Raw genomic sequence first — 56,944 nt, forward strand, 5'->3', positions numbered from 1 at the left:
GATCATTTATTAGTCAACAGGAACAACATTTGTATCCCTGCCCTAGTAGCTCAGCCCGGGAGAGCGCCAGACTGAAGATCTGGTTGTCGCCTGTTCAAATCAGGCCTGGGGCACTTCTTTTCCCGAACTTTGCTGCAGAACACCGGTACATGCCGGGACCATATCAGCATCACCTATCATGAATACGAATTATTCACAAAAAATAAACGGAACATTTCTTTTGGGATCTGACCGTCGCATAATCACGGGAATGAACCGTTTCTTACACGGGATGATGGCCTAATGGACTTCATGCTTGCTCTTGTCGGTATCGGCATCCTTTCCATCATTCTCCTGTACGTGGGAGCGAAGTACCAGCTGCCGAGCATTGTCAGTTTCCTCATCATCGGCATGTTTGCCGGGCCCTATGGCCTCGCGATCATCACCGACCAGTCCACGATCGAGACGATGGGGGAGATCGGGATCATGCTCCTGCTCTTCACCATTGGCCTCGAGTTCTCGTTTGAAAAACTGCTCAAGTCCTGGCGCATTGTGATCATCGGCGGCCTTGCCCAGCTCTGTACCACGATCGTTGGCATCGCGTTTGCCGCATACATTCTTGGGGTACCGGCCCAGTCAGCCATCGTATTCGGATTCATCATCTCGCTCTCCAGTACAGCAATCGTCATGAAGATCCTGCAGGAACGCCGCGAGGTGGACACTCTGCAGGGCCGGACCCTTTTTGGGATCCTGCTCTTCCAGGACCTCGCCATCATCCCGATGCTCCTCATCACCCCGGTATTCATGGGTATCGGTGGTACCGATCTGGGAGACCTTCCCGAGCAGATCACCAAGGTCGCGATGATCCTCATCCTCATCATCATCCTCGCCAAGTGGGTGATCCCGAAGATGCTGTACAAGGTCGCTTCCCAGAAGAACCGGGAACTCTTCTTCATTACGATCGCCGGTATCTGCGTGATCGTTGCCTGGCTCACCAACCAGGCCGGGCTCTCGTACACGCTCGGGGCATTCGTTGCCGGCCTGATCATCGGGGAATCGGATTACAACATCGATGCGCTCAGCCACATCATCCCGTTCCGGGACATCTTTGCCGCAATCTTCTTCCTCTCCATCGGGATGCTGCTGGACACAAAAACCATCTTCGCGGACTCGTCGTTCATCACCCTCATCCTGATGATTGTGATCCTGATCATCGGCATCAAGATCCTGACCGGTATGTTCGCATCGGCCATCCTCGGGATGCCGGCCCGTGTCTCCATCATGACGGGTTTTGCGCTCTGCCAGGTGGGAGAGTTCTCGTTCGTGCTCGCGAAGACCGGTCTTGACGCGAACTTTATCCCGAACAGGATCTACCAGATCTTCCTTGCGGCAGCCATCGTCACGATGGCCCTCACGCCCTTCATGATGAACGCCGCCCCCCGGGTGACCGAGTTCTGGTACCGCCATGCGCCCCGACGGGTCCTTCCCGACCCTGCGGGATGCTCTGCTGGTGTCACACCCGAACGATCGCTCACGGATCATATCATTATCGCAGGATACGGCATCACCGGCAAGAGTGTTGCCCGTGCAGCCGAGATCACCGGCATCCCCTACATGGTCATCGAACTGAATCCGGATATCATCCGGAGGGAGAAATCCTCCCGTCGCCCGTTCTTCCTCTTTGGGGATGCAGCCCAGGAGGAACTGCTGGAACATGCCGGGATCCGCGATGCACGGGCACTGGTTGTCGTTGTGTCCGACCAGGAAGTAATTCCCCGCATCGTCCATTCCGCCCGGCAGCTGGCGCCGGAGATCTATATCATCGCCCGGACAACGCACATCCGCCATGCACAATACCTGCTGGATCTCGGAGCCGATGAGGTCGTGTCGGAAGAGTACGAGGCGGCAAAGGAGATCTTCACCCGGGCACTGAAGAAGTACCGGCTGCCAGATTCGGAGATTGCAAAAATCGTCTCAAAACTTCAGAACTGGGGCTATGCCAAGTTTATCAAGAACGGGAACAACACGCCGACGATGGGCATGGACACGGTCCTCTTATCCCTGCGTATCCATATGCTCACCGTTGAGCCGGGATCCTTTGCTGACGGGAAGACGATTGCGGACCTGGAACTCAAAAGCAGGTATGGCATATCCGATTTCGGCGTTCGCCGTGATAACAAGACCACCGCCCAGCCGGATGTGAGCACCTGCCTGATAGCGGGTGACGCGCTCATCATCTTTGCAACAGACCAGACGGCCAAGGATCTCGGCCATTGTTTCTCAAAACAGGAAGAGGCCTGATCTTTTTCATTGGGGCACGAAATAGTGCGCCCGGCCAAATCTTTTGTTTTTATTGATCGGCCCGGACCGGATGGCATACGATTCTTTCATTCCTGCTACCGGTCGCAGTAATGATCCTTTCCTTTCGCAAATGAGTGCTGGTTTTTTTAGCACGTGGTATCGTACCCTGTTGCAGAAAGTATTATATCCGGTTCATCGCCACCTCTACTCAAAGTCTGTAATACACCGGAAGATTCTGCATGGATATCCTCGTTGCCAGTGTAAGTGTCCTGATACTTGCCGTCCTCCTCCTCTACTTCGGCCAGCGCCTGAAGATCCCCAGTATTGTCAGCTACCTGATCATCGGCATCCTGGTCGGGCCGTACAGTTTCGGGATCATCACCAACCAGGATGCCATTGATGCGTTCGGCAATATCGGGATTGTCCTGCTCCTCTTTACCATTGGTCTTGAATTCTCGTTCCAGAAACTCCTGCGCTCATGGCGGACGGTGATCATCGGGGGATCCGTACAGGTCCTGGTCACGATCGTTGCAATCACCCTTCTCACCGAATATCTCGGTATGCCTTTTTCCGAGGCGCTGATCTTCGGGTTCATCGTCTCCCTCTCCAGCACGGCCATTGTCATGAAGATCCTGCAGGAGAAAGGCGAGGTGGATACTCTCCAGGGCAGGACGCTTCTTGGGATCCTCATCTTCCAGGACCTTGCCATCATTCCCATGATGCTTATCGCACCCATGCTTGTCGGGAGCGGGGGCATTGACCTGAATTCACTGCCATTCCAGATAGGAAAAGTCGCCATCATCCTCCTTGTCATCATCGTCATGGCCCGCTGGGTGATCCCGGCGTTCCTGTACAAAGTGGCATGCGAGAAGAACCGCGAGCTCTTCCTCATCACCCTTGCCGGCATCTGTGTTCTCATCGCGTGGCTGACAAGCGAAGCGGGGCTCTCGTTCACGCTCGGGGCGTTCATTGCCGGGCTCATCATCGGGGAATCGGATTACAATATCAATGCCCTCGGCCACATCATCCCGTTCCGGGATGTCTTTGCTGCAATCTTCTTCCTCTCGATCGGTATGCTCCTCAATACCCAGACTATCTTCTCCGATTTCTATTACGTGGCCATGATCGTTGTCACCATCATTGTCGTAAAGATCCTTACGGGTGCGGTTGCCGCCGCAGTGATCGGGATGCCGCTGCGGGTCTGTGTTTTTTCGGGCCTTGCACTCTGCCAGATCGGGGAGTTCTCCTTTGTCCTGGCAAAGACCGGTCTTGACTCCGCACTCATCCCGAACGTGGTCTACCAGATTTTCCTTGCCGCGGCGATCATCACCATGGCCCTGACCCCCTTTACCATGAATGCAGCACCGAAAACCGTTGATCTCATCTACCGGATCGTGCCGGCCCGGATCCTTAAACAGCGGGCAGAACCCGCAGAGGAGATAGAGAAGGATCTCTCCAATCACCTCATCATCGCCGGCTATGGCATCACCGGCAAGAGCGTTGCCCGGGCAGCTGCCATTGCCGGGATTTCCTACATGGTCATCGAGCTGAACCCGGCGATCATCCGGCAGGAGAGGTCAACCTTCCGCCCCAACTTCATGTTCGGGGATGCCGTACAGGCTGAAGTACTGGAACATGCCGGTATCCGGCGGGCACGGACGCTGGTCATCGTTGTGTCCGATGAGGATGCCATCCCCCGTATTATCAATACCGCACGGGAACTTGCGCCCGGCGTGCATATTCTTGCGCGGACACGGCGGGTGCGGGAGGCCCGGGCCCTGCTGGATCTGGGTGCTGATGAAGTGATCTCGGAAGAATTTGAGGCATCGGTTGAGATCTTCTCCCGGGTACTCCGGAAATACCAGCTTCCCGATGAGGAGATCAATTACATTATAAAAAAGACCAAGGCGATCGGCACTACCCTGTTCGCGAAGAGTACCACGGGCGAAGCGGAACTGGAAGATCCCAGCATTCTCTTCAACGACCGGCACGTACACTCATTCCTTATCGAACCCGGTTCCAAAGCAGACGGGAAGACAATTGGCGAACTGGAGCTGCATACCCGTTTTGGCATAGGAGAGTTCGGCATCCGCAGCGGTGGGCGGACCACCAGCCGGATCCAGCCCGCACGAAAGCTCAGTGCAGGAGAATCTCTCATCACCTTCATAACAGACGAGACCGCCCGGGAAGTGGCCCCGTTGTTTGCGAAGAAAGTCAACTCCTGATACTGAAATGGCCTGGAGATCATTTGATTTTCACCGGTCATGCAATCAGGGTACTTCTGAATCATGTCCGGCCGTTTGATTTGGATCTCACCGCATCAATCTTCTCTTCCGGTGACCCGCAGATCCGGAGATGCCATGAGGAGATCTTCCCGTATGTACCGGATAGTGATGGCAGCCCGGTCCTGTCTGAAGATCAGGCCTCATATCCCGTCATGAGATCCTGTCATGACCGGGATCACCTGCATGTCACGGTCGCCAGGTACAGCCGTGTCCACGTCCCGGACGATTTAAAATAGGTGAACGATGCTATCTTTGGTGAGTGAACACCATGTCCAACGAACAGATGCTTCAGGAAACAGCAGCTGAGCTGAAGGGATTCCTATCAGCAAAGAACGTGATGGGCGAACCGGTTGATTTCGGTGACAAGCTGGTCGTGCCGGTGGCACGCTATGGTTTCGCGTTTGGTGCCGGGGGCAACCATGCGAAGGATGGCGGCGGACAGGGTGCCGGTGCCGGTGGCGGGATCGAGCCGATAGCACTCGTCATCCTCCACAAGGACGTGAAGGGGCCAGAAGGTGTCCAGGTAATGTCTCTCAAAAAGGACAGCCAGCTTGCCCAGGTTATCTCTGCCCTCTCCGAGTCGCTGGCCCCGCAGGTGATCGATGCGGTCAAGACGATGACCCGGAACAAGGATGAAGGCAGCAAGAAAGACGAACTATAACCCTGCCATATCTTTTTTATGAACCTCCTCCTCATCCCGGCGTTTATTATCCTCCTGCTCATTGTCCCGCTCCTTACCCTTACACTCCTGCTGTACGCGATCCCGGTCCGGGCAGCGGCTGCGCTTATCTGGAGCGCAGACCGGCATGAGCCATCCGTGCTCATCTCGTGGGGTATCATTGCCATCCGGTCATCGGGTTCTGGGAAGAACCTGGAGACCACGGTACTCGTGTGTGGCCACCGGGTTCTCTCCCATACCGGCCAGATGGAAGCGGGAAAACCGGAGAGCCCGGGAAATGTGGCGGTACCGGAGCCCAAAGCGGGAGTTGAGGAACCGCTGGATATCGGCGAGCTGGTCCATATCGTGCACCGGATGATCGGGCCGGTCGGCACGTTCGGTTCCGCCTTCTGGCAGCAGAGCCGGTTCGTGGATGCACGGGGCACCGTGACACTCGGGCTTGGCGACCCGGTCCTGACCGGGGAGACCTATGGCTGTTACTGGGCGTCACGATTCGCCCTTCTCGCGTCCCGCATTGATGTGGAGATGGTGCCGGTCTTTGACCGGGTCGTCTTTGAACTGGATATCACGGTACGGGTCCGGGTCGAACATCCCCTCCTTGTGCTGATCGCCGGCCTGAACCTTGCAAAGGAACCGGCGATACAGGCAGCAATAGCATATGCTGCCCGCAGGAAACCGGGGGTGACCGGGGCATGAGTAACGAGCTGCGGTTGCAGCAGCCGCAGGTATACGGGAACCGCACTATCATCCCCGTGGTCAGGGAAAACTCGACCTGTTACGGACACGGGATGATTGCCGCCGTTCACCCGGTAGCACTCCTCATCGGTGAGAACGGGGCGTGGGGGATTGTCCTGCTCGAAGGCGATTCGGTAGCTGCAATTTTGGAGAAGATCGTCCTGCCGGCCTGAACAGTCGATGGGTACCGGGCAAACCGTGGGCTCTCCGGATGCATTTACCTGCCAGAACACAGGGGCAATGGCGCCCTGTCCGCCAGGATATATCGCCCTGAAATCGAATCATTTTTCTCTCAAACCACAAAATACTACGATGGAGCAAGGCGATAATGACCGAACTGTCCGTGGATCTGGGAACTGAAATGAAGAAAGTGGAAGCCGAGCGCCGCAAAGCTGACGTGGACCACCAGATCAGGGAACTCGAACAGGACATGAACAAGACCGGCCATGCGGTATCAGAAGAGATCAGAAAAACACCGCAGTGATGCATGCATACCCGGATCCGGAACTCCGCGAACAATGAGCGGGATGCAATGCACCCTTAAAAAATTATTGCGATTTTTTATTTATTTTCCAAGAAAACGCTCGATGCCGGCCTTCAGATCAGGTACTGATACAGGTTTTTGCAGCACGCCAAGGTAAGGATCATTCATCTGCCTGATCTTCTCCTCAACAGATGGCGAGGCCGTGAACAAGAGCACCGGCAGTTCCCGGATATTGTACTCGGTCCGGAGTTTTTCCAGGAACTCCCAGCCATTGATCGGCGTCATCATGATATCCAGCAGGATGAGTGCCGGGGGATCCCTCTTCACCAGCTCGAGTGCCTCCAGAACATCCGGGACAAGAACCGGCTCGTACCCGATCTTTCGAAGAAGGATCTCCATCATCTCGAGGATTGGCAGGTCATCTTCAACAAGCATAATCTTACGCGTCATGCTGCACCTCCTTTGGCAGATGAATGGTAAATGTACTGCCGCCATTCACGACACTTTCAACGGTGATATCGCCCCCATGCATCTGGACCACTTTCTTTGCAATGGAGAGCGAGAGGCCGAGCCGTTCATACTTACGGGCAAGAACAACGCCATCTGCCAGCTGGAACGGCTCGAAGATCGAACATAACTGGCTTGGCGCTATGCCGATGCCATTGTCCCGGATCGCAATGTGATGCTGCCGGTCATCAATCCCCGTCCGGTAGATGATACCGATCTTCCGCGGGGGCTTGGAATAACTGATGGCATTGGACAGGATGGAATCCAGGATACTGATCATGCGGTCTGCATCGGCCGTGATCATGACAGATTCTCCGACATCAACTGTCAGATCGGCTTTTGTGCCAAACCCCCCGTCGTCCAGCACTTTCCTGACCATGGGTGCAAGGGCAAAGGTTGAATATTTCAGCTTGATCTTCCCGCTGTCCAGCACCGAGAGGTCCAGCATCTGGTTGATGATCTGCCGCTCGCGATCCACGCTTGCAAGGCAGCGTTCAAGGATCTTCTTGGTATCCGCGACAATGCCGAACCCCTCCGGATCGGAGATCAGGAGATTGAGGTACCCGAGGATGGGCTGAAGGGGCGTCCGCAGCTCGTGAGCAACGGTGATGATGATACCCCGGCGGCGGTCATTATCCTGGAGGATCTTCTCTTCCAGCCGCTGTTTTTCAGAGATATCGACAAGGTTGATGAGGGTAGCCGGGTTCTCCAGGTGCCGGATAGCGGTAGTAAAGAGTGCTGCGCCCCGGATCTCGCCGCTCTTTGTCACGAACCGCAATTCCCGGGTTTGTGCTGCGGGAATTTTCTGTGACCATTGTGCCATGAACTCATTCAGATTCTCACGATCCCCCGGATCGATGAAGGTCTCCAGGCTTTTACCGGTAATCTCCGCAACCGTATGTCCCAGAAACGCAACAAACGACGGGTTGGCAAAACGGATGAACCCGTTCTGGATGATGAGGATACTGGTGGGCGAACTCTCGGTGAGCTGCCGGTACTTCATCATGTTGTCGTTGTTGAGTTTCTCGGCAATCTTGCGGCCATTGATGTTCATCACCGAACAACTGACGGTATTCGCATCGATGTGATCCCACGAGAGGTTCACCCAGCAGGATCCCCCGTCTTTTGTGGCAAACCGTGTCTCGAAATCCGAGGTGGTCTTCTCCTTTTCGATCCGCTCAAGGAACCGGCTCTTCTCCCGGGGAGTGAGGAAGATATCCAGGAATGATTTTTCATTCACCTGGCCGGGGGTATAATTCAGCATGCCGGAGAACTTGGTGTTGCTCGTGCGGATGGCGAATGTCGCCGAATCGAAAAGGAGGATCCCGATCTGCGAGTGCTCGAAGATAGCCCGGTACCGGACTTCCCCGGAACGGACCCGCTCGTTGAAGAACGTGATGAGTGCCGCGAGAATGATGAAAAAAATTGCTTCGGATGTAACGCTAATCATTGCCAGGGAATCGGGATAACTGTGATAGTACCCTATGGTCTGGAAAGCGAAGCTGCATATCGCTGCAATATACAGGCCGCGTCTCGGGAAAAAATATGCCGCATAGATGATCGGTATGAACAGGAGCTGGGAACTGATGAGGCAAAAAGCGCTGGAATACGCCATGGCAGTGATAAGGATACACGAAATGGTCAGCGATGTGACAACGATGATCCGTACCAGTTCTTCATCAGGTACCGGGAAACGGTCAATTGGCAATGCAATCTCACCCATAATTCGTTTTGGCAATCTGTTTTCATTTTATTTAAAATGAAGCATCTGAATCAGACCGTTTTACGTGAGATGAGTGGCTTTTCACACTAAAAAAGGGGATTTGTTAGAGAATTGCCCGGGAACAATGCGGGTACCTGAAGAAGGGATCGCACATAAATCAGTGGTTTATTATAACCGGGAGGGCAACCAACGATGGACTATGCGACCCCATGTGATTGTCAATGTTGCCATGAGTGCTGACGGCAAACTCTCCACCCGCGAACGGCGCCAGGTAAAGATATCCGGGGTCCAGGATTTTAACCGGGTTGACCGGCTCAAGGCCGGCAGCGATGCGGTCATGGTCGGGATCGGGACGGTCCTTGCGGATGACCCGTCACTGACCGTGAAAGCAGAAGAATGCCGGACCAACCGGATACGGCGGGGGGTTGACGAGCACCCGATCCGTATTGTTGTCGACAGCCATGCCCGCACCCCGCCGGATGCATCCATCCTGCTCAAGGGAACGGGAAAACGGATCATCGCGGTTGCTGAAGAGGCGGACAAAGAGAACGTAGCGCACCTTCAGTCACTCGCAACGGTGATCGTTGCCGGCCGGGACCGGGTGGACCTGACGCTTCTTATGGATGAACTGGGCGCGATGGGTATCCAGCGGGTCATGGTGGAGGGGGGCGGTACCCTTATTGCCGGGCTGATCGCGGCCGGGCTGGTAGATGAGATCTATACCTTCATCGGGAACCTGGTGATTGGCGGGAAGGATGCCCCGACCCTTGCCGATGGCGCAGGATTCCTCAAGGAGTCCGAGTTCTGCCGGCTCACGCTCCTTGAGACCCGAAAGATCGAAGAGGGAATCCTCCTGCACTGGAACGTGGATCACCAACCATAACTGTGCCATTTTTCCGGAAAATTTGCAAAAAATAAAAAATTTACCAATTTTCCGAAGAGATTGCGTTTTTTGCGATATTGACCCCGGAAAATTTTTCCGGCCAGACACGCTCGCATCCCCCCAGTTCTGACAGAATGACAATCCTCATCATCGTGCAGTAAAAGAGATCTGTTACGTACATTCCCATCATCGTACTTGCCGTGGTTTTCCTGCTCATTGCGGTCAGGCAGGTCGGCAGGTTCAATCTCAGGATCTGGCAGATCATGCTCGGCGGAGCGATTGTCGTTCTCCTTACTGGTCAGATCTCGCCATCCGATGCCGTCCATGCCATCGATCCCGATGTGATGCTCTTCCTCTTTGGCATGTTCGTGGTCGGGGAGGCGCTGGTTGCAAGCGGCTATCTCTCCTGCATTGCGCACCGCTTCTTTGCCCGGGCGAAAAATCCCGACCAGGTCGTGCTCTTCATCCTCTTTGGCATGGGCATCCTCTCGGCGCTTTTGATGAACGACACCCTCGCCGTGATCGGCACGCCGCTCGTCCTTGGTCTTGCAGCGGGTCGCAGAATTTCACCAAAACTCCTCATGCTCACGCTCGCCATCGCGATCACCACCGGCAGCGTCATGAGCCCGATCGGCAATCCCCAGAACCTGCTCGTTGCCCTCAACTCCGGTATGGCCTCGCCCTTTGTCACGTTCGCACTCTATCTCGCCATCCCGACCCTGCTCTGTCTCGGGGTCGCGTACGCGGTGCTGCGCTGGCTCTATCCCGGAGAATTCCTGCCACGGGTGTATGAGCAGGAACCGGCCCCGGCCTGCGATGCACGGCTGATGATCCTTGTAAAGATTGCGCTCGCGATTGTCCTGCTGCTGGCAGCGGCAAACATCATTGCGTCGCTCCTCACCGGCTCCATGCTCGTGACCCTGCCCTTGATCGCTATCGGTGCCGCCCTTCCCGTTATTCTCTTCTCGCACAGGCGCTTTGAGATTCTCAAAGCGATCGACTGGTATACGCTCGTCTTCTTTGCCGCGATGTTCGTTCTCATGGAGAGCGTCTGGCTGACGGGATTTTTCCAGTCATTTGTCAGCGGGGCAATGCTCTCATCGGTCCCGCTGCTCCTTGGTACCAGCGTCATCATCAGCCAGTTCATCTCCAATGTGCCGTTCGTTGCCCTCTTCCAGCCGCTCGTGATGCAGGCTGGAAGCGGCACGGCACAACTCATGGCGCTTGCGGCCGGCAGCACGATTGCCGGCAATCTCACGATCCTAGGGGCGGCGAGCAACGTGATCATCATCCAGAACGCGGAGAAGCAGGGCGTGACGCTGACATTCTTTGAGTTCATGAAAGTCGGGCTGCCACTCACGGTGTTGCAGGTACTGGTATACTGGGGATGGCTGGCGGTGGTGGGGTAACAATATTACAACCCGCGATAAGCCCCGCTCCGGTGTCGGATAGAGATCACGGTCACTTCGTGGCCGGCAGCACGATTACCGGCAACCTCGCGACCCTGGGGGCGACGAACAACGTGATCATTATCCGGAACAAGGGAGAACCTGGGGGGCAACTGTGACGTTCTCCGACAGAGAAATTGCCCTCTCCGACGTGAGGCCCCCTGCCAAAACTGGGCTTCTTTTCATTTTCCCGCACCATTGCCCGTTTGGAAGGATATCGGCCATCCAATTGCGTCTATTTACGCCATTTTTGATCTCCGACGGAGAAAAACCAATCGGAGCCCGTATAACTCGGTAAAATCTCCCTATTTCGGGGTTTTCCGGGAATTACGCACTTTTGAAGGGGGTCCGGCCGGGTTCCTGGGATCGTTCTCCGTCGGAGAATGGGGTTTGGGAGAATGTATCTTTCCCAGGGTATTTCATAGGGATAACATCCGATGTGAAATATACGTTTACGTCGTAGACTAATCTGTCGGACCCCCTGTTCAGTGAAAAACTCCAGGAGTTTTGTATCAAACAGGGGGTCGCTCGATCCCAATCCGGGCACGTACAGGGCTCCGTTCCGGAAAAATCGGGAATCGGGGCACGTATTGGGGCCGGATAGGGGATGGCCCGAATCCGGAAAAAGGGGGTTCCGGGAGATTGTTTTGAATGGGGGTTTACGGTGTGAGACGCGGGGATTCCGATGCCGGGTTTCGTTGCGGACCGGGCCATGAAAATTTTTCTGAAAAGTTTTTGAAATTATTTTTGACGTGGAAAAAATTTAGGGAAAAAAACTGCGAGAGATCGCGGAATTTTTTACTTATGAGCCACAAGTCTCACAAAATATTTTTGCTGATGGTGTGGGGGTCGCATGAAATATTTCCAAAGAGGGGGCGGACCTTCCGGGATTAAAAAGAGCAGGCCGGGTCGCGATCGCGGGGCGTCTGTGGGATCGCTACAGGGCCGGACAAAATGATCTCATGCGAGGCCCGGAGTCCAAGGAGGGGGTGGGCCATGGGCGTGTTCCTGTAAGGGGGAGCAAACACCGGACGATTGCGAGTGCGTTCACAATTTTTCCGGATCAACCCGACCCTGCTTAAAATTGGTAACCAAATCCTGTCAGAAAACTATCCGGCAGACCCTGGTCGCAAAAAGGTAACCGGTTGTGCATCTCCCCTTCTCGCATATACCGGGAAAAAAACAAAACCGTTTTAAAAAAAATTACTTGGGTGGTTTTGGCGGTTGGAGAAGCTGGATCTCCCGGATAATCTCGCGGTGGAAAACGAGCAGCATGTCGCTGATCATGCCGAACATGAAGATCTCGATACCCACGACAATGAGAAGGACCGTAAGAATGGTAAGCGGAATATGCTCGATATTATTGAGCCATTCGAGCAATACGAAGAGCCCGATGAGCACACCCAGTATGGAGGTAAAAATGCCCATCATGCCGAAGTAGAACATCGGGTTGTTGACCCGTGCGAGCCGGTAGATCGTGCTGACGATCTTGATCCCGTCATGGAATGGTGAGAGTTTGGTGGCGGTTCCCGGCCGCTGGGAATACCGGATGGGAACTACCATGACCCGCTGGCCGTTCCGCACCGATTCGACCGAGATCTCGGTCTCGATCTCGAAGCCGGTCTCTTTTAAGTGCATCTGCTGGATGGCAAGGCGGGTAAATGCCCGGTACCCAGAGAGAATGTCATGGAGATCCCGGCTATGGGCGATCTTGAAGAGAAGATTGAGCATATGGTTGCCAAAGAGATTGAGCTGGGAGAAGGATCCCTCTTCAGCATTGATCAGCCGGTCGCCAATCACCTGGTCGAACCCGAGGAACAGGGGAGTGAGCATCTTCTCGGCATCTTTGGCAGAATATGTGCCGTCCCCGTCAAGCATGAGGATGTAGGGCTGCTCAATCACTTCAAATGCCTCGATGATGGCATTCCCTTTCCCTTTTCCGGATTGCGTGCGGACGATGGCACCCGCTTCCCGGGCAATTTTCACGGAATTGTCCGTGCTCTTGCCATCGATGACAAGAATATGGGTATACCCGAGGGTCTTGAATTCTTTAACCACCCCGCCAACGGTCGGCGCCTCATTGAGAATGGGAATTAAGATGCAGACCTCATCCTTGTTGAATTTCATTGGTATAGTATTTTTAATCCAGTGTCATAAGTGCTTCTATGCATCTGCCCAAGAAAGGGCTGAGGGCACTGGGCATTGCGGAAAGTTATACCGGCAGGACACGGTCGATCCTTGCGGGTGTTGTGATGCGAAAGGATCTCCGCATTGACGGCTTCACGTTCGGGACCGCAACGGTCGGGGGATTGGATGCAACCGATGCGATCCTTGCCATGATCCGCGATCTGCACCGTCGGGATCTGAACGTCATCCTGCTCTCCGGGTGCGTGATCTCGTGGTTCAACGTGATCGACCCGGCCCGGGTAGAACAGGAATCCGGCGTACCGGTCATCTGCGTCACCTATGAGGAGTCCGATGGACTGGCCGGTGATATTGCACACCATTTCCCGGAGGATCCTGATCGGATTGCCGCGTACCGGCAGCTGGGTGAACGCATGCCGGCCCTGTTGCAGACCGGCCAGACCATCTATCTCCGTTCCTGGGGTATCACTCACGAGGATGCGGCGCAGCTCTGCGATGATTTTACCCTGGACGGGAAAATTCCCGAGCCCCTGCGGGTTGCCCGGCTCTGCGCCCGGAACCTGCCGGTTTTGGAACCGGCGCCCGGTATTCCCTGATACCCGGGGGATTGCCCTGAAGGGTGAATTCATATAACCGCAGGAAAAAGGAGAATATGTAATATACAAAAATCTCTTGTTACGGAGTTGTTTGACATTGACACAGGTTACAAAACTTGCACGATGGGTATGCCTCGAGTGCCACTATATCTATGATCCTGAAAAAGGCGATCCGAAGAATGGTATACCTGCAGGAACCCCCTGGGAACAGGTGCCGGATACGTGGCGGTGTCCCGAATGTAAAGTTCTCAAGGCAAAGAAAGGCGTGTTCAAGCGCCTTGATGACTGAGAAATAATTTCATCATTCTTTCCTGATTCGTTTCTTCGGTATGTGGCCAGGTGTCGGTGGACAGGATCTGGTTGGTGTCCCGGTCATACACCTCGAACCGGACGTTGTCCCCCGGATAAAATGTCCGGTCAGAATAATCAATGAAAATGGAGGCATCCGGCGACCATGCATAATCGTCCGTACCAAACCCCCCGATGGTCTGGATCCCGTACGGTTTATCCCGGATATACTTGTTGAAATTTATGTACGGGATGACGCAGGGAAGGAGTTCCCCGTTCCTGTACGTTTTTGCATATAATTTTGTGTTGTCATACGCGGTGGTTCCGCGGTTCTTTACCACCATATAACTATCATAATTCAGGACTCCGTTCTCTCCGGTATGACGGAGTTTCGTGATCTCGAATATTGTCGGGACCGGGGGATCAAACCCCAACTTAGGCATCTGGATGATCAGGGCCAGCACAAGTGCTGCAAGTGCGATGGTGACAACTACCAGAAGTATGACACCAATCGGGTTTGATTGTCCGCTGTCCGAGGAGTCCCGGGTCACAAAGAGAAGATCATTTTTAATAAATATATTGTTTACTATTCTATCAAAAAAACAAAATGATCATTGTTTTATAGTTAAAAATATAAGCCATTTTATGCTCTGTTTCCGGAACCCGGACCGATCAATTTTCACCAATACATTAACATAAATATCACGTATACAAATCAGTGGTAAGGATAAGCGCCTTGTCACCGGGATCAGGTCCCGTGTTCTCTATGCCGGATTTTGCAGACAGTACTGGTTTTCGAAATAAAGGCAGGGAGTACTATTATGAAGGTCTCGCACTCGGGCGTGACCGTCGGCATGACGATGCCCTGAAGTCGTTCTCTCTTGCCCTTGAAGCCGATCCAACGCTCGCCCTTGCATGGGTGGGCAGGGGATTTGCCCTGGGGAAACTGGGCCGGTACGAGGAAGAGATCGAATGCTGTGACAAGGCAATCGTACTGGATCCCGGGTGTGCTGATGCATGGATTGGCAGGGGATTTGCCTGTGGCATGCTCGGCAGGTTTGACGACAAAGTAACATGCTGTGACCAGGCACTGCAGATCGATCCGGAGAATGCAACGGCCTGGAACAACAAGGGCGTTGCGCTGGGCATGCTGGGGAAATACGAATCGGAGATCCGGTGCTGTGACCGGGCCCTTGAAATCCGTCCCCGGTATCTTTCCGCATGGGTGAACAAGGGATTTGCCTGCGGGAAACTGAAGCGCTATGAGGACGAGATTGCCTGTTATGACCGGGCACTCCGGGTGTACCCGTTCTTCCATTCTGCGCTCATCAAGAAAGGAATCGGCCTCATCAACCTGAAAAAATATGTACCGGCCGTTGAGGTACTGGACCGGGCGCTCGCCATTGAACCGGAGCATGCAAAGGCCCTGTACCGGAAAGGACTGGCGCTCTCCTTTCTGGGAAGGCACACGGAAGCGATTGCCTGCCTGGAAAAAGCGCTGGCGCTTGATCCTACGATCGCCGATGCATGGGTGGTGATGAGTAACTCCTGTTTCATGGTAGGACGGCTGGAGGATTCCGCCCGTGCATTCGACCAGGCGTATTATATTGATGCCAAAGATGTCCGCACGGGCATTGTGAAAGGCCTGTCGCTCCTGAAGAACGGGAAGGTTGACGATGCCCTTCATTGCCTTTCTGATGTCCTGGGAATTCTTCTCCGGTAGTCCCCTGCATCCCGGGATCCGGGTACTCCGCCTTTTTATGCCTGTTTCACGAACAGAAAAGTATGGATGTTGAGGAGTATGCCCGCAGGGGAATTGCGGAAGGTACTGATGAGCAGACCCTGCAGAATAACCTGGCAGATCATATTGTCCGTCTGAAAAATACCAATCCCTCCTATGCATCCGCATTTGCCCGCGCCGTTATCGAGGAAGTAAAGAACACGCAGGGGTTGTCCGGTGATTTTTTTACGTTTGAACCGGCCGGCGTCCATATGGGTGAGTTCGGTGTGGGTTCCCGGGGAAAGGGGGATTTTTTTGCCCACCGCCAGATCGCACGGATCATCGGCAAGACCTCTGCGTCCGTTGGTGTCGATGAGATGGACGATGCCGGTGCGGTTGCGGCCGGGGGAAAATATATCATCTGCACGGTCGACGGCATGCACTCCCGGCTCTCCGATTTCCCGTACCTTGCCGGGTTTCACGTGACCCGCGCAACGCTGCGTGACGCGTACGTGATGGGGGCAAAACCTGTCATGCTCTTCTCCGATATCCATGTTGCCGATGACGGTGATGTGGCAAAAATTTTTGAATATACTGCCGGCATCACGACTGTTGGTGAAGCAATGGACGTGCCGCTTGTTACCGGCTCCACCCTGCGCATCGGCGGGGATATGGTGCTGGGCAGCCGGCTCACCGGGTGTGTTGGTGCAGTGGGTGTGGCCGAGCATCTCACGGCCCGGAAATCCACGCAGCCCGGGGATGTGCTGCTGATGACGGAAGGTGCCGGGGGCGGCACGATAGCGACCGCCGCGATCTATTCCGGGTTCCCGGAGGTTGTCGAACAGACCATCAACCTGAATTTCCTGATGGCCTGCGAGACCCTGATGAAGAGCGATGTCTTTACGCAGATCCATGCCATGACCGATGTGACGAATGGCGGGCTCCGGGGCGATGCCTTCGAGATGGCGGAGACGGCGGGGTGCCGGATCCTGATCGATGAACCTGCCATCGGGAGCCTTGTCGAGCCCCATGTCATGTCCATGCTTGAGAACCTCAAGATCGATTATCTCGGGGTATCGCTGGACGCACTCCTTGTTGTGGCGCCCCGAAAAGCCGCGGATGCGATCTGCCGGACGGTTGCATCGGCAGGTGTTGTCATGAAAGAGATCGGGCACGTGGAGATGGGAAAGCCCGAGTCCGTGCTTGTTGCGGACGGGAAAGAGCATGACTTCTCCCCCCGGTTCCGGGAATCTGCATATACCCCGGTCAAGAAAGTCGCGGATACAGAAAACCGTGACTTTGAGGAGATGAAGGAGGGCGTTGTCCGCGCCTCCGAGGCCGCGATCCAGAAAAAGCAGCGGGTACTGCAACGGTTACGGGCAAAGACCGGCAAGACCGGCGCTGCTTAATCTTCGGGTTTTTTCGCGCTCACGAAAATATTGTAGGCAAGCTGGGGAACCCGTTTCTCGACAAAGGGCTCGATCTTCGTGGCGATGTTGAAGAGCGGATCGATCATATCGATGTGGGCAAACGAGCACCACCGGGTGTTGACACGGGTGAACCCGGCATCGGAGAAGAGGCGGGTCATCTCCTCCTCATCGTAATAGTGCTCGCCGAAATCCTTCATGACCACGTGCTTCACCTGCATCTTCTCACTGATCTGGTATAACAGGGGAATTCCTTTGGTCAGGAGTTTCTTGCCGAGGGTTAAGAGAGCAATTGAACCGCCCGGCTTCAGCACCCGGTACGCTTCACTGAGCATGGCATCGGGTTCCTTGACATAACTGAATACCAGCAGGCTGGAGACGGCATCAAACGAATTGTCCCGGAAGGGGAGGGCATCGCCATTTCCTTCGGCAAAGTTGCACATTGCGCACCGGCAGCGTGCCCGCTCCACCATCTTCCGGCTGATGTCTATACCTACCGCGGTTCCCCCGTGACGGATATATTTCTCGACAAAGAGGCCGGTCCCGCAGCCGATATCGAGCAGATCGCCCTTTTCGGGAAGGGCCTTGATCAGGTAATTACTGATATGGGTATGGTAGTTCCGGCCCCGGGGGTGATCGTAGTGGTGATCGTACGTGCCGGCAACCGAATCATAGTGGGTGCGGATCTTATCTTCTTTTATCGTGCTCATGGAAAAATTCCCTGTATCCCCGAGGTAAATGCCCCCAGTTGTACATATTCGTTGTTTGCATGCCGCATCCGGAACTCTGCATCGGCAAGTGCGGTTGCAAGGGCCGGGTGATTGTATTCCCGCTTCAGCACAGCCCGGATCTCAAACAGGACTTCGCTGCCGGAGAGGCCGTAATCGATCATCAGGGATTCGAGGCGGCGCTGCGCCCCCCGGCTGTCACCCCCTTTGAGCAGGTTTACTGCTGCTGTTGCAATGGTTGCTGTCTCGGATTGTGAAATTGCGTTCAGTTCATTGCATCTTCCGGTGGTGAGGGCAACCTGCATCAACAGGATTGCCTGGCGCAGATCCCCCCCGGCAGCCTGCACGATCAGATCCAGGTCGTCAGCAGAACAGGTCCCGTTCCCCGGTTTTTCCTGTTCTTTTATCTTCGTCAGGTACTGAAGCATGGTGTCGTGATCGACCGGGGCAAAGAAGAGCGGCAGGCAGCGCGAGCTGATCGCGGGAATGATGGCGCTCTGGTTGGTGGTGGTAAAGATGAACCGGCAGGTCCCGCTGGTCTGCTCCATGATGCGCCGCAGTCCCTGCTGGGCATCGCGGGTGAGGGCATGCGCATCCTCGAATATCAGGAGCTTGAATTCCGCGTCAAGGGGGCGGAGCGATGCATACCACCTGATGATGTACTTGAAGTTGGTGATCAGGGACTGGTTCTTCTGGTACAGGTGCGTGTACCGCTCATCCTGTTCGAGCAGTGCCTTTCCCTGCTGGAAGATATCCGAAGTCTGGAAGACCGTGGTGTTCTGCTCCCAGTTCTCCTGGTACAGGTCCTTTGCGAAACATTCGATCGCAACACTCTTGCCGGTCCCGTGCGGACCGGTGAGAATAAGGTGAGGCACGGTCCTGGACCCGGCAAAGGAGGTGAGGTGGCGGATGATCACATCCTGTCCCACGATCTCCGGTGATGAGCGCGGCCGGTATTTCTCAGTCCAGAGCATGGGAGAGCCTCAGTGTAATCTCACGTATTGCTTCCGACAAAAGATAATGGTTATCAAGTGAAGCGAGCAGGCGGTTGCGATCAGCAGGTGAGAGTTCAAGGCAGGCTTTTGCTATCTCCGGAAGGGCCCGGGTGACTTCATCGACGACCGTGAGCGTGGCCGTCTTTGCCGTGCGCGAGAGCGGGTTGAGATCAACGGCGATGACCTTCTTTCCCATGCCAATGAGTGCCTCGCAGCGATCCCCGTCTTCCAGAGGAACGAGGATTACATCTGCGGAGTACATGCCCTCCCTCCGGCACCATGCCCGGTCGTGGGTGAGCGGGAGCAACCGTTCGGCCTCGCCGGAATAAACATCAGCGCCCGCATTCCGGAGGATCTCTTCTATCTGCAAAACGCGCTGCCCGGTCCGGTGGAAGAGGTTCACTTCAACAAGTGCACCACAGGCCTTCTGCAATGCTGCGATCTCCGGTGCGGCAAGTGCTGCCGTGTTCCCGTTGACCGATATGACGGGATGCCGGGCGGACATCAGCATGGCCGCTGCGGTCTGCTCGGCAAGCCGGGCGGTTGCGGTTGTCTGTTCGCCGATCAGGTAATCGAAGGCCTCGCCCCTGCCATGGGATGTGAGACCTTCCATTGCCACGACACCGGACCGGGCATATTCTGCAAGCCGTTCACGCGTTACCAGGGAGCGGTACCGGGGATGATCGGGAGGTATCACGGGGACACCCCGGTAATCCGGGCTCCGGAGCGTGCCATGCCGCATTCGCAGACCCCGCCGAATTGCGAAAGGATGTCGCGGGCCTCCGTGCCATAGGCGAATACGCCGTTGCCCAGCATGGTCATGCTTGCCGGGACATCCCGTGCCGTGCAGAGTTCAAGGACCTTCCGGACTTCCGGCGTGGCAAGCCCGCTGTGCAGGGAGAACTGCCGGGAGATCTGGAAGAAATCCTCAACATTCTTCGGGGACCTGCGGGGAAATGCTGATGCTACCTGTTCCATCTGGCGGGGCGATCCGAGAACGGTCGGGGTGTGGATGGGCCCGAAGCTGATCGTGTACACCGGTTCCGTGAGATCGTATCGCCGCTCGATCCGGCCATCGATTCCCGGGCCTCTCCGCACGACCCGCCCGCCGCCCTGGCATGCGGCAACATCCCCGAGACCCGTGCGATGCTCGACTTCGGCTTCGTGGGCGTACAGGGCAATAGCATGATCGGTCAGGTCCAGGCTGTATAACCGGTTCAGTGCAGTCAGCGTTGAAAGGAGCGCTGCTGCCGAGAGGCCGAAGCCGGCGCCGATAGGGAGCTGGCATTCGGTGACAATGGAGGCGGTGACACCGAGCCGGTCCATGACCGAGACGATAAGCGGCGATCCGGTGCTCCTCTCCAACAGCTTGCCCCGGGCATCGTTCCGGTTGACGATAACGGATGTTTTACCGGATGCAGTGACTTTGGCCAAAACCCCTTTGTCGATGACAATACCCGCACCGATGCTTCCGGTCCCGGCCCGGGTATTTCCGCTGATGCGCTTGAAATATCCCGAGATATGACCCGGGCAGAACGCGGTGACAGTACCTGGTTTCATGGATGGCCCCTCGTATACTTACTATTGGTCTTTTCTGACTATAAGGAATCCTGACAGATTTGACGGCCGTTAACCGCCAGGAGAAAAAAGTGTATCATCAACTGAATTTACCGGTCCGAAGTACCTCGTTCCAGATGGTTACGGCAACGTCCTCTTTTGTACCCTTGACCCGCACCTTTTTTTCGGATGTGAGCAGCTCGTAATCGCCGGTGCAGTTTCCCATGGTCTCCGGGTGATTCATCAGGACCAGGGAGACGCCGTTCCGGATCATGGCCTTTGCCTGCTTCTCCGGCTTCCGGTCGATCTTGAAGGCAACCGTGAAGGGAGCATAGCGCTCCATGACCTCGCCCAGCAGTTTTTTGAGGGGAAGGAGATCGATTGTTGCGGGCGTCCCGCTCGCGATCTTTCCCTCTTTTCTCACCGGTGCGAAATCCGAGATTGCGGCGGCGCTGATGTAGATATCCGCTCCCCGGTGTTCCGCAAGATGGTCGAGGACTGCGTGTCGCATCTCGTCTGCGGTGCCTGAAGGGATATTGTGCACGCACGGGAAGGTATCCTGGTGCACCACCGTCACGTCCGCTCCCAGTCGGAATGCCCGGTGGGCAAGTTCCCGGCCCATCTGCCCGCTGGACCGGGTGGTAAGGATTCGCACATCATCCACCGGTTCGCGGCAGGGACCGCTGGTGATGAGCACCGACTTTCCTGCAAGGGGTTTACCCATCACCGCCCGCTCGGACCAGAGCACGATCTCTTCGATATTTGCGATCTTTGCCTTTCCCTCTTCAATGCGGGGTGACAAAACTTCGATTCCCCAGCCTTCCAGTTTCCTGATATTTTCTGTAAGGCCCGGGTGCCGGAACATGCTGTGGTGCATTGCCGGGACGACCAGCACCGGCATGCCGCTGCCGATGGCGGTTGTGGCAAATGTCGTGACGGGCGTGTCGTCGATGCCGCAGGCGATCTTGCTGATGGTGTTCGCGGTGCAGGGTGCAATGAGCAGGAGATCGGCGCTGCCGTCATCCCCGCAGTAGGTCACATGCTCAACGAGACCGGAGATCCGGGTGATGACCGGCCTGCCGCTGGCATAGGCAAGGGCATCGGGAGTGATGATGCCCGCTGCCGCTTCGCTCATCACCGCCTGCACAACCGCACCCTTCCGTCGCAGTGCATGGATGAGCTTCACGCATTCAACCGCAGCGATGCTCCCGGTAACCGCTACGACAACCTGTTTTCCGGCAAGGGTCTCTCCAAGCGTCATGAGATCGTCACATCGTGAACCACATGCCATGCATGCGGCCGGTATTTCTTCACTTTATGTACCCGGATAGTAGCAGAAAAACCTGCTCCTTCCACCATCGCCCGGATCCGTTCATCTGCCGGGCCGATGGTGTGGAGATGGAGAATGGTCCCGTTCTTCACGTGAGCCAGCGCTTCGGGAAGCATGTTCAGCGCGTCAAAATGCCCCATCACGATCCGGTCATAAGTGCCGGTGAGAGACGTGCGGCAGTCTCCTAACATTGCAATGATCCGATCGGTGAGTCGGTTCTTACGGATATTCCGTTCCAGGTATCCGAATGCCACGGGATTGATCTCCATGGCATGGACGTTGGCACCGGCGCCAGCCATGGGCAGGGTGAAGTATCCGATGCCGGCAAACATGTCCGCCACGCGTTCCGTCCCGGAACCGGATCGGATCATCGCGACCATACGGGCTTTCTCGTTCCGGTTGCCCATCGAGAACATGACCTGCTGCGGATCCAGGATGTACGTGATCCCGCTCTCTTTGTGGAGTACCTCCCCGCATGTTCCAAAAAGAATCTCTGTCTCGGGTGTCCGTGTCACATCCCGGAGTTCTGCAATCCGGATAATGCCGCGAGGGTGGCGGAACCGGATGATCTCCTCAAGGTCCGCAGGTGACGGTTTATCGCCGTGGATCACCGCAACATCGCCCATCAGGTAGTAGCCCGGGCCGGAGTAGCGTCTCCGCTCAGGAATCTCTGCATCGCACGGTTCGCCCGGGTGTACCGGTACCCAGGCAACATCTCCCTCAATATACGGAGCACGTGCAGGATCCACCCACCCGGCATTGCTGATCAGGGGAAGATCAGCCCGTGCGATTTTCCGTACCCGCATTCTTATCTGACAATGACGATCTGGTCGCCATCCCGAAGGATGCTGACATGATCCCCGGCCTGGATCGCGACCCACCCGGGTTTTGCAAGTTCAACGGTCTTCCCGGAGGCCGGATCGAGGACCCCGACCCCGGCATGTTCGGAGAATGCGATGAGCGCAGACTCGGCGCTCCGGGCGTTCCCGATGATACGTTCGATCACATCGTCACGCAGGGTCTTGGAGGTCCCGTCCCGGAGATCGGTCACCCGCACAGAGTGCGTTTCAACGCGTTCAACCTCGTAATACCGGTTCGCCGCCCGGACCACATCGAATTTCTGGAACCGGGGAAGGCGCACCGAATAGGTGATCCGGTACAGCTGCCGGCCATTCTTCTCTCCCACCAGTTTGGGGTGCGTTGTGTATCTCCCGCCCAGCTGGGCAACAATGCCCTGCGAGATCATAAGGCCGATATGCTGGGATCCGATGATGATGTCGATGCCGTCATGGATCTCGTTCATGTCCGAGATGAACGAGAGCCGCTCCCCCCCGGACTGGAGATGGTCCTCGATCTGCTGGGCGATGGATGCCGACATCTGGAGCTCAAAGGTGCTGGGAATCCGATCTTCTGCCCGGACCTGCACAACGCCCTCGTAATAACTCCCGCTGATCCGGTTGCACCGGTCGCATTGCTCCTTGTGCCAGACGATCTCGACCGTGCAGGATCCTTCGACCGCGGTCTTGTACATGGTGCCGTGGATCGTCAGGTAGGCACGGGACCGGTTCTGGGTCACGTCCACCACGCTCACGTCGATTGACGGCTTCTTGACATCCGGGTGGAAATGCACAGCGGATCGTGCAAGTTCCGGTCCCAGTTCGTCCCGTCCCCGGATATTATCGGTCCAGGTGTTCACCTGTTTTACCGCATCGCAACTGGGGCACTGGACGTTCTGGACGCGGTTTTCACATGTGAACCATGGCGTGCTGCCGATCTGGCACTGTTTGCACAGTCCGTCGGTATCAGAAGGTTTGCCACATTTCGGGCAGAAATTATCACGGATACTCATAGCTGGTAGATTTGTGCATGTGGCACGTTGCCGATCATGATGCAGTCGGCTTTTGTCAGGAGTCCCATCTCAATGGCGATCCGGATCGTCCGCTCTCCAATGAGGTTGACATTTCCTGCATTCTTCAGTGCTTCCCTGACCTCTTCTTCGGTGACGGGAGTTTTTCCATAGAATGAATCGTGGATTATGACCTTCATCGTGTCATTGGTGATCGTGGTGTTGATGAGTTCGCGATCGCAGACTGCCACGACATCCGCCGTTTCCCGGGAACGGTGAATTTTGAGGAACATTGATCACTCATTGGCGGGCGGGGATAAAAAAAGGTAAGTCGGTACCAGCACCGGGGCTTATTCCAGGGTAATTGACACGCCATACACGTTCTGGATGGTTTCGGCATGGATCCGGAAGCAGTCTTCCTCGGTCATCTGCCCGGATTCGAGGAGTTTGTTGGTATACCGGGGCACGGATTTGGGGCCGATCACGGCACCCGGCCGCTCGTTTTCGTCCATGTAATCGCTCTCCATAGTGAATGCCCTGCCCGACCGGATCAGTTCCGGTATTGCCTCGTGTTTTGCGATAAGCGATGGGTGCAGGGGAGTGTCGGGCGCCCCGTAATGTTTTATCACGCGCTCTTTTGGGATGCCGGCCCTTCGTGCCATATCGACGATGTCGCTGCAAGGGCCGGTCTCGGCATGCACCTGGAGAGCGCACCCGCAGTCGGCAGTAGCGTCCAGGGCATGCATGAGCACCTCATTGGAGGCAGCGAGCAGTTCCGGGCTCACCTCGTAATGAGGTCTCCCGCTCTTCAGCGCAACGGCTTTTCCCTCGCGGACATAGCGTGCAGCACAATCGATCCCTCCCTTCATGATCTCAACGGCAGCTGCAAGCGGCATGCGCTCGGTGAGATGCGTGATCTCGGCAGGGTGGACACCGAGTACGGGGAAGGCGACTACGCCGGTCTCCGGAATCAGTTCCGCGATCCGGATTGTCTCATCGAATACCCGGGCATAGTCTTCGCCCGTGACCGGGTGAACTGACAGTGACCAGGAAGGTTTTGACACGAGAAAAATGTGCGTGCCCCCGACCCGGGAAAAATCCTTCACCGCTTCGAGACCCCGGCCATTGATCGGATCGATATGGATATGATCGTCAGTTATGGGAATTGTTCTGGATTTCATGGCAGTCCACGATCTTCATGAGGGGATATCCTTTGTCCGGTGAGAGTCGGGCCCGACAGTAGGCAAAGCCGACCCGAGTCACGATCTCGGCATCGAACATCATGCCCGAGAGTTCGCTGTACCCGAACCGGTTCTCGGTCATCAGGCTCCGGTCAAGCCTGACGGTGATAGCCTCAACGCATGGCTGGAGGATGACTGCCTTCTCGATCGCCGACTCTATGCTTGCTGCGGATGCACGGGAGATGGGAGTTCCCACCCACTGGTGGTAGAGCGCCCCGAGTTTTATCCCTGCTTCGAATACTGCATGTTCCCTGTCGCCTGTCATACGTTGCCACTCCTAAATCAGCTGGATGATGCCCTGCTTCGGCTCCATTGCCTCTCCCTGGCGGAGGAGCATATCAATCCCTTCCCGCACCTTCTCCTGCGGGAATCCTTTGAGACTGACCGTCTCGATAACCTTGTCGATACCGGCCCGGCGGCTCTCCCCGCCAATCTCGCGGATGGCATCCTTGATGACCCGCACGATATCGCGCTTCTCCTTGGAGATGCCGGTGACAACCTTGTCGATATCGAACGTCCCGGTCTTGGCATCATAGGCGATCTGCCGGAGGCAGGCATCGACGATGGTGATCACGCGCTCGGCATCGCTCTTCTCGATGGTGTTCGAGAGACGGATGCGTGCGCTGGCTTCCGCAAGCCGGACGAGCGCCTCGAGCTGGCGGGCGGTCACCGGCACCGGTTTGTTGGGTGCCGCAAAGCCCCTGAGTTTCAGGTAATACCCCACGAGCCCGTCCTGTGCTTCCTGGGAGAGACGCGGGAAACAGGAACGCTTTGCATATGCCACGTACTTACGGAAGATGCCCGGCTCGATATCTGGCATGACGGGAGCCAGCTGCTGCTGGATGTACTCGTCCGTAACCCCGGGAATCGGGGTCTTCTTATGCTGCGCGATCAGTTCCCCGGTGCTGTGCGCCTTCAGGATATGTTCCGCAATGGCCAGGTCCAGTTTCTGGTCCGGCTGGTCGGTCATGATGAAGATGAGATCGAACCGGGAGAGCAGGGACGGGGGCATGTTGATCTGCTCGGAAAGGTCCCCGAACATATCGAACCGGCCGTACTTCGGGTTCGCCGCGCCAAGGAGGGCACACCGGGATTTGAGCGTGGCCGTGATGCCGGCCTTTGCAACGCTGATGGACTGCTGTTCCATTGCTTCGTGCAGTGCGGAGCGGTCGCCCTTCTCCATCTTGTCCATCTCATCGACCGCCGCAATACCCATATCGGCAAGCACGAGTGCGCCGGCTTCGAGCGTCCACCGCCCCTCGCCAAATTCGTCCTTGACTGCGGTTGCCGTCAGGCCTGCGGCAGTGGAAGACTGCCCGCTCGTGTAGATGGCGCGGGGCGAGAGTTTCACGATATACCTGAGCAGCTGACTTTTTGCAATACCCGGGTCACCGATCAGGAGGACATGGATATCCCCGCGGAGGCGGCTCCCGTCCGGCATCTCCTTGGCAATCCCGCCGAACAATTGCAGGGCGATCGCCTGCTTCACGTTCTCGCTGCCGTAGATGGTGGGGGCAATCGAGTGGGTGATCATACGGTAGATCATCGGATCTTTGCTCAGCCTCTGGATCTCGTCCTCGTCCTTTTCATCGATCTCGACCTCCTCGAACTCCTTCTCGGCAACCTCGATGGAGTTGCATTCAAGGAAGATATCGAAGACCGTGTGTTTCTCGCCCTTGACCACCCGCTGCATGGAGCGCAGGATGCCGTTGATGATCACCCGGTCGCCGGGGGAGACCATGCCGGAGAGATCGTCCGTGACATCGATATCCAGTGTCTGCGGCTGTTCGCCGCCGCGAAGGCCTTCCGGCTGCTCCTGTATCCGGAGTTTCTGGGAGTCGATGAATTTCGATCGCTTGGGCATCAGTTCGAGTTTCTTGAACGTACAGCCATCCGTGGCACACCCGTCCGGCTCGATGAATTTCCCGTATTTCTGCGGTACTACCGTGAAATGGCCCGCAGGGCAGCGGAAGACCGCCTCCACGATCCGGGGCCGGACTTCCGTGGTCTTGCGCAGGATCCCCTCAACGGAAATATACGTGTTGATATCGTCGGATCGTATGTACCGGATACCGGTTTTCCTGGGGAGATTGGTGAACCGGATGTTGATCCGTTTTGGCTCTTTCCCGTCCTTGGTACGGATCAGCTGGCCCTGCTTGACCGCGTCCCAGACATCTTCCAGCACCTTCCCGGGGTTCTCGAGGAGCTCATCGGCAAGGGCAATTCCCACCTTCCCGAATTTCTCGACATCCCGGTAATCGATATAGAGCGATCGCTTATGGGGGTATTCACGCGAGATCTCCCCCAGTTCCTTCTTGTACCGTGTCTTGAGCAGACGGCTCCAGTCACCGGTCCGGTCGCCATCGTGGAGGTCTGGTTCTTTTTCCATAGTCCCTCCGTCACGGCCCTTTCTGCGAGGAGAGTACGAACCGCGCAATCAGTGCTTCCATCTGGATGTCGCTGTTTGCCCCTTCTGAGAGCCGGAAATCTGTTTCCCCGAGATGATCGATGAGCTGCACTTTCAAGCCCCGGTCCATCTCCCGCTTCAGGAGCGCGCGGTAACACTGGTTGATCAGCTCGTTCGGGGCGATCCCCCGGTCATGGAGGAGCTGGGCAAGGAGGAATTCCGCGCCATCGAAATCCCCTTTGAGGGAGAGGGTGAGCAGCTCATTGATCTCGTCCGGCCGGGCCGTCGAGGTGATCGAATACACCCGCTTCTCATCAATGGTCGGGCTGATGATGGCGGCACCCTGCACCGCATTGATCGCTTTGCGCATGTCTCCCTGCGCGATATAGATGATCGCCTCCATTGCGCCATCGCTGATGTTCAGCCCTTCGCGGGAGGCAATCCGGCGCACCTCTTCCCGGATTGCCCCGGCCCCGAGCGGCTTGAACCGGTAGATGGCACACCGGCTCTGGATGGGATCGATGATCTTGGAGGAATAATTGCAGGAGAGAATGAACCGGCAGGTCAGCGCATAACTCTCCATGGTCCTGCGCAGGGCAGCCTGCGCGTCCGTGGTCAGCGCATCGGCCTCATCAAGGAAAAGGATCTTGAAGGGCACATCCCCATCCCGTCCCGTCCGGGCGAACTCCTTGATCTGGTTCCGGACAACGTCGATCCCCCGCTCATCGGAGGCGTTCATCTCCCGGAAGTTCCTCTGCCAGTTGTTGGGAAAAAATTCCCGGGCCAGGGTGACGGCAGCGGTTGTCTTTCCCACACCGGCGCTGCCGGTGAAGAGAAGGTGGGGGAGATTGCCGCTTTTTACATAGGATGACAGGCGTTCTACTATCTCGTCCTGCCCGACGATATCGGCAAGTCTCTGCGGCCGGTATTTCTCGATCCAGATCGTGTGGCTCTCATCCATGGTGTATCATCCCGCCAGAAAGGGGACACGTGTTCCCGTGTGGATAGTATTGGTGATCTCTTTATGAGAACTCTTGCGTCCCGGGTTAAGCGCTGTGACTAATGAATGTCATAACGTTTATCATAAGGGTTTTGAAATTACTTTTCATGCAAAGAAAATATATTTTATCTGTTCTCGTGATTATTCTCATGGTCTGCCTGCCCGTTGCAGCCACGACGAATAAAATTGCTGCGGGCGCCCCGGTCTTTATTGGTGAGAGCAATCTCGTTATCACTTCGGCAATAAAGGACTGCCATGTTATTGCCTGGTGGGCGGATGAGGGAAATATGACCGGCCCTGCAGATAAGAACCTCACGGTAAAACAACTGAACGAGGGGGCGGGTCTTGCCACGCATTTCAATGTCAGCCCGGATATCTTTGAAGGGCATGCCGGAAACTGGTATTGTGAGGATGTCAAGCCGACGTTTGTTGTCTTAAGGGTACTGGAGCCCAATCTCACTATCCGTGTATGGGATACGGACAATGATATGGATGTTACCGGCCAGTCCGTTCCCATTTCGACAAATGTGACCTACCGGATTGATACGAACCTGGACCAGGCCATGGTATATTACAATCGTACCGATCTGACCCCCCTGGACGGGATCTTCACCATCAAACTAATCGATCCCAGTGGCAAACAGATATCCAATTTTTATACTGGCAGCGTTGGTGCGACAACCACGGAGATCCTTTCCTTTGACAGCACCCCGTTCATTTCAACCCCGATATACATGGGCAAGAAGATGGGCTCGTGGAACCACCTTGCCCGGGATGGCAGCGGAAGTCTCCTCTATCCTGCCGGGACCTATACGTTTACGGTCAGCCAGAACCTGAATAACATGCAGGGACTGCTCACGGCATCGGGAGCAGACCTCAATGGTAAAACCACCGCTTCGGCTTCCGTAACGTTCCTCCCCCAGGAATCCTTCACCTCCGCCACGGTTTCAACCGTGCAGACGGAGCCTGTCGCAACCGTTCCTGAAACCGCTGAGCCGACAAAGACTATCCAGAAAGTAACCATAGCGACAACCGTGCCGGTGACCACAAAGACCACTTACTCTCCCCTGCCGGCATGGATTACTGTTGTCGGGCTTGTCGGCGCCGGGCTCCTTGTTGCAAAAAAGATGCCGTAATTCCTGAAGTGTAATACCGATCCCCCTTTTTTCATTTATCCACGTTATTATAGGATGAACGTATAACATACATGACGGAGAAATACAATGCAGTTTCGGATTCTTGTGCTCGCTGCGGTCGCAGCGCTGATGGTTGTCTCGCCCGTGCTGGCAGCAAACGCTACCGAGTCCTTTGATGCAGCCGCAACGCTCTATTCGCAAAGTGTCGATCTGGCAAATGCGGGAAAATACCAGCAGGCTCTCGATGCTGCTGACAAGGCTCTTGCCCTGAACAGTACTTCGATGACCGGTCTTATCCAATCCAACCGGGCCGGGATCCTGGTGATGCTGAACCGCAATGATGAGGCGATTGCCGCAGCAGATGCCGCACTTGCGGTCGAGGGGAACCTGACCACGGTTCATTCCATTGCATGGTACAACAAGGGAAATGCCCTTTATGCCCAGGGGAAGATGAGTGAAGCAAAGGCCGCGTATGCAAAAGCATCTGAACTTGATCCTACCCTGGTTTCACCGGTTAAATTCGCTGATACCGAATCACCGGTTGTCACGACGGTTACCGGAGTATCGCAGAGCCCGTCTTCCGCAGCAGTGTCCGTTCAGTCAACTGCCCCGGCAACGGTCCCCACTACCGCCCGCTCGCCAGTCCCGGTTACGGTAATCCTCGGGGCACTCTTCATTGCGTTTGCCTGTTGCCGGTACGGCCGGTCCGGATAATTTTTTATTTCTAAAAAAATTCAATCCGTTGTCCACTCTGATTTTTGTGCTCTGTAGAAAACCTTTTTTGAAATAACATTCCTCCCTCCCCCTGTTTGTACACCATGCGACCCCCCCTCCCCCATGGTGCCTGGACAATCCCTTTATTCATCTTGTAAAACTGCACGAATCCGGCACGGAAATGGGAGGGCCCTGGAGGGGTCTGGCGGTGTACTTTGATACTTTGTCGTCCGTGACCAACAGATCCGGGGGAAAATTCCCGATAGTACTTACCTGAATTACATTGGTTTGTTCGCACTGGAAGTACACCGCCCGACCCCCCCCCACTGTATGCAACGTAAGCCCGGGAGCGTTAGCATTTCGAAATGATTTCTGCAGAGCAGATTTTTGTTAACAAATCCAAAATTCGGAATCCTTTTCCAGAATCTCCGTGTCTGATACCCGGACTGCGCTTAACAACCATGTCCGCCGGGAAAATATCCCGGATGATCTGCCAGTACAGGTTTTTTTCCATGCGTCAGCAAAAAACCTGACTTTTCAAAAGAGAAGAACCCGGATACAACGATCATTGCCCTGGCAATCCGCACGCCCATGTCACGGGCTATATCTTGAAGTTCTCCGCCCAACAATTCTGTAACGGATTATGGAAGGAGCGGTCAGGGTATTTGCCGGGGAGTTCTCGCGGTCGTCACTCTTTGTGCCATCACCGGATCCGGGTACCCCGGGGTGGGTCGTGACCCCGGGCGGGGCATGGTGCCGGCAGGTGTACATTTCCGGAGCCCTGACTGAAATAACCGAAAGCGGCGATATGATCCGGTGCCGGATGGCCGACCCCACCGGCGCATTCGATGTGGTCTGTAATGGGAGGAACGCACAACTGGTTCTTTCCCTCCAGAAGATCCCGGTCCCCTCGTTTGTGGCGGTACAGGGAACTGCCCAGATGTACCAGCGGAACGGTAACTGCATCCTCTCCATCCGCCCGGAGACCGTGCAGGCGATCGACCGCCCGTACCGTGACCGGCTCTTTCTCATCACTGCGGAATACACGCTGCGCCGGCTTGAGCTGGTGCACCAGGCCGTCACCGGAACCTGCACGGACGAGCAGATCCTGCGTGCGGCCCGGCATTATTCCCCTGACATTGCCTGTATACGGGAGATGACCGGTATGGTTGAAGGCGTTGTGCAGGGAGTGCGCCCGCAGGAACCCCTTGCACCCCCGCCCGGACAGGAGGAGATGCGCCAGATTGTGATGGAACTGGTGCAGTCCACTGCAGGACCCCGGGGAATTGCCGTAGAAGAACTCATCGATACCCTTGCTTCAAAAGGGATGAAGAAGGAAGATGTGCTGGCCGCGGTGGAATCGCTCATCATGGACGACGAGTGCTACCAGCCCCAGAAAGGATATGTCAAACTGCTATGAACCTTGAATTTATCAGCGAAGGTCCCGCGCTCGTTATCGAGGGGGAACAGCGCCTGCTCATTGTTGCCGATCTCCATTTCGGGATCGAGGCGGATCTTGCTGCGCATGGCCTGCACTTCAGGAGCCGGAGTGCCGGGCGGCTGGAACGGCTGATGCGGGTCATTGACCTTGCAGACCCGGATGCTCTCGTCCTTCTGGGGGACATCAAGCACAGCATCCCCTCCCTCACCCGGCAGGAATATTACGAGATGCCCGGCATCCTTGATGCCCTCCGCGCCCGGGTCCCGCTCATCGTCTTCCCCGGGAACCACGACATCGGTATCGAACGATTCGTTCGCGAGGAAGAGCTCCGACCCCGGGACGGGGCACTGGTGGACGGGGTGGCATACCTGCACGGGCACATGAACCCGGCGCCGTCCCTGTTCGGGAACCTCATGGTTATCGGCCACCACCATCCGCTCATCTCCCTCCGGGACGAGGTGGGGTATGCCATGCAGGCACCGGCATACATCCGTGCGGATATCGAACCGGGCGAGCATGGCGTGCCGGTTCCCCCGGGTTCTCCCGGAAAGACGCGTGTCCTGTTCATGCCTGCGTTCAACGAGCTGGCCGGTTATGATATTGTGAAAATCCTCAAAGATCCCTTCTCGCCGCTCTCGCGGAGCATGAATGCGGACCGTGCAGAGATCATCCTTGCCGATGGGACACTCATCGGCCCTGTGAGTGCACTGAATCTCGATGAAGACGACTGAACGGCTGGACCCCCGGGTCCTTGCCTGCATCAAAAAACGCGGCTTCACCTCCCTCTCGGATGCCCAGAAGCAGGCAATCCCCCTTATCCTTGACGGGAAACATATCGTCCTTATCGCCCCGACCGGCACCGGCAAGACCGAGAGCGCAATGTTCCCGGTCTTCAACGGTCTCCTCTCGCTGCCCGGCGGGGGAGGGTTCAAGGCGCTCTATATCACGCCGCTGCGATCGCTGAACCGCGACATCCTCTCCCGCATGCAGTGGTGGTGCGCAGAGCTCGGTCTTACCGTCGGGGTCAGGCACGGAGATACGCCCATGGGGGAACGGCGCAAACAGGCGCTCTCACCCCCGGACCTGCTGATCACAACCCCCGAGACATTCCAGGCGCTCTTCATGGGGAAACGGCTCCGGCAGCACCTGGCCCACGTGAAGTACGTTATCGTTGATGAAATTCACGAGCTGGCCGGCAGCAAGCGGGGGGCCCAGCTTGCAGTGGGGCTCGAGCGGCTCCACGTGTATGCCGGCGAGTTCCAGCGTATCGGCCTGTCAGCAACGGTCGGGAACCCGGAGGATATCGCGGGATACCTCTGCGGTGCCCGGCCCTGTTCCATTGTCCAGGTGCCGGTGGCAAAGCAGCTGGAACTCTCCGTGCAGTACGTTGGCGATGATTTCCGACACCAGACCGAAGTCCTCAAAAAACATCTCAAATGCGAGGGATCGACGCTCATCTTTGTCAACACGAGGGTGACAGCCGAAGCACTCGGTCATGCACTCTTCTCGCATGGCGATGTAGAAGTGCACCACGGGTCGCTCTCCAGGGAAGTCCGGATCGATGCCGAGGATCGGTTCAAGAAAGGCGAGATCCGAACACTCATCTGCACTTCGTCCATGGAACTGGGCATTGATATCGGCCGCGTGGATCATGTCATCCAGTTCGGCTCTCCCCGCGAGGTTGCCCGCCTTGTCCAGCGGGTTGGCCGGGCCGGCCACCAGCTCAACACCATATCCCGCGGGACGATCCTTGCAACCGGGTTCGATGATCTCCTGGAATCTCTCGTCATTGCGAAGAAGGCCCGGGCAAACGAGATCGAGCGTGTCACGCCTCCCCGGCATGCAGCGGATGTTCTGGCAAACCAGGTGGCTGCTATTGCAGTTGAGTATGGCGAGATCGAGCGTTCGAAGATCAGGGAGATCTGCGAGCGGACATCGCTCTATCCTGACTGCGGTACTCTCCTTGACGATGTCTGCCGGCAGATGGAGGATCACCGCCTTATCCGGATTGACGGGAGCCGCATTATCACTACAGCACGGGCCCGGCGTTATCTCGCGGGCAACCTCTCGATGATCCATGATGAGCGCAAGGTGCCGATCTTCGACATCGTTTCCCGGCGCACGGTCGGGACGCTGGATGAATCGTTCGTTGTCGGCTGGGTGCACACCGGCGTTGTCTTCATCACCAAGGGCCAGCTCTGGCGCGTACTGGAGATCGCCGATGGCAGACTTACCGTAGAGCCGGCAAAGAAGGCTATTGGCGAACTGCCCTCCTGGGAAGGGGAGCAGATCCCGGTACCGTTCCCGGTTGCACAGGAGGCGGGTATGATGCGGCGGACGCGGGACATTGCGGCATATCACCCGGAACCCGACGGTCTTTCCTATGCCGAAGGATTCCTGCGCGAGATGGACAGGAACCGATCGCTTGTCCCCACCGATGAACTGATCACGCTCGAAAATACCGAGGATGGGGTTGTCTGCAATGTCTGTGCCGGCCACAAGGCCAACGAGGCGCTCGGGCGTGTCATATCGATCCTGGTATCCGCCCGCTACGGGACAACCGTTGGTCTTGAACTGGATGCGTACCGCATGCTCCTGCGCCTCCCCTTCTCAATCCGTGCCGCGGACATCCGGGACATCCTTCTCTCGCTCGACCCGGCGCACATGCCCGGTATCCTCAAGCTTGCCCTGAAAAGGACTGCGCTTTTCAAGTGGAAACTGGTCCAGATCGCAAAGAAGTTCGGCGCTATCGACCCTGATGCCGATTACGAGCGTATCAGTATCCAGCGCCTGCTCGATTTCTTCGATAACACGGTTGTCCAGCAGGAAGCGTACCGCGAGCTGCTCTCGGAGTACATGGACATCGATACTGCTGCGGGAATTGTAAGCCTCGTACAGTCCGGGAAGATCCGTGTGGAACTGGGCCCCCTCTCGCTGATCGGGGCCGGGGGACTCCTCTCCTCCCGCGACCAGATCCCGCCGCCCACCGCTGACAGTGCCGTGCTTGCTACCCTGAAGCGCCGGCTCAGCCAGGATGATGTGCTGCTGGCCTGTATGAACTGCCGGGACTGGAAGAGCCGCACGGTCGTCTCCCGGGTGGACGATCACCCCCAATGCCCGAAATGCGGTGCCCGGCTTATTGCCGCACTCAAACCCTATGAGGAAGAACAGTATGCCCTCCTGAAAAAACCCAAGAAGAATGCGGAAGAGCGGGCAACGGAGCAGCGGCTCATGAAGAACGCGAACATCGTCCTCTCCAGCGGAAAGAAAGCCATCATCGCCCTCTCGGCACGCGGTGTCGGGCCCGAGAATGCATCCCGCATACTTGCAACGCTGACTGAAGATGATGCATTCTACCGGGAGATCCTCAAGGCCGAACGGACCTTTGTCCAGACGCACCGGTACTGGGCATAACGTATTTTTGGAGATTCTCTTGAAAAAAAGAACTGATAACGGAATTATTGAAATTATTGAAATTACAGTATGCTTTCGAGCTTCTTCTCGAGGAAGTCGAGGCCTTTCTTGATGTCCTCGATGGTCTTGCCCCCTGTGAGGATGATCTTTCCTGAGGAGAAGAGAAGCGCAACGATCTTGGGTTCCTTGATGCGGTAGACGAGGCCGGGAAACTGTTCGGGCTCGTACTCGATATTCTCAAGGTTCAAGGTGATGACAACCTTGTTGAGATTGATGTATTTGCCGATATCGTATGAGCAGACGATGTTGGTGACTGCCACGTTGGGCTTCTCGAGCGTGTCAACGCCGGCTTCTTTGAGGTTTTTCATGATGATCGCAAGACCGTCACTCAGTGCCTTATCGTTACGGCCGCCGGTCAGCACAATCTTGCCCGAAGAAAAGATCAGGGAGGCAATCTTGGGATTCTCGATACGGTAGACTGCACCGGGGAACCGTTTCGTATTGAGTTCGCAGCTCTTGATCCTGCTGGAGACTTCGGCGAGGTCAATGGATTCAGCAATAACGCCGGAGGCTACGATGTTCTCAATTTTCAATGAAGCGTACTTCTTATCTTCCATCCACTATACTATGATTTTCCGTGAATCATAATACTAATGGAGAACCTTTATGTTCCTTCCTTATCCCTGTGATGACGAGATATTCCTGTTTTTTATGGCAGGTAACCCGGATCCGATCCCGTCACAATACCCCGGTGGCCGGCAGGAATCCGGTTGCAGGCCAAAAAAAGACAGATTGATGAAGAACCGGATGTAACATACTATCCGATTCTATGAAGAAGACCGGGCATGCAGCGGACGGATACGGGAAGATGTGCGAACACTTCTCCATCACGGTCCCGGAATACTATAATTTCGGATTCGACGTGATCGATGCGTGGGCAAAGAAGGATCGCAACAAGCTCGCCATGATCTGGGTAAACCAGCAGGGTGAAGAGAAGAAATATAGTTTCCTGGATCTTGCCAATCTCTCCAACAAGGCAGCCAATATCCTCCTGAAGTACGGGATAAACAAGGGCGACCGTGTCCTGGTTATGCTCCCGCGTATCCCGGAGTGGTGGATCTTTGCGATAGCGCTCATCAAACTCGGGGCAGTCTTTGCACCATGCCCGACGATGCTGACCCCCCGTGATATCAAGTACCGCGTGAACATGGGAAAATTCAGGCTGATCATCACCGACCTGGAGAATTCCTCTAAGGTCGAGGAGATCTGTAACGAGTGCCCGACCCTCACCGCCAGGATGCTGGCTGACGGGGAACTTCCCGGCTGGGCAAGTTTCCCGTACGAACTGCTCTACCCGGCACCGGTCTCCCACCGTTCAGTCAGCATTCCGGATGATCGCAAGACGAAAAGTACCGACCCGATGCTGATCTATTTCACGTCCGGCACCACGGGCGAGCCGAAGATGGTGCTCCATAACAACGGGTACCCGCTCGGGCACACCGTCACTGCAAGACTCTGGCAGGATCTCCGGCACAACGACCTGCACTTCACGGTCTCCGATACCGGCTGGGCAAAATGTGCGTGGGGCAAGATCTTCGGCCAGTGGATAGAGGGGGCATGCCTCTTTGTGTACCATTTCACCGGGAAATTCCAGGCAACCGAAGTCCTTCCCCTGCTGGAGAAATACCAGATCACCACCTTCTGCTGCCCGCCCACCATCTACCGGATGCTGATCCTGGCCGACCTGGAACGGTTCGATCTCTCCTCGCTGCGCCACTGCACCAGTGCCGGCGAACCGCTCAATCCTGAGGTGATCCGGGTCTGGAAGGAAGGAACGGGTCTCACGATCTGTGAGGGATATGGCCAGACCGAGACGGTCTGCTGTCTTGCCTCGTTCCCCTGTGTCGACCCCCGCCCGGGCTCCATGGGAAAACCTTCCCCGGGATGGAAGGTCGAGCTCCACGATGATGACGGGAAACCGCTGGGTCCTCACGAGGAGGGACGCATTGCCATATCCTGCAAGCCCAAGCCCCCGGGACTTTTTGTCGAATACATCGACAACCCGGAAGAGAACAGGAAATCCTTTGTCAATGGCTGGTATTATACCGGCGACAAGGCGTACTATGACGAGGACGGGTACTTCTGGTTTGTCGGGCGCAGCGATGATGTGATCAAGAGTTCAGGGTACCGCATCGGGCCGTTCGAGGTCGAGAGCGCCCTGCTGGAGCACCCGGCGGTGCAGGAAGCGGCCGTGGTCGGTTCGCCCGACCGGATCCGTGGCCTGATTGTCAAGGCATTCGTGGTCCTCAACAAAGGGTACGATCCTTCCGAATCGCTGGTCCGCGAGATCAAGAATTATGTCAAGAGCACCACCGCACCGTACAAATATCCCCGGGAGATCGAGTTTGTCACGGAGCTCCCCAAGACAATCTCCGGGAAGATCAAGCGTAATGAGCTCCGGGCTGCCGAACTGAAAAAATACGTGAACCAGAAATAATCCCGGTTCACCGGTCAGCATCTTTTTTGTGAAACCCCGATTCTGGTGTCTCTGTTATTTCATCGTGGAACCTGCGTGGGCGTTCATGGTTCTGGGCACTTTTCCGATAATGTGGTGCACTTAAAACGAAAACTGTAATAAGTGCACCACCAAATGGATCCCTATGGTGCGATACTCCATCACAATGGATGATTCCCTGGCAGATTCGATTGACAATTCTGCCAAAGAAGAAAAAATGTCACGGTCCGAATGGATCAGCGATGTGTGCGAGGAAAAACTTGCCGTATCGTCCGGTACCGCACGTCCTTCCACGCTGCCGGTAATCGTGCCGGCTCCGGGTAAAGACCACCATAATATCGGGGACTATGATACTGTATACAAGGACTTCCACATCGATGTTCCCGAGTATTTCAATTTCGGGTTCGATGTCGTTGATGCCTGGGCACTGAAAGACCGGAACCGTCTGGCAATGATCTGGGTGAACCAGAAGGGCGAGGAGAAGAAGTTCACGTTCTGGGACCTGATGCGCCTCTCCAACCAGATCGTGAACATGCTGATCAAGTACGGTGTCAACAAAGGGGACCGTGTCCTGATCATGCTCCCCCGCGTTCCTGAATGGTGGACCTCCACCCTCGCCCTTATCAAGCGTGGTGCAGTGTACTGTCCCGCTCCCACGATGCTCACCGCAAAAGACCTGAAATACCGGATCAACCTTGCCGAGATCAAGATGGTCATCACGGATATGGAGCATGCCGATACGATCGATGCGATCATAAAGGACTGCCCTTCCCTCACGTGCCGGCTGATGATTGACGGGAAGCGCGATGGCTGGATCAGTTATCCGGTGGAGCTGGATTACCCGGCTCCGGTCTCGGCGAAACTGGTCACCATGCCGGGAACCAAGAAGACCCGGAGCACCGATCCGCTGGTGATCTTCTTTACCTCCGGCACCACCGGGGAACCCAAGATGGTGCTGCATGACCACAGTTACCCGCTGGGGCACATCATCACCGTGCGGTACTGGCATGATGTGCGGTCAACCGATCTCCACTTCACGCTCTCCGATACCGGGTGGGCAAAGAGCGCGTGGGGTAAGTTCTACGGCCAGTGGCTCGAAGGTGCAGCGTTCTTTGTCTATGATATCCGTGGCCGGTTCAATGCGACCGAGGTACTTCCCCTGATAGAAAAATACGGGATCAATACCTTCTGCTGCCCCCCGACTATCTACCGGATGCTGATCCTGGCCGATCTCGACAAGTTTGATTTCTCGGAACTCCGACACTGCGTGAGTGCAGGGGAACCGCTCAATCCCGAAGTGATCAAGGCATGGAAAGATGCGACCGGCCTGACCATCTACGAAGGGTACGGGCAGACCGAGACGGTGCTCTGCGTGGGAACCTTCCCCGGCATGCAGCCCAAGTTCGGTTCCATGGGAAGACCTTCGCCCGGCTGGCACATAGAGTTGCATGACGATAACGGCAAACCGGTTCCGGATAATGAAGAAGGCAGGATCGCGATCCGGACCAATCCCCGCCCGGTTGGCATGTTCCGCGAGTACCTGAACAATCCGGAAGAAAACCAGAAATCCTTCACCGGTGACTGGTATTACACCGGGGACAAGGCATACCGTGACAAGGACGGCTACCTCTGGTTCATTGGCCGGGACGATGACGTGATCAAGGCTTCGGGATACCGTATCGGCCCGTTCGAAGTTGAGAGTGCCCTGATGGAACACCCTGCGGTGCAGGAAGCCGCCGTTGTTGGATCCCCCGATGATATCCGTGGCCTGATCGTCAAGGCGTTCATCATCCTCAAGCCGGATTACAAGCCATCAGAGACCCTCGTGCGCGAGATCCAGACCTATGTGAAGAAAGTCACTGCGCCTTACAAGTACCCGCGTGCGATTGAGTTCGTGGATTCCCTTCCCAAGACCATCTCCGGTAAGATCCGCAGGAACGAGTTGCGGGAACGCGAGATGAAGAAATCCCAGGCCGAATCGAACGGCCAGAAGAGGGTGTAAGAGATCGATTGAGCCGATCTTTTACCTCACCTTTATTAAATCCGGCGGGTAATCAATATAGGCGCGAGGGTAGCCAAGCCAGGTCAACGGCGCTAGGTTCAGGGCCTAGTCGTGCAGACGTTCATGGGTTCGAATCCCACCCCTCGCATTCCTCCCGCGGGTTATAGGTATCCTGAAAAAATGCCACTGTTCTAAAATCGCTTTCACTCAAGAGCAATCGCTCTATAATTGCGGCGCGCTGGTCTAAAAAGTTTTATCCCACTTCACGACAGGGAATCAACCGAATTAAGTTATGAATTGCCCCTTCGGATAAGATCGGCTGTCTGGAAGTAATGTATGTGCACAGCCGGGAGGGGTAGACTATATCAATATACTTATCAATTCTCTGGCCATGCTGGGCACCATGCATCGAAACGAGAACGCTTTGGACTCTTGGCATTTTCTCAAAAAAATAATGGCCTTTCATGTAGTACCAGAGTGCATAACTCGCTCTTCGAATTTGATGTTTCAAGTCATCTGCTTTTATTCCTATTTCAGAGGTTTTCCATTTTTTCGTTTCGATTAAAAAAATACCTGTGGGGCCTATGACGATATGGTCAATTTGACAAGTTTTGATATGCTCATTTCTTTCTCTCCAGTAAATGTACTTAGGAAAAGAGAGATTTACATCATTCAGTACATGATATTCATCAGGCAATTGGGCAAGAATGTTGATTACAGATTCTTCTCCCATTGCTCCAATCACAAACGAAGAATTATTTGAGAGAAAATTCTGTGTATCTGTGATATTCTTACAAGTATTTTTTATGACTTGTGGTTTATGCGCAATGTGATGATTTTTTTGTGATTTGGTATTATGCAGGTTTTTTCGGATATGTTTAAAAGGGCTATTAATTCTGTAGTTTCTCAACGATACCTCAATCCAATATTGAATTCTATATTTAAATTTCAGGAAAATACCATCAGCAATCTCGGCGTTTATTTGTATTTCGGAGATATGTGCATCCACCTCAACAGTTCGATATGAAAGACCTTCCATAAGCCGGCTTTCAAGTTTTTCCTCTTCTTCACTTAATGAAATGATGATCTCATCTTCTTGTTTTGAAACAGTAAGTTCTGTATCAGCAAGAATTTTTTCATAATTCTTGTGAAAATGCATAACTTCTTCGAATGTAGTGAGTCTTTTTCCTGATATCGGTTTAGTTCCATTCAGTAAATATCGAGTACTTCCGGAAATTCCATGAATCTTAGCCATTTGTTAATTCTCCCTCGGCAATGGTATCATGTAAAACTCTCGTTTTTGCGATACTATCGTGAATTGTCTCCTTTTCAGGTCTATTATTCATTAAAAATGCACTAATAATATTGATGAATGGGATGAATTTTATGAAATTCCTTATCAGTGAATAAGAAAAAGCAATCCGATTGCCATTTGGATCGGTTACATGAAGATTCATGATTTTTTTTCCAGGTGTTGCACTGAAATGTGAGCTTTCCAACCAAGCAAAAATCATCCAACCTCCAATAAAAATGTAGAATACCAAGAAAAATCCAAAAATTGCATTAATAATTGAATTTACCCCAAATATTACGCGTATGAGCATTCCGGGTATGAACAAGATAAATAATAAAATCCACCAGCATAATGCATCAATGATCCATGCCTTAAAACGAGCATCGAGTCCGGCATAGTGCATCTCTTTTAGCGTAGTAGATTCCTTAATGGAGGTTGCATTTATCGATGAGGGGGATTGGGGTAATTCTTGAACATTGACAACATTTAAAATTTTTTTAGTTTCAACAGACCCTTTTTCCTTTATTCTTGTTATTTGCGTTTTACATTTTTCCGCCTCTTCAAATAATCCCATCTTGATTAAAAGGAATGCTATGTGTGTCCATGCATCAAGATAATCAGGACTCAATTCAGTGGCGTGAGTAAAACATCGGATAGCATTAGTGTAATCCCGCTGTGTTTCATATTCTCTTCCAGCTTGATCCCATGCAATAGGATCATTGATGTTTTTTGGATCGGTCATATTTCAGAAACCTTTGGCTGTTGGTGTTTCACAATTCGGCCATTGTTGTATTCCCACCATTCATAGTTTGTACGTGATTCCTTGTTTGACATATCAATAAATTCTCTTTCGAATTCACTAATCCAATCACCATTTTCCCTCTGATTATCATCTCTAAAAACAATGCACCAATCTACTTTTTTTGCATAATTATGAGCATCAGCGTTAGTTATGAAAAAAGTGTTATGGGCTTTCCCATAACTGATTGTATAAACTACAAAATGGGTATATCCTTCAAATTCCTCGTTTGCTTTTCTTCTCTTATGTGGTTCATGAAATTTTTCGGGATTTTGTGATGAGAAGTTCCATTCTTTCCGCACACCATAACGTCCGAGTCGATCATAGCCAAGGTCTAAATTGAAATTATTCAGATTTACTTCAAAAACCGCAACAGGTTCGTGGAATGAGGCTCGCTGTGCTTCTGTAAATGCTCTTTTTTTTGAACTAAATTCTTTGGTTGGGGGAGAGTCCCATCCACTCTCGCCCAAGTAAACCACAACATACCCGATGCGGTTTTTGTAATATTGATTTTGTTTCTCTTCAATTGATTTGATGTCAGAATAATACTTTTTTTGACCATCTTTAAAATCGGAAAAAAATTTTCTAATCCAATTGATCATGATTTCTCCCTGGTGCAATACATTTCTATAATTTTCTTCGTGTTATGCGATACGGGCAATGAGGAGCCTAAAGAATAATAGCCAATTTGGGAGATCTCATGTCGTGGTTTCGGTATACCCTCTGCTTGTATTAAGAAAACTTTCGATTGATGAAAAGTAAAGAGATATTTTACTTCGTATGCAATCAATCCGGTCTCTTCCCGTAACTCCCTAATCGCGGCTTCAATTCTTGATTCATTGTTTTTTGTCCCTCCCCCCGGAAGAAGAAATGGTGCAATGCCCTGACGCACAACAAGAATTCCCTTGGAAGTATCAACAATTGCAGTCCCCCTTCTCCGATCATAAGCTCCAGTCGTAATTATTCACCCCGTTGGATTCGAATTATCACGATGAAAAGTGCGTTCTTCATTTTCTTAGTGGTTGGCTATCAATAGTCTGCATCTTCTGAATGGTATCCAAATCAAGAGCCAGGATTTGATCGATGCTCACCGGTTTGTATCCCGTCAACTCTACACTTACATTGATGGTTTTATTCTCTCCATTGATGAACGGATATTTTCCCATACTGTTGTTGTGCTTGTGTCCGTGGATAATCCATTCAGACCAATCTTTTGGGATTCGATCAGGATCATGGGGATTATGCACAAGCAGAAAATCCCGGTTCCTGTAATTCAAAACGACAGAATCATATGAATTGGGTGGGCGGGGCTCATCGTGAGATGGTCCGATAATAAATTGAATCGTTCCGTTGAGTTGAGCCAGCCAATAACTTATCGGGCGATGTTTCTTCCCCCACGCCATATCCCCTAAGAAAAAAACTGTTTCGTTATTCTTTATGATAGAGTTCCAGTTTTTTAATATTGTTTGATTCATCTGTTCGAGACTAGAAAAAGGTCGGTTACAATATTCAATGATATTCTTATGATCAAAATGAGTGTCCGAAACCAAGAAAAAAGAGGATTCCAGTTCAAATCTTGGAATAGTTGCTTTGGTAAAAAATGATGGCGTGTCAGAATATTGTTTTGATAGATCTTCCGTTATGTGATATTGACGCGGATCCTTTGCTTCCTCACGGGTAAGCAAGCGTCTCTGGAAAAAATCATACTCTACGAGGATGCGACTGTTCTTGACAATAGTAATCCTGCTGATAAAAATACTCGGATGAATCGTAGTGTTCATTTTTCACATATTCCTGAATTTTTTTGAATTTTAGTTCTGGTACATTCAGAGTAAGCGTTGAATGAAATACAAACTCTTCCTTGCCATCGAAATCAAAGGGTTTCAATTTGCAGAATATTTTCAGACGCTGGGAGAGATCAAACCTGAATTGTTTAAGGTTTTCACAAGGATTGATATCAAAATAAATAACTCGTTTTGGCTCTTCAAATGCACTGAATCCTTTGATTTGAAATTTCATTACAGGAGTTTTTGAGCAGAGATCTGTGAAAACGGAAATTAGCTGTTTCTCATTTGAAGTACTTAGTCCCCCAGCAAGAGAAATATGAGGTACAAATCGGTATTGCTTAATTCCAAATTCATTGACTATTTCGTCTTCAAGTCCTTTGATCTTAGTTTTTAATCTCCTGTCAACAATTCGGATTTCTATTAGGTAACTATCATTGCCACTCTTTGGAAAATAGAAATCAGGAATATGTTTTTTGAAGATGCTAGGTTTTGTTGGATGGCTTTGATGTTTCTCCGGAGTTTTCTTTTTTGATAGTGGGGATACAGTACGAAAAATACTGGAGAGTATAAATATTCCCGTACCAGCAAGCAAGCAATATTCAAGACCATTTACAATCCCGATTAATTGTAAAAGAGTTCTACTCATCCAAAATGCGATAGTCGATATGATTACCCAATAGACAAAATCACCATCGATCCTGAAGGTATTATGCCGCGTAACGGTTCGGACACTCTTTGCGATAATTGTTATGCCAAGGCCAGATCCAAGTGTAAATATTATTATATTCGGGATAGCGGCCAATAACAGACCCGAAAGAAATACTGATAACGAATGGACAAGTATCCAGAATATAGTCCATTCCACGGATAGAGATCTCGCTCTCATTAGTAGTTTTTGTTAATATTTATAATATTTAATGATAAAGAAATGATTTTTTCTGACTCTGCAATTCTTATTCCTCTCTCAACGTTCTTATCACTATCAATCCTCTACTGATTCGCAAGAAATCAACAAAAATCAGCGTTGATTAGCATCAATATCCGCATCAATCTATGCTTATCAGCGGATCATCCGACCTGATCAGCATCCAGATCCCACTGATCCAGACGAGTCATCACCTGCTTTTGAAGGTAAAACTGCAGATCTCCGTCAGTTTGCTTTTTCAGATGATGCAACGTGCCTTTAGAGAATCCGCGTTTCTTCCACTCAACATAAGGGATGCTCAATATCTTTTTCCGGATATCATCCGCATCCTGACGGTTGATCGCATAATCCGGGTAGTATAGCAGAACAGTGAAAGTGATTTTACAAGAGTGGCATTTTTTCGAGATACCTATAACCCCGCATTCATCCCGCCGGGCCAAGTCTCTTCTGAAAATATTTTGGGTTTTATGATACCGTTCAAGAATACCCGCACGACACAACGTACTGTGACAAGCATTCAAACGGCCCGGGTATCCGGATAACGATTATCAGAAATCCCTGTATGCCTGTTTTCTGGACTCAATTTCAAGAACATGAATGATCAGGACATCATCATGAATTGAGAGCAGTGCTCGAACGTCTCTCCTTATCCGAAGAGAGTAGATCGGATGGTTCGGATTTGACGCCATCATCTTTTTGATGAACCGGTAGGGATCTTCTCTGATAGCATGGATCAAACCAACAACATTCCGGGCAATCTCTTGCGGTAATTTTTCCAGATCCCGGTCGGCAAGATGGGTGTACTTCACCCGGTACGGACTCACTCAACTTCGTATTTCTTCTTGATATCCTTTTCCGAAATCAGGTTCCCTTTTTTGATATCCTCAAGACCCTCTTCCAGACCTCTGATAGCATCCGCACTGAGTGGTTCATCATCAATGGAAAGATTCACCAGGCGCTCGATAACATCGTTGTATGATTCCTTCGGGTTGCGCTTCAGGTTGTTCAACTGGGTTTTGAGATCTTCCCGGATATAAATTGAACTTGCGGCCTGCATATTGACACCAATCGGTAACTATAGGTATTAAACCAGATCCCTTATTTTCCACCCTGTACTTCTCTCATAATTCCACCATGAATATCAGTAGTGAACGCTACCTGCCAAAACCTGAGTTAATAGTTGCAACAGTATCAGCATCGCAACCGATCTCCGGCAAAAAAATTTCAACCACCCCCTCACCCCCTGCTCATTTTTTTTCACGCAGGGTCTGGTTGATCAGCAAACCTTCTCCCGCCGGCAAATCAAAAATTTTGTAGCATGTACATGCATTTGGTAGCATAATTACCCGATTGTAGCCTCATCAACTTACACCTCATGATCGCGATTGAAAATTTTTCAGCAGAGTCTGCTTGAAAAAAAGCTCTTAATATCCCACAATCCGAACAACTTGTGGGAACCCCGTACGCTTCTGAAATGTCCTTCGTGAATAGTGGATAGTCAGCAACCCGTAACCCCTTCCCATCACCGGACACTTCGAAGAACCGTATCAAAAGGAACGGATTTGAGTTTCTTTAAAATCACCCTGCATCAGAGCACAGAACCTCTGACGAATTCCGCTCTCTTGTAACAGAAATCTGTTGTCAGAGAAAAATGGTTCACGAAAAAAAGGACGGGTCTATACCAGCATAAAGGTGAAGAAGTAAAACACGATCATCGGGATGAAGAGCGCCAGGTAAACGCTGCGGTTCCATCTCCAGATGGCACCACCGTCCATGGTCGAGATGGGTATCAGGCTGTAGACTGCCGTGATAAGATTGATCACAAACCCGATCCCTCCGGCAATTGCCCAGAGGCCACCCAGCTGCACCATGCCAAGGAAGATGATCATCAGGATGATGCTTACCACCGGCCCAGCAACCATCTCGATTCCTATCTCGCGGGTCTCGGCCTGTTCGGATTTTGCATCGCGGTTCACGAGATTGCGGTAGGGCTGGGCAAAGGCGCTCCCATAGAGCCATGCAGTCAGGAACATGATGATGGTTCCAAGACCCCAGAACCGGATATCTGCGTCACACCCGTGTTTTGTGGCAAAATACCGGTGGCCGAAATCGTGGAGCACGACGGAGACTGCACCGACTGCAATGTAGATAAGCACGACCTGCAGCGTCAGTTCGGCACGGTCTGCGAGGATATACGCGATTGCCACCATGAGAACCGCTGCCTCGACAATGATCACTTCACCTGGGGACAGGCCGAAGAAATGCCGCTCCATCTTCCGGGCTGCAATATTCCGGGCCTCGATCTCCTTCTCGCTGAGCTTCTCGACCGCATGTCCCCCGGCAAGATCCGCGAGGAACTTCGCAGCCTTCAACCCGATCTGGGAGAGCGTCCCGATATTAGCGAGCAGGATCTGGATGACGACAACCCCCATGCTTGTCAGCACCGCGGCAAGCGCCATGAACTGCGGCGGGATGAATGCGGCAGTAGGCAGGTTCTTCTCGGTGGTCCCCTTCGCTTCCTGGATCAGGCCGATGATTCCCCCCGGCTTCTCCTTCACCGGTTCAGCGGGGACGGTCACTGCAACCGGTACGGGGCTGCTGGCATTGATGTACGCGGTCTGCGACAGGGCGTTGCTGCCGAAATGATTGGACACGCTCAGCCGGACCGGGTATATTCCTGCCTGGGTGTAGGTATGCGAGGGATTCTGTTCGGCCGATGTGGCGCCATCGCCAAAGTCCCAGAGCCAGGTGTCCGGCTTGTTCGTTGAGCTGTCCGTGAACGAAACAGTCAGGGGGATTGTGCCATCGCGCGGCGTGGCGGTGAAATCCGCTACCGGGGGACTGCCGGCACCGATGTATGCAGGCACGGTTTTGGTATTCGAGCCGTACTGGTTCGTGACCGTCAGGCTGACCGTGTATTCCCCGTCGTTGCGGTACGTGTGCGTGGGATTCTGTTCAGCAGACCCGGACCCGTCACCGAAATCCCACTGGTAGGACATCGGGGCGTATCCCCGCGAGGTATCCGCAAAACTCACCGTGAACGGGGCATGTCCGTATCGGATGCTGGTAAAAAAATCCGCTACCGGCGGATTGGTTACCGTGATATACCCCGGGCCGGTTTCATTGCCCGTGCCTGCGCCCACGGGAACCGGCAGGAGAAGTATGCCGGTGGCAATAAGGAGCAGGAAGATCTGTGCGAGGCGTTTCATGGTTCACCCGGGAACGAGGCCTGCATGAGAAGTATGCAGGGTGCGTTCCCATTGTACCTGTTCTGGTTTCCTCTCCCGCTTCTTAAAGAAATGGGTACCATGATGGCATGCATCTCCGTTCGTCCCCCGTTCAGGTGATGAGGATGCCCTCTTTCCTGAACCGCTCAACTATCTGGACATTCATGTAATCCTGGATGATGCTGTTGTACAGGAAACCGGAAGCAAAGACGGTCACCATAAAGGACATGCCCGTCTTGTCGATCTTCATGAGATAGATTGTCGGGTGCGGTGTGGCTGCGATCACATCGGTCCTTGTCTTCACCGCTTCATCACAGATCTCCGAAAGAATCCGTTTGATGTGGGCGATATCTTCCGTATATGCTATGGTTACCGGGATCTGGATCCGGACCTGGGGATTGGGCAGCGAATAATTGTGCACCACGCTGGTTGCGATCTTCGTGTTGGGAATGGTGACGATATCGGAATCGAGCGTGATGATCCGGGTACTCCGTGGCCCGATATGGATCACATCGCCCAGCACATCGTTGATAAGGACGCGGTCACCGGTCTTGAACGGCTGGTCGGTGACAATGACTGCACCGCCAAAAAAGTTGGAGAAGAGATCCTGTGCAGCCAGCGCAATGGCGATACCGACCACTCCCGCCCCGGCAATGAGCGGTGTGACATTGATGTTGTAGATGGTAAGGATGTAGAGAAGCCCCATGAACCATATGATGTATTTGCCGATCTGCTGGAGGACCTCGACGATCCTGTCATCGAGATCGGTATCGGTTGATTCGGCCAGTGCCTTGCCGTAGATCCGGAGGAACTCATCAAGGAATGTGGCAACAATCCATGTCCCGACAATGATGTATGCCGAAGTCAGGATGTTGGCATCGGAGAGCCACAGGTACTGGGGGTAGAGGTCAATAAGGTGGCGGATCGCAAAGAAGAACGGAATGAAAAATGCCAGGATGGTAAGGGGCGCTCCCAGCGAGTGCACCACCAGGTCATCGATCATCGTTTCTGTTTTCTCGGCCTGTTTCTTGAGAAAGGCAAAGACAAAATGGACAACAACGGCGGCGACAATGCCCGCCGCAAGGAACATGAGGGTATCGGAAATTGCTGTCTCCATGTGGGATCAGTATCTGCTGTGCAGGTTCATGAAGATACAGTATAACCGGCCAGGAACCGGGAAAAAAAGAACGAGAGTATCAGACTTTCTTCGTTGTGTCGCCTTTCATGATGTACTTGACGAGAAGGAAGATGACGAGTGCAATGATCACGAAGTCAATGATCGCTCCCAGGTAGTCGCCGACAAGGAATTTCAGGGGTCCGATATCCAGTTCAGCTGCTCTCCAGTTGCCTCCCGGAACCACGACTGCGATGATCGGCATGATGATGTCGCTGACCGTTGAATTGACCAGTTTCGTTGCAGCTGTTCCTATAACAAACGCCACCGCCAGGCCGATGACCTGGTATTTCTGCAAAAAATCCATGAATTCCTTGCTGAATCCCTCTGCGCCTTTCCCCAGGGTCGAAACTCCTCCCCCGATCAATTTTTCAGTACTGCCAAGTGTTTTGTCAACCATCAGAGATCACCAGATAGCATCTGAAACGGTTCGTTCCGTCTCATAATGGACGATAGATGTTGATCCTGATTAGTGTTTGGGCTGGGGTGGAGATGCGATGGATTCCCCGGAAAAATAAAAAAAATGGCGTGTTGGGGTTTTTATATGAGCGGGTCCGGCTGGCTCTCTCCCAGCGAAGGGAGCTTTGTGGGCTTGACCAGCACCGGTTCATTGGCCTGCCGTATCTTCTCGATGATGAGTTCCTTGCCCCTTTTTGACATCGCAAAGATCGGGATTGCGATGCCGGCCTGGACGAGCGCCCGGGGTCCGGCAGCATCGCGGATCGTCTTTGAGGCGCAGGAGGTCACGAGATCGGATGCCGATACCAGCCGGTCAGCCTCGTCCCGGGTAAGGCCGGTGACGTGGACTCCGAAGATGAAGGTATCCGGGTGGATCCTCCGGATGGTCTCTGCGGCATCCGGCCCGGCGACCGTGACCGCAATTTTCCGGAACCCTTTGCCGGCCGCGAGGGTAACGCCGGCAACTGCGTCCATTGCTGCATGCTTCCGGTCAAGGACATACCCGCCGTCTTTTTCGATCCGGTCCATGACCTGCGGGTAGGGGCAGGTAGAGGCGAGGCCGGACATCCTGCCGCCGATGCCCTGTGCCATTGCCGGCTTCGTGACAACGACCGTCCCGGCTCCGTCGCAGGCAAGAACCGCTGCATCGATGAGACCCGCCTTAAGGCCGAAACTCAGGAGTTCCGAAGCCCCGAACCCGACAAACTCCCGGTTGTCGAGGACTTCGCGGTCCGGTGTGCACATGCCGAATGCTTTTATCCGGTGCTTAATGTTGGCTTTCACGGACTCGGGTTTGATGTCAGGAATCGGGTATGCAAACCGTTTGGCCAGCGGGCAGTCTTTTATCTTCGGTTCGCCGACTTCCACAACCTTTCCATTCCTGATCACGATCCGGCACCGGCCGATCGCTTCGATGATGTGCTCGTCCCTGTCGTGTGTCATATACTCGTTCTCAGGAGAATTTACGGTCAGATGCTTAATGATATCCCTGTAGATGCGGGCCAATCCGTTATGCATATCACGCCATGAGGTGAATGATGGAGCATGAATTCCGCATCGCGCCTGTGGGAGATCGATTCTGCCCGCGGGATCGCGATCCTCATGATGATCGTCTTTCACACGGTCTTCGATCTCAGCTTCTTTGCGATCTATCCGGTTGATGTTGCAACCGGGTTCTGGCGGTATTTTGCCTATGCGACCGCGTCGCTCTTTCTCATGATCGTGGGAGTCTCGCTCGTTGTCAGCTACGCAAAGGCCAGCGCACGGTTGTCCGGATTTCCTCTTGCAAAAAAATTTATCCTTCGCGGTGCCGGTATTTTTGCGCTGGGGCTTCTCGTCACCCTTGCCACGTGGTTCTACCTGCACGAAGGATACGTGATCTTCGGCATCCTGCACCTCATCGGGGTTGCGGTGATCCTCTCGCCCCTCTTCTTCCGCTTCAAAACGCTGAATATCCTGCTCGGGCTCGCGTGCATCCCTGCCGGTTTCCTGATCTCGCAGGTGAGCGGCCCGGCCTTCCTGCTCCCGCTGGGGATTATGCCCGCTGGTTTTACGTCCGTTGATTACACGCCGCTCCTGCCATGGTTCGGCATGGTGCTGATCGGCCTGGGTCTTGGAGAATTCCTGTACGCGGGGGGCGTCCGGCAGTTCTCCCTCCGGTCATTGCCGGACTTCGTTGTCTCTCCGCTCTCGTTCCTGGGCCGGCACTCGCTGGTGATCTATCTTGTCCACCAGCCGGTGATCATTCTCCTGCTTGCCGCGATTACCGGCACGAAGGTCTTGTAATTCTGCCGGTGAATGGTACCTGGCCTCCATCGTACCCCCCTTGAAGACCAGTACTATTTGGAGCCCAAATCAGCCTCCGTTTGTCAAAAGGACGATTTGCATTTCCGGTTGGAATGGAACCGTTGTCCACGCCAATGGAATATCCCGCAATTTGGGCGTATTTTTAAAAACGGGGCAAAATTAACCCCACTTGAACCTGCATTACAGCGAGCGTCCAGCGCCCCCTTTTTTCAGACAGGTTTCGGGACGTGAAAAAATATCCTCTGGCCGGAGGCCGCTATGGCCGTTTTAGAGGGGGGTGCCAGATTTCACGCCGGAGACTGGGACGCGACCTGTCTGCACTCTCAAGGATTCATGGACGGGACATTTCAAAGAAAATCCGTGCAGCACAATCGTTCCTGGCCGGCTTAAAATAAAAAAAAGGTGATTGTGTAACATCCACCAAAAGTGCGATAAACCTGAACCTAAATTTTCATTACCGCTCTTGGGGGCTCCGGCAAGCCTCCGCCCCCGTCGCTCGGGCATCTCCCAGTTGCGATAGTGCCGTATTACCTGTACCTGTGTGTGCCCCAAATTAAGGTAATGCCGAGGCATCGCAATGCGCCCCGTCCCCCTTGGGGGACTGGCGGCGCAAGAGGGGGGCTGTATTTTTGTGTGCTCCGGAGCGCAAATCTAAAAAAAACTGTATTGGCTCAATACTATCCATGGGTTAGTAGTGGACTTTACTTAATCACCAAAAAAGTACTGAACATCATTTCTCCCCCGGGTTTTCCTCACACTTCAGCGTGCAGTACTTCAGGACTCACCCAAAACTACATTTTTTCCAGACACGCATACATCAGAATACAACCCATGCCCCAGCTTCTCCGAACCCTCTCAATCCTGCTCCTCATCAGTGTCATCCTTTTTTCCGGATGCACAACGATCCATGAGGGAAAAAAGACCGATGGTAACCTATCGCAGACTCCCGGAGTTCCCGCTGCGTCCTACAAGGCCACCCTCAACCAGCCCAATGCGCAATCCGGGTACATAAAAATGGACTCGGATGTGTACAATATCGGCGAGGTTGTTGAATTCACGGTTACGAATGACGGCTCCGGCACGCTTGCGTGTGCGGGCAATCAGCCCTCGTTCTCGGTAAAATTCCAGACCGGCAATGGAAAGTGGGCAACGCGGATGGGAACGGAGCAGCCCAATGAAACAGAAAAGTCCTCGCTTGCTTTTGGGAATTCCACGCAGGTGTACCGTTTTGTGACGGAAGGATGGGAACCGGGCCGGTACCGGATCGTACACGACTGTGGTGTCGAGCGCGAGATCCTGATACGGGCATTGCCGGTTTCAACACCTGCCCCTGCTGCCTGCCTCACCGGTAATACCACTAACACGACGCCATGGATTACCATTGATCCTCCCGGCGACCAGTACGAATCCCGCTCGTTTACCCTTCAGGGAACGACAAACCTCCCGGCCGGGCAGGAACTGGACTGTGCGATCTTCTCTGTCCTGCCGGAGGATCCGGATAATGCTCTTGCCCGGGAGGCGTCGTTCACAACCCGGGTGGAGGAGGGGAGTTGCGGCACCAACACGTGGAGTGCATCGGGAGAGATCCAGACAACCGGGGAGTTTTTCTTCTGGATCTCCGATGCCGGGCGGAACACGACCGCTATCAAACGGTTCACGGTACTTTCCGTCTGAACCGTGATATCCAAAAAGTCAGTTGAACAGGTAATCCCTTATTTCCCCGGGCATCCCTGTTGTATGTGAACGTGCATGATCCTTCCTGTCTTCACTCTGGTTCTCGAACCCGCAAATCCCCTCCAGTTCTCCTTACCTGACTTCCGGTCGTGCCTGAACCGGCACCTGGCGGAGTACCAGGCTTCCGGGCAGGCGGGTCTTCCTGAATCGTGCATTCACCGGTACCCTGCCATCATGTGCAAGCAGGTAAGGAACGATCTTATGCTGATCGGTATCTGCCAGGGTGCACGATTTCTCATGACGCTGGCCGGAGAAAATGCAGAAATTATACCCGGCACAAATGGCTGCAGGATTGTTTCACGCGATGAGGCAATACGTGATGAGGAGTTCGGGACGTCCGGCGCGAGCTGCGAATATGAATTTCTGACTCCCTGGATTGCCCTGAACCAGCAGAATGCAAAAAAATTCTATGACCTGAAAGGCAAGCCCGCGCGCGACGCCTTCATGCAGAAGATCCTCACCACGCACCTGAACACGCTTGCAAAATCCCTTGACTATTCCCCTGGTGAACCGGTTACCTGCGTGCCCCACATCCGTTTCATACGGCAGCGGATCGATCGCGAGAACGTGATCGTATTCCTGGGAAAATTCCGGACAAACCTTCGCATTCCGGAGTATCTTGGGATTGGCCAGTCGGTTTCTCAGGGGTACGGGACGGTGCGGGCGGTTCTGGAAATACATGAAATGTCCCTGTGAACGCGGGCACATTCAAGGATTCTCTGTCTCCGCCCTCATAGATCCGTGAGGGAAAGGTCCTGCTTTTTTCTCCTTGCAGCAAATACTATTCTTATCCATGATCACCATCCGCCCGCTCCGGCCGGACGATATTTCCCGCATCAAGTCCTGGCCCCCCTATCCATTGGAATTTGCCATGCTCGATTACTCGCTCCGTGACGGTGGCTGGCTCGATCTCTATTACCCGGTTACCGGAACGGTTGTTTTTGTTGCTGAAGATGATCGCGATCTGGCCGGGTTCTCGATCCTGACCCGCGAACCCGATGGAACCGCGGAATTCCGGATCGCGCTCCACCCGCAACGGCTCGGGCATGGACTGGGAAAGACCATCGCCCGGCTCACCCTTGAACGCGGGTTCGCCGACCCGGCCCTGCATGCGATCCGGCTCATTGTCAGGAAGAATAATCCCCGGGCAGAACGATTGTACGAATCACTCGGGTTCCGCCCGGATGGCGAGTGCACAGAGATTGTTCACGGAGACCCCGTGGCATTCCGGCGGATGCTTATCGACCGGGCAACCTTTGAGGGAGCGGACACACCATGAGCGAAGCATTGCTGGTCATCGATGTCCAGAACGAATATTTCACCGGGAAAATACCGGTCACGTACCCGCACGGCAGCATCGTGAATATCCTGCAGGCAATGGACGCTGCACACGCGGCGCACGTGCCTGTTATTATTATCCAGCATGCGAACCGGGCGGCCGGTGCGGCAACGTTCGTGCCCGGAACCCCGTCATGGGACCTGCACCCGGAAGTACAGAAGCGCCCGTACGATCTCCTGATCGAAAAGACGTTCCCGGGAAGTTTTACCGGTACGCCTCTTGAGCGGTGGCTTGAGGAGCAGGGCATCCGCACCCTCACGATTGCCGGCTACATGACCCAGATGTGCTGCGACACGACCGCCCGGCAGGCATTCCACCGTGGGTATACGGTGAAGTTCCTGTCTGATGCGACCGGCACCCTTTCGATCACGAACAGTGCGGGTGTGATCAGCGGTGCCGATCTCCACAAGGCCATTCTGATCGCCCAGCAGATGCGGTTCTCGCAGGTCATGACAACGGAAGCGTGGATCCGGGCTCTCCCCATCTCCTACCAGTAACCGGCCCTGCCCGTGCTTCTTTTCCTGCCCGGACAACAAACCCGATAATCATCAACTGCCAATAAGTCACCGGATAGTTCCGCCATGTTCTGGGCATTTCTTTCCGGTATTGGTGCGTGTGCCGATGCTGCATACTATATCGTCAATAAAAAATTCTTGCAAACCGTGGAACCGGACCTGCTGGCGGCGTCCGGATTCCTCTTTACAGGAGTGTTTCTCCTGGCAATTGCGGTTGCCCGGGGTATTCCCCTGCTTGGCCCGGACTTCTTCATTGCCGTTGCGGCCACCTGTGCTATCAATGTTGCCGGTACCACGCTCGCGTTCCGTGCGCTGAAATCCACGGATATTTCCCTGGCCGTGCCGATGCTCTCGTTCACGCCGCTCTTCCTTGTCGTCACCGCGGCGCTGATGCTTCACGAGATTCCGTCCCTTATCGGGATTCTGGGGATCGTGATCATCGTTGCCGGATCGTATGTCCTCAACACATCTGCGGAACATACCCGGATTTTTGATCCCTTCCGGGACATGGTCTCGCACCCGGGCATTTTTGCTATGCTCGTGGTCTCGTTCCTGTACGCCATTGCCATCGGGTTTGACAAGATGGTGGTGCTGAACTCCGACACGGTCTTTGGATCCGGCGTGGTATTCTTTATCCTCGGGTCTGCGTTTCTTGCAATCTTTCTCCTGAAGCATCTCATCCGGAGAAACCCTTCGGAAACCCGTACCGGTGAATCCGGTTCTTTCGCCGGCTTCCCTGTCCACCAGTCACGCAGTCTCCTTACGGCAGGGATAGTAATCGCTCTGTTCCTGACCCTGGAATCCATTGTCATCAACACGGCATACCTCGACCAGATCGTTCCCTATGTCAGTGCCATCAAACGGATGAGTATCATCATCACGGTGCTGTATGGTGCCCTGGTCTTCCGGGAAGAAGAGATCCTGCGGCGGGTATCCGGGGCCGGCCTGATGGTATTTGGCGTGGTGTTGATCCTGCTCTTCCCGTGATCGTCAGAATCCGTCAATGAAGTACTTGAGGGATCACTCAAATGAACAGGGAAACATCCCGGAACATGGCGCTGTCGAAGACACCCCGGTTGGTGATGCGCAGGGACGGGATCACGGTAAGGGCAAGGAACGAGAGGTACATAAACGGATTCCTGATGCCACCCATACGGCCGGTTACTTCACTCAGATCGCTGAGCCTCCGGACAACATCCTCATAGGGAAGTGTTGACATAAGCCCGGCACAGTCGAGGGGCAGGACTGAACTATCCGGGCCGAGAATTGCGACCATGGCCCCCTGTGCCCCGATCACTTCACGTATCGCGTTCCGGATTGCATCATCGCTGGTGCCGACAGCAACAATATTGTGCGTATCGTGGGAGATGCTGCATGCGATGGCGCCATTACGGAATCCGAAGCCATGGACCAGGCCGACTCCCGCGGGAAGATCGCGGTACCGGCTGCAGACAACGACTTTGAGAATGTCCCGGTCAAGGTCCGGTATATCATCGGCATTGCAGTCGTACGTGAGGGATTCGGTTACGATCTGGCCGGGTACAAGGCCGATCACCCGCGCCATGCCATGGCCGGTGATCCGGATGGTCCCGGGGCCGGAGGGAGAACAGCGGATGGTGGGGGGAAACGCGGACTGTGGTGCCGGTGACGCAGCGGTTACTGCTGCACCCTTTACGAAAACCTCCCGGATTCCGAACTTCTCCGGGTCATCGATGATACAGAGATCCGCACGTCGCCCGGGGGCAAGTGCGCCCCGGTCTGCAAGACCGAACCGGTCAGCAGGGGACAGCGTTGCCATGCGGATGGCGAGTCCTGGGTCGAGCCCGCAGGCTATCGCTTTCCGGATGCACCGGTCGATATGCCCCTCATCCATGAGCAGGTCTGCGTGGCAGTCATCGGTGGCAAAACAACACCGTGAGACCGTTGCAGCGGTTACCAGGGGGATGAGCGCCTCGATATTCTGTTCTGCGGAACCTTCGCGGATATAGATATACATCCCTTTTTTGAGTTTCTCCTCTGCCTCTGCAAAAGTTGTACATTCATGATCGCTCTGGAGACCGGCGAGGATGTAGGCATTGAGGTTTTTTCCGGAAAGACCCGGGGCATGCCCGTCACGGATCGATGAGAGTGCGAGTTTCTCCGAAATAGCGCGATCTGCTGCAAGTATTCCGGGGACATTCATCATCTCGCCAAGTCCGAGGATGCCCTCTTTTCCCATGAACCGGTGCAGGTCTGCTGCTTCAAGCACAGCCCCGCCAACATCGGCCGGGGTTGACGGGACGCAGGACGGGAGCATGTACTGGATATCGATCGCCGCGTTCTGCCGTGCAGCCCGCATATATTCAATACCCTCCGCCCC

At 54.1% G+C, this 56,944-nt stretch carries 57 protein-coding genes and 2 tRNA genes (1 of these 59 cut by a window edge); 28 read left to right on the plus strand and 31 right to left on the minus strand.

Features of this window, described 5'->3' with window-relative positions:
* The first annotated feature begins 39 nt into the window (after positions 1–39).
* The 7 genes from LUQ43_RS07655 to LUQ43_RS07685 all read left to right on the plus strand — a co-directional run bounded on the left by LUQ43_RS07655 (position 40) and on the right by LUQ43_RS07685 (position 6,463).
* Positions 40–113 (plus strand) — tRNA-Phe (locus tag LUQ43_RS07655).
* A gap of 169 nt (positions 114–282) precedes the next feature.
* Positions 283–2,280 (plus strand): cation:proton antiporter, encoded by a 1,998-nt coding sequence (locus tag LUQ43_RS07660; RefSeq protein ID WP_299965900.1) that lies wholly within the window; start codon positions 283–285, stop codon positions 2,278–2,280.
* Positions 2,281–2,519: 239 nt separating this feature from the next.
* A complete protein-coding gene (locus LUQ43_RS07665) occupies positions 2,520–4,505 on the plus strand; it encodes a monovalent cation:proton antiporter family protein (RefSeq protein WP_299965903.1) in 1,986 nt (661 codons plus the stop codon).
* A gap of 328 nt (positions 4,506–4,833) precedes the next feature.
* Entirely contained in the window at positions 4,834–5,226 is a 393-nt protein-coding gene (locus LUQ43_RS07670) for a spore germination protein GerW family protein (protein WP_299965906.1), read from the plus strand.
* Positions 5,227–5,244: 18 nt separating this feature from the next.
* Entirely contained in the window at positions 5,245–5,940 is a 696-nt protein-coding gene (locus LUQ43_RS07675; protein ID WP_299965909.1) for a DUF2953 domain-containing protein, read from the plus strand.
* The gene (locus LUQ43_RS07680; protein WP_299965912.1) at positions 5,937–6,152 is read left to right on the plus strand and encodes a hypothetical protein; all 216 of its coding nucleotides are present in this window, start codon (positions 5,937–5,939) and stop codon (positions 6,150–6,152) included. The genes LUQ43_RS07675 and LUQ43_RS07680 overlap by 4 nt, the downstream gene beginning before the upstream one ends.
* 155 nt (positions 6,153–6,307) lie before the next feature.
* The gene (locus LUQ43_RS07685) at positions 6,308–6,463 is read left to right on the plus strand and encodes a hypothetical protein (RefSeq protein WP_299965915.1); all 156 of its coding nucleotides are present in this window, start codon (positions 6,308–6,310) and stop codon (positions 6,461–6,463) included.
* Positions 6,464–6,544: 81 nt separating this feature from the next.
* Here LUQ43_RS07685 and LUQ43_RS07690 read toward each other — a convergent pair whose 3' ends face one another.
* Together LUQ43_RS07690 and LUQ43_RS07695 are read right to left on the minus strand one after the other, a co-directional pair.
* Entirely contained in the window at positions 6,545–6,913 is a 369-nt protein-coding gene (locus tag LUQ43_RS07690; RefSeq protein ID WP_299965918.1) for a response regulator, read from the minus strand.
* Positions 6,903–8,693 (minus strand): PAS domain-containing sensor histidine kinase, encoded by a 1,791-nt coding sequence (locus tag LUQ43_RS07695; RefSeq protein WP_299965921.1) that lies wholly within the window; start codon positions 8,691–8,693, stop codon positions 6,903–6,905. The genes LUQ43_RS07690 and LUQ43_RS07695 overlap by 11 nt, the downstream gene beginning before the upstream one ends.
* Before the next feature lie 199 nt (positions 8,694–8,892).
* On the opposite strand from LUQ43_RS07695, the gene LUQ43_RS07700 reads away from it, so the two are divergent.
* The 3 genes from LUQ43_RS07700 to LUQ43_RS07710 all read left to right on the plus strand — a co-directional run bounded on the left by LUQ43_RS07700 (position 8,893) and on the right by LUQ43_RS07710 (position 11,143).
* The gene (locus tag LUQ43_RS07700) at positions 8,893–9,576 is read left to right on the plus strand and encodes a 2,5-diamino-6-(ribosylamino)-4(3H)-pyrimidinone 5'-phosphate reductase (RefSeq protein WP_299965924.1); all 684 of its coding nucleotides are present in this window, start codon (positions 8,893–8,895) and stop codon (positions 9,574–9,576) included.
* 200 nt (positions 9,577–9,776) lie between these two features.
* Positions 9,777–10,985 carry an SLC13 family permease gene (locus tag LUQ43_RS07705; RefSeq protein ID WP_299965926.1) on the plus strand — a complete coding sequence of 403 codons (1,209 nt, stop codon included), beginning with the start codon at positions 9,777–9,779 and terminating at the stop codon, positions 10,983–10,985.
* Positions 10,986–11,017: 32 nt separating this feature from the next.
* Positions 11,018–11,143 (plus strand): hypothetical protein, encoded by a 126-nt coding sequence (locus LUQ43_RS07710; RefSeq protein ID WP_299965929.1) that lies wholly within the window; start codon positions 11,018–11,020, stop codon positions 11,141–11,143.
* 1,084 nt (positions 11,144–12,227) lie between these two features.
* On the opposite strand, the gene aglJ is transcribed toward LUQ43_RS07710, so the two are convergent.
* Positions 12,228–13,151: an S-layer glycoprotein N-glycosyltransferase AglJ gene (gene aglJ / locus LUQ43_RS07715; RefSeq protein WP_299965931.1), complete on the minus strand. Its 924-nt coding sequence runs from the start codon at positions 13,149–13,151 to the stop codon at positions 12,228–12,230.
* Between the two features lie 38 nt (positions 13,152–13,189).
* Between aglJ and LUQ43_RS07720 the strand changes: the two genes are divergently transcribed.
* Both LUQ43_RS07720 and LUQ43_RS07725 read left to right on the plus strand, forming a co-directional pair.
* Positions 13,190–13,765: a DUF99 family protein gene (locus LUQ43_RS07720; protein WP_299965933.1), complete on the plus strand. Its 576-nt coding sequence runs from the start codon at positions 13,190–13,192 to the stop codon at positions 13,763–13,765.
* Between the two features lie 97 nt (positions 13,766–13,862).
* The gene (locus tag LUQ43_RS07725) at positions 13,863–14,054 is read left to right on the plus strand and encodes a rubredoxin (protein ID WP_299965935.1); all 192 of its coding nucleotides are present in this window, start codon (positions 13,863–13,865) and stop codon (positions 14,052–14,054) included.
* Here LUQ43_RS07725 and LUQ43_RS07730 read toward each other — a convergent pair.
* Positions 14,035–14,604 carry an archaellin/type IV pilin N-terminal domain-containing protein gene (locus LUQ43_RS07730; RefSeq protein ID WP_299965937.1) on the minus strand — a complete coding sequence of 190 codons (570 nt, stop codon included), beginning with the start codon at positions 14,602–14,604 and terminating at the stop codon, positions 14,035–14,037. The two genes, LUQ43_RS07725 and LUQ43_RS07730, sit on opposite strands and share 20 nt — an antisense overlap.
* A gap of 215 nt (positions 14,605–14,819) precedes the next feature.
* Between LUQ43_RS07730 and LUQ43_RS07735 the strand changes: the two genes are divergently transcribed.
* Together LUQ43_RS07735 and LUQ43_RS07740 are read left to right on the plus strand one after the other, a co-directional pair.
* Complete coding sequence (locus LUQ43_RS07735; RefSeq protein WP_299965938.1) at positions 14,820–15,776, plus strand: tetratricopeptide repeat protein; 957 nt, start codon at positions 14,820–14,822, stop codon at positions 15,774–15,776.
* Between the two features lie 62 nt (positions 15,777–15,838).
* Positions 15,839–17,182 carry an AIR synthase-related protein gene (locus LUQ43_RS07740; RefSeq protein ID WP_299965940.1) on the plus strand — a complete coding sequence of 448 codons (1,344 nt, stop codon included), beginning with the start codon at positions 15,839–15,841 and terminating at the stop codon, positions 17,180–17,182.
* On the opposite strand, the gene LUQ43_RS07745 is transcribed toward LUQ43_RS07740, so the two are convergent.
* The 12 genes from LUQ43_RS07745 to LUQ43_RS07800 all read right to left on the minus strand — a co-directional run bounded on the left by LUQ43_RS07745 (position 17,179) and on the right by LUQ43_RS07800 (position 28,265).
* On the minus strand, positions 17,179–17,910 hold the full coding sequence (locus tag LUQ43_RS07745) for a class I SAM-dependent methyltransferase (protein WP_299965942.1): 732 nt from the start codon (positions 17,908–17,910) through the stop codon (positions 17,179–17,181). The two genes, LUQ43_RS07740 and LUQ43_RS07745, sit on opposite strands and share 4 nt — an antisense overlap.
* A complete protein-coding gene (locus tag LUQ43_RS07750) occupies positions 17,907–18,902 on the minus strand; it encodes an AAA family ATPase (protein ID WP_299965945.1) in 996 nt (331 codons plus the stop codon). The genes LUQ43_RS07745 and LUQ43_RS07750 overlap by 4 nt, the downstream gene beginning before the upstream one ends.
* Entirely contained in the window at positions 18,889–19,620 is a 732-nt protein-coding gene (locus LUQ43_RS07755) for a 4-phosphopantoate--beta-alanine ligase (protein ID WP_299965948.1), read from the minus strand. The genes LUQ43_RS07750 and LUQ43_RS07755 overlap by 14 nt, the downstream gene beginning before the upstream one ends.
* Complete coding sequence (locus LUQ43_RS07760; RefSeq protein ID WP_299965951.1) at positions 19,617–20,483, minus strand: pantoate kinase; 867 nt, start codon at positions 20,481–20,483, stop codon at positions 19,617–19,619. The genes LUQ43_RS07755 and LUQ43_RS07760 overlap by 4 nt, the downstream gene beginning before the upstream one ends.
* A gap of 97 nt (positions 20,484–20,580) precedes the next feature.
* Positions 20,581–21,741 carry a bifunctional phosphopantothenoylcysteine decarboxylase/phosphopantothenate--cysteine ligase CoaBC gene (gene coaBC, locus LUQ43_RS07765; RefSeq protein WP_299965954.1) on the minus strand — a complete coding sequence of 387 codons (1,161 nt, stop codon included), beginning with the start codon at positions 21,739–21,741 and terminating at the stop codon, positions 20,581–20,583.
* Positions 21,738–22,616: a methyltransferase gene (locus tag LUQ43_RS07770; RefSeq protein WP_299965957.1), complete on the minus strand. Its 879-nt coding sequence runs from the start codon at positions 22,614–22,616 to the stop codon at positions 21,738–21,740. Before LUQ43_RS07770 ends, coaBC begins: the two co-directional genes overlap by 4 nt.
* A 2-nt stretch (positions 22,617–22,618) precedes the next feature.
* The gene (locus LUQ43_RS07775; RefSeq protein WP_299965960.1) at positions 22,619–23,659 is read right to left on the minus strand and encodes a 60S ribosomal export protein NMD3; all 1,041 of its coding nucleotides are present in this window, start codon (positions 23,657–23,659) and stop codon (positions 22,619–22,621) included.
* Positions 23,656–23,949 (minus strand): DUF424 domain-containing protein, encoded by a 294-nt coding sequence (locus LUQ43_RS07780; RefSeq protein WP_299965961.1) that lies wholly within the window; start codon positions 23,947–23,949, stop codon positions 23,656–23,658. The genes LUQ43_RS07775 and LUQ43_RS07780 overlap by 4 nt, the downstream gene beginning before the upstream one ends.
* Positions 23,950–24,006: 57 nt before the next feature.
* A complete protein-coding gene (locus LUQ43_RS07785; protein WP_299965963.1) occupies positions 24,007–24,837 on the minus strand; it encodes a TatD family hydrolase in 831 nt (276 codons plus the stop codon).
* Positions 24,809–25,162, minus strand: coding sequence for a dihydroneopterin aldolase family protein (locus LUQ43_RS07790; RefSeq protein ID WP_299965965.1), 354 nt, complete (start codon positions 25,160–25,162; stop codon positions 24,809–24,811). Before LUQ43_RS07790 ends, LUQ43_RS07785 begins: the two co-directional genes overlap by 29 nt.
* Positions 25,163–25,174: 12 nt before the next feature.
* Entirely contained in the window at positions 25,175–27,286 is a 2,112-nt protein-coding gene (locus tag LUQ43_RS07795) for a minichromosome maintenance protein MCM (protein WP_299965968.1), read from the minus strand.
* A 10-nt stretch (positions 27,287–27,296) separates the two neighbouring features.
* The gene (locus LUQ43_RS07800; protein WP_299965971.1) at positions 27,297–28,265 is read right to left on the minus strand and encodes a replication factor C small subunit; all 969 of its coding nucleotides are present in this window, start codon (positions 28,263–28,265) and stop codon (positions 27,297–27,299) included.
* A 146-nt stretch (positions 28,266–28,411) separates the two neighbouring features.
* Between LUQ43_RS07800 and LUQ43_RS07805 the strand changes: the two genes are divergently transcribed.
* From LUQ43_RS07805 to LUQ43_RS07825, 5 genes are all read left to right on the plus strand, one after another.
* A complete protein-coding gene (locus LUQ43_RS07805) occupies positions 28,412–29,440 on the plus strand; it encodes a DUF3821 domain-containing protein (RefSeq protein ID WP_299965973.1) in 1,029 nt (342 codons plus the stop codon).
* 87 nt (positions 29,441–29,527) lie between these two features.
* On the plus strand, positions 29,528–30,154 hold the full coding sequence (locus tag LUQ43_RS07810; protein WP_299965975.1) for a tetratricopeptide repeat protein: 627 nt from the start codon (positions 29,528–29,530) through the stop codon (positions 30,152–30,154).
* A 643-nt stretch (positions 30,155–30,797) separates the two neighbouring features.
* The gene (locus LUQ43_RS07815) at positions 30,798–31,574 is read left to right on the plus strand and encodes a hypothetical protein (protein ID WP_299965978.1); all 777 of its coding nucleotides are present in this window, start codon (positions 30,798–30,800) and stop codon (positions 31,572–31,574) included.
* Positions 31,571–32,326 carry a metallophosphoesterase gene (locus LUQ43_RS07820; protein WP_299965981.1) on the plus strand — a complete coding sequence of 252 codons (756 nt, stop codon included), beginning with the start codon at positions 31,571–31,573 and terminating at the stop codon, positions 32,324–32,326. The genes LUQ43_RS07815 and LUQ43_RS07820 overlap by 4 nt, the downstream gene beginning before the upstream one ends.
* On the plus strand, positions 32,313–35,009 hold the full coding sequence (locus LUQ43_RS07825; protein ID WP_299965983.1) for a DEAD/DEAH box helicase: 2,697 nt from the start codon (positions 32,313–32,315) through the stop codon (positions 35,007–35,009). Before LUQ43_RS07820 ends, LUQ43_RS07825 begins: the two co-directional genes overlap by 14 nt.
* A 62-nt stretch (positions 35,010–35,071) precedes the next feature.
* Here the strand turns inward: LUQ43_RS07825 and LUQ43_RS07830 are convergent, their stop codons facing one another.
* Positions 35,072–35,626 (minus strand): TATA-box-binding protein, encoded by a 555-nt coding sequence (locus tag LUQ43_RS07830; RefSeq protein ID WP_299965986.1) that lies wholly within the window; start codon positions 35,624–35,626, stop codon positions 35,072–35,074.
* A gap of 212 nt (positions 35,627–35,838) precedes the next feature.
* Between LUQ43_RS07830 and LUQ43_RS07835 the strand changes: the two genes are divergently transcribed.
* The 3 genes from LUQ43_RS07835 (at position 35,839) to LUQ43_RS07845 (ending at position 39,674) form a co-directional block, all read left to right on the plus strand.
* A complete protein-coding gene (locus tag LUQ43_RS07835; RefSeq protein ID WP_299965989.1) occupies positions 35,839–37,506 on the plus strand; it encodes an AMP-binding protein in 1,668 nt (555 codons plus the stop codon).
* Positions 37,507–37,669: 163 nt separating this feature from the next.
* Positions 37,670–39,526 carry an AMP-binding protein gene (locus LUQ43_RS07840; protein WP_299965992.1) on the plus strand — a complete coding sequence of 619 codons (1,857 nt, stop codon included), beginning with the start codon at positions 37,670–37,672 and terminating at the stop codon, positions 39,524–39,526.
* Between the two features lie 63 nt (positions 39,527–39,589).
* Positions 39,590–39,674 (plus strand) — tRNA-Leu (locus LUQ43_RS07845).
* 105 nt (positions 39,675–39,779) lie between these two features.
* Here LUQ43_RS07845 and LUQ43_RS07850 read toward each other — a convergent pair.
* The 13 genes from LUQ43_RS07850 to LUQ43_RS07905 all read right to left on the minus strand — a co-directional run bounded on the left by LUQ43_RS07850 (position 39,780) and on the right by LUQ43_RS07905 (position 50,133).
* The gene (locus LUQ43_RS07850) at positions 39,780–40,781 is read right to left on the minus strand and encodes a nuclease-related domain-containing protein (RefSeq protein WP_299965995.1); all 1,002 of its coding nucleotides are present in this window, start codon (positions 40,779–40,781) and stop codon (positions 39,780–39,782) included.
* A complete protein-coding gene (locus tag LUQ43_RS07855) occupies positions 40,774–41,562 on the minus strand; it encodes an RDD family protein (RefSeq protein ID WP_299965998.1) in 789 nt (262 codons plus the stop codon). The genes LUQ43_RS07850 and LUQ43_RS07855 overlap by 8 nt, the downstream gene beginning before the upstream one ends.
* Positions 41,559–42,221: a hypothetical protein gene (locus LUQ43_RS07860; RefSeq protein WP_299966001.1), complete on the minus strand. Its 663-nt coding sequence runs from the start codon at positions 42,219–42,221 to the stop codon at positions 41,559–41,561. Before LUQ43_RS07860 ends, LUQ43_RS07855 begins: the two co-directional genes overlap by 4 nt.
* Entirely contained in the window at positions 42,218–42,583 is a 366-nt protein-coding gene (locus LUQ43_RS13400) for an NUDIX domain-containing protein (protein ID WP_363318505.1), read from the minus strand. Before LUQ43_RS13400 ends, LUQ43_RS07860 begins: the two co-directional genes overlap by 4 nt.
* Positions 42,584–42,626: 43 nt before the next feature.
* Positions 42,627–43,400, minus strand: a complete 774-nt coding sequence (locus tag LUQ43_RS07865) for a hypothetical protein (RefSeq protein WP_299966003.1) — start codon at positions 43,398–43,400, stop codon at positions 42,627–42,629.
* Entirely contained in the window at positions 43,321–44,052 is a 732-nt protein-coding gene (locus tag LUQ43_RS07870) for a 2'-5' RNA ligase family protein (RefSeq protein ID WP_299966005.1), read from the minus strand. The genes LUQ43_RS07865 and LUQ43_RS07870 overlap by 80 nt, the downstream gene beginning before the upstream one ends.
* A 422-nt stretch (positions 44,053–44,474) precedes the next feature.
* A complete protein-coding gene (locus LUQ43_RS07875) occupies positions 44,475–44,852 on the minus strand; it encodes a hypothetical protein (RefSeq protein WP_299966007.1) in 378 nt (125 codons plus the stop codon).
* Positions 44,853–44,879: 27 nt separating this feature from the next.
* Complete coding sequence (locus LUQ43_RS07880; RefSeq protein WP_299966009.1) at positions 44,880–45,140, minus strand: type II toxin-antitoxin system RelE/ParE family toxin; 261 nt, start codon at positions 45,138–45,140, stop codon at positions 44,880–44,882.
* 11 nt (positions 45,141–45,151) lie between these two features.
* Complete coding sequence (locus tag LUQ43_RS07885; RefSeq protein WP_299966011.1) at positions 45,152–45,388, minus strand: antitoxin VapB family protein; 237 nt, start codon at positions 45,386–45,388, stop codon at positions 45,152–45,154.
* A 619-nt stretch (positions 45,389–46,007) separates the two neighbouring features.
* Entirely contained in the window at positions 46,008–47,540 is a 1,533-nt protein-coding gene (locus tag LUQ43_RS07890; protein WP_299966013.1) for a PKD domain-containing protein, read from the minus strand.
* Between the two features lie 130 nt (positions 47,541–47,670).
* Positions 47,671–48,675, minus strand: a complete 1,005-nt coding sequence (locus tag LUQ43_RS07895; protein WP_299966015.1) for a mechanosensitive ion channel family protein — start codon at positions 48,673–48,675, stop codon at positions 47,671–47,673.
* A gap of 79 nt (positions 48,676–48,754) precedes the next feature.
* Positions 48,755–49,132, minus strand: coding sequence for an MscL family protein (locus tag LUQ43_RS07900; RefSeq protein WP_299966017.1), 378 nt, complete (start codon positions 49,130–49,132; stop codon positions 48,755–48,757).
* A gap of 140 nt (positions 49,133–49,272) precedes the next feature.
* Complete coding sequence (locus LUQ43_RS07905; protein WP_299966019.1) at positions 49,273–50,133, minus strand: methanogenesis marker 8 protein; 861 nt, start codon at positions 50,131–50,133, stop codon at positions 49,273–49,275.
* A gap of 102 nt (positions 50,134–50,235) precedes the next feature.
* Here LUQ43_RS07905 and LUQ43_RS07910 point away from each other — a divergent pair, with 102 nt between their 5' ends.
* From LUQ43_RS07910 to LUQ43_RS07935, 6 genes are all read left to right on the plus strand, one after another.
* Positions 50,236–50,976, plus strand: coding sequence for a heparan-alpha-glucosaminide N-acetyltransferase (locus LUQ43_RS07910; RefSeq protein ID WP_299966021.1), 741 nt, complete (start codon positions 50,236–50,238; stop codon positions 50,974–50,976).
* An 852-nt stretch (positions 50,977–51,828) separates the two neighbouring features.
* On the plus strand, positions 51,829–52,671 hold the full coding sequence (locus LUQ43_RS07915; protein WP_299966024.1) for a hypothetical protein: 843 nt from the start codon (positions 51,829–51,831) through the stop codon (positions 52,669–52,671).
* A gap of 75 nt (positions 52,672–52,746) precedes the next feature.
* Positions 52,747–53,427: a CRISPR-associated endonuclease Cas6 gene (locus tag LUQ43_RS07920; protein WP_299966026.1), complete on the plus strand. Its 681-nt coding sequence runs from the start codon at positions 52,747–52,749 to the stop codon at positions 53,425–53,427.
* 97 nt (positions 53,428–53,524) lie between these two features.
* Positions 53,525–54,010 (plus strand): GNAT family protein, encoded by a 486-nt coding sequence (locus LUQ43_RS07925; RefSeq protein WP_299966029.1) that lies wholly within the window; start codon positions 53,525–53,527, stop codon positions 54,008–54,010.
* Positions 54,007–54,567, plus strand: coding sequence for a cysteine hydrolase family protein (locus LUQ43_RS07930; protein WP_299966031.1), 561 nt, complete (start codon positions 54,007–54,009; stop codon positions 54,565–54,567). The genes LUQ43_RS07925 and LUQ43_RS07930 overlap by 4 nt, the downstream gene beginning before the upstream one ends.
* An 84-nt stretch (positions 54,568–54,651) precedes the next feature.
* Positions 54,652–55,572 carry an EamA family transporter gene (locus LUQ43_RS07935; protein WP_299966033.1) on the plus strand — a complete coding sequence of 307 codons (921 nt, stop codon included), beginning with the start codon at positions 54,652–54,654 and terminating at the stop codon, positions 55,570–55,572.
* Positions 55,573–55,609: 37 nt separating this feature from the next.
* Here the strand turns inward: LUQ43_RS07935 and ade are convergent, their stop codons facing one another.
* Positions 55,610–56,944, minus strand: partial view of an adenine deaminase gene (gene ade / locus LUQ43_RS07940; RefSeq protein ID WP_299966035.1) — the 3' portion only. Its footprint extends 288 nt past the window's final position; the window shows 1,335 of its 1,623 coding nt (coding positions 289–1,623); the start codon falls outside the window, past its right edge; it ends in the stop codon at positions 55,610–55,612.

Source organism: Methanoregula sp., from assembly GCF_028679125.1.
GTDB lineage: Archaea > Halobacteriota > Methanomicrobia > Methanomicrobiales > Methanospirillaceae > Methanoregula.

Bases quoted from the DNA above. Each gene is read 5' to 3' on its own strand.
- LUQ43_RS07780 (WP_299965961.1), bottom strand. From the start codon at position 23,949: ATGTTCCTCAAAATTCACCGTTCCCGGGAAACGGCGGATGTCGTGGCA.
- LUQ43_RS07820 (WP_299965981.1), top strand. From the start codon at position 31,571: ATGAACCTTGAATTTATCAGCGAAGGTCCCGCGCTCGTTATCGAGGGG.
- LUQ43_RS07815 (WP_299965978.1), top strand. From the start codon at position 30,798: ATGGAAGGAGCGGTCAGGGTATTTGCCGGGGAGTTCTCGCGGTCGTCA.
- LUQ43_RS07850 (WP_299965995.1), bottom strand. From the start codon at position 40,781: ATGGCTAAGATTCATGGAATTTCCGGAAGTACTCGATATTTACTGAAT.
- LUQ43_RS07830 (WP_299965986.1), bottom strand. From the start codon at position 35,626: ATGGAAGATAAGAAGTACGCTTCATTGAAAATTGAGAACATCGTAGCC.
- LUQ43_RS07670 (WP_299965906.1), top strand. From the start codon at position 4,834: ATGTCCAACGAACAGATGCTTCAGGAAACAGCAGCTGAGCTGAAGGGA.
- LUQ43_RS07905 (WP_299966019.1), bottom strand. From the start codon at position 50,133: ATGACACACGACAGGGACGAGCACATCATCGAAGCGATCGGCCGGTGC.
- aglJ (WP_299965931.1), bottom strand. From the start codon at position 13,151: ATGAAATTCAACAAGGATGAGGTCTGCATCTTAATTCCCATTCTCAAT.
- LUQ43_RS07925 (WP_299966029.1), top strand. From the start codon at position 53,525: ATGATCACCATCCGCCCGCTCCGGCCGGACGATATTTCCCGCATCAAG.
- LUQ43_RS07735 (WP_299965938.1), top strand. From the start codon at position 14,820: ATGCCGGATTTTGCAGACAGTACTGGTTTTCGAAATAAAGGCAGGGAG.
- LUQ43_RS07910 (WP_299966021.1), top strand. From the start codon at position 50,236: ATGAATTCCGCATCGCGCCTGTGGGAGATCGATTCTGCCCGCGGGATC.
- LUQ43_RS07690 (WP_299965918.1), bottom strand. From the start codon at position 6,913: ATGACGCGTAAGATTATGCTTGTTGAAGATGACCTGCCAATCCTCGAG.
- LUQ43_RS07840 (WP_299965992.1), top strand. From the start codon at position 37,670: ATGGTGCGATACTCCATCACAATGGATGATTCCCTGGCAGATTCGATT.
- LUQ43_RS07750 (WP_299965945.1), bottom strand. From the start codon at position 18,902: ATGCTCTGGACTGAGAAATACCGGCCGCGCTCATCACCGGAGATCGTG.
- LUQ43_RS07895 (WP_299966015.1), bottom strand. From the start codon at position 48,675: ATGGAGACAGCAATTTCCGATACCCTCATGTTCCTTGCGGCGGGCATT.
- LUQ43_RS07760 (WP_299965951.1), bottom strand. From the start codon at position 20,483: ATGAAACCAGGTACTGTCACCGCGTTCTGCCCGGGTCATATCTCGGGA.
- LUQ43_RS07740 (WP_299965940.1), top strand. From the start codon at position 15,839: ATGGATGTTGAGGAGTATGCCCGCAGGGGAATTGCGGAAGGTACTGAT.
- LUQ43_RS07935 (WP_299966033.1), top strand. From the start codon at position 54,652: ATGTTCTGGGCATTTCTTTCCGGTATTGGTGCGTGTGCCGATGCTGCA.
- LUQ43_RS07885 (WP_299966011.1), bottom strand. From the start codon at position 45,388: ATGCAGGCCGCAAGTTCAATTTATATCCGGGAAGATCTCAAAACCCAG.
- LUQ43_RS07800 (WP_299965971.1), bottom strand. From the start codon at position 28,265: ATGGATGAGAGCCACACGATCTGGATCGAGAAATACCGGCCGCAGAGA.
- LUQ43_RS07785 (WP_299965963.1), bottom strand. From the start codon at position 24,837: ATGAAATCCAGAACAATTCCCATAACTGACGATCATATCCATATCGAT.
- LUQ43_RS07700 (WP_299965924.1), top strand. From the start codon at position 8,893: ATGCGACCCCATGTGATTGTCAATGTTGCCATGAGTGCTGACGGCAAA.
- LUQ43_RS07835 (WP_299965989.1), top strand. From the start codon at position 35,839: ATGAAGAAGACCGGGCATGCAGCGGACGGATACGGGAAGATGTGCGAA.
- LUQ43_RS07920 (WP_299966026.1), top strand. From the start codon at position 52,747: ATGATCCTTCCTGTCTTCACTCTGGTTCTCGAACCCGCAAATCCCCTC.
- LUQ43_RS07675 (WP_299965909.1), top strand. From the start codon at position 5,245: ATGAACCTCCTCCTCATCCCGGCGTTTATTATCCTCCTGCTCATTGTC.
- LUQ43_RS07890 (WP_299966013.1), bottom strand. From the start codon at position 47,540: ATGAAACGCCTCGCACAGATCTTCCTGCTCCTTATTGCCACCGGCATA.
- LUQ43_RS07855 (WP_299965998.1), bottom strand. From the start codon at position 41,562: ATGACCGATCCAAAAAACATCAATGATCCTATTGCATGGGATCAAGCT.
- LUQ43_RS07810 (WP_299965975.1), top strand. From the start codon at position 29,528: ATGCAGTTTCGGATTCTTGTGCTCGCTGCGGTCGCAGCGCTGATGGTT.
- LUQ43_RS07915 (WP_299966024.1), top strand. From the start codon at position 51,829: ATGCCCCAGCTTCTCCGAACCCTCTCAATCCTGCTCCTCATCAGTGTC.
- LUQ43_RS07860 (WP_299966001.1), bottom strand. From the start codon at position 42,221: ATGATCAATTGGATTAGAAAATTTTTTTCCGATTTTAAAGATGGTCAA.
- LUQ43_RS07870 (WP_299966005.1), bottom strand. From the start codon at position 44,052: ATGAGTAGAACTCTTTTACAATTAATCGGGATTGTAAATGGTCTTGAA.
- LUQ43_RS07790 (WP_299965965.1), bottom strand. From the start codon at position 25,162: ATGACAGGCGACAGGGAACATGCAGTATTCGAAGCAGGGATAAAACTC.
- LUQ43_RS07900 (WP_299966017.1), bottom strand. From the start codon at position 49,132: ATGGTTGACAAAACACTTGGCAGTACTGAAAAATTGATCGGGGGAGGA.
- LUQ43_RS07745 (WP_299965942.1), bottom strand. From the start codon at position 17,910: ATGAGCACGATAAAAGAAGATAAGATCCGCACCCACTATGATTCGGTT.
- coaBC (WP_299965954.1), bottom strand. From the start codon at position 21,741: ATGACGCTTGGAGAGACCCTTGCCGGAAAACAGGTTGTCGTAGCGGTT.
- LUQ43_RS07825 (WP_299965983.1), top strand. From the start codon at position 32,313: ATGAAGACGACTGAACGGCTGGACCCCCGGGTCCTTGCCTGCATCAAA.
- LUQ43_RS07795 (WP_299965968.1), bottom strand. From the start codon at position 27,286: ATGGAAAAAGAACCAGACCTCCACGATGGCGACCGGACCGGTGACTGG.
- LUQ43_RS07680 (WP_299965912.1), top strand. From the start codon at position 5,937: ATGAGTAACGAGCTGCGGTTGCAGCAGCCGCAGGTATACGGGAACCGC.
- LUQ43_RS07775 (WP_299965960.1), bottom strand. From the start codon at position 23,659: ATGAGTATCCGTGATAATTTCTGCCCGAAATGTGGCAAACCTTCTGAT.
- LUQ43_RS07930 (WP_299966031.1), top strand. From the start codon at position 54,007: ATGAGCGAAGCATTGCTGGTCATCGATGTCCAGAACGAATATTTCACC.
- LUQ43_RS07665 (WP_299965903.1), top strand. From the start codon at position 2,520: ATGGATATCCTCGTTGCCAGTGTAAGTGTCCTGATACTTGCCGTCCTC.
- LUQ43_RS07865 (WP_299966003.1), bottom strand. From the start codon at position 43,400: ATGAACACTACGATTCATCCGAGTATTTTTATCAGCAGGATTACTATT.
- LUQ43_RS07770 (WP_299965957.1), bottom strand. From the start codon at position 22,616: ATGCGGGTACGGAAAATCGCACGGGCTGATCTTCCCCTGATCAGCAAT.
- LUQ43_RS07805 (WP_299965973.1), top strand. From the start codon at position 28,412: ATGCAAAGAAAATATATTTTATCTGTTCTCGTGATTATTCTCATGGTC.
- LUQ43_RS07660 (WP_299965900.1), top strand. From the start codon at position 283: ATGGACTTCATGCTTGCTCTTGTCGGTATCGGCATCCTTTCCATCATT.
- LUQ43_RS07695 (WP_299965921.1), bottom strand. From the start codon at position 8,693: ATGGGTGAGATTGCATTGCCAATTGACCGTTTCCCGGTACCTGATGAA.
- LUQ43_RS07720 (WP_299965933.1), top strand. From the start codon at position 13,190: ATGCATCTGCCCAAGAAAGGGCTGAGGGCACTGGGCATTGCGGAAAGT.
- LUQ43_RS07685 (WP_299965915.1), top strand. From the start codon at position 6,308: ATGACCGAACTGTCCGTGGATCTGGGAACTGAAATGAAGAAAGTGGAA.